A 54,803-nucleotide genomic window follows, 5' to 3' on the forward strand; every position below is an offset into this window, starting at 1 on the left:
AAGCTCCTGGTCGCCTACGCCTCGGGCCACACACCGACCCGGGATGCAGTGGGTTTCGTTCTGAAACAGCTGAACGTCGGTCCCGAGGCCCTTTTCTCCACCCTGGGACGGACCGCGGCCCGGGGGCTCGACTGCCTCATCACCGCCCAAGAGCTCCCGACCTGGCATGCCCAACTGGTGGACAACATGGGCAAGGGAGATCTGCGGGTCCATACTGGCGAGAAGTGGGACCCGGCCACCTGGCCCATGGAAGCGGCCGGCTACGGCTGGCACGAGGCGCCGCGGGGGGCACTCGGGCACTGGATCAAGATCAGGGACCAGAAGATCCTCAACTACCAGGCCGTGGTCCCCTCCACCTGGAACGCCTCGCCCCGTGACCACAAGGGGCAGCGGGGGCCCTACGAGGAGGCGCTCATCGGTACACCCATCGCTGATCCGAACCGGCCGGTGGAGATCCTGCGCACCATCCACTCCTTCGATCCCTGTCTGGCCTGCGCAGTGCATCTGCTGGATACCCGGGGGAACGAGATGGTGCGGGTTACCGTGAAATAGGAGTCGCCCATGGGACATCTGTATGAGAAGTATGTCTGGGAAGTCCCGGTGCGTGTCACCCACTGGGTCAACATGCTCGCCATCATCACCCTGACGGTGACCGGGCTGTTCATCGGCTCACCGAAGACCGTGGCCCTGACGCCGTCCGCATTCGCCATGGGGTGGATCAGGTTCATCCACTTCGTTTCCGGATATGCACTTACCATCAGTGTCCTGTCCCGGATCTACTGGGCGGTTGTCACGAAGAACAGCTATGCCGGCTGGCGGGAGTTCTTCCCGGTCCTGACCCGTGACGGGCGGCACAAGATGCTGGCTGCCTTCAAGTACTATACGTTCATCAGCAGGAAGGTGCCGGCAGCACCGGGACACAACGCCCTGGCCGGCACCGCCTATGCGGTGGTGTTCCTCCTCTACCTGGTCATGATCGGCACCGGGTTTGCGCTTTACTCGGAGCGGGCGCCGAACGGCATCCTGCACAAAGCTATGGGGTGGCTCTTCTGGCTCTTCTCCAACCAGGGGATGCGGCTCACCCATCACTGCGTCATGTGGCTATTGATCGCCTTTGCCATCCACCATGTCTACAGTGCCTGGCTGATGGATGTGAAGGAAAAGGGCGGGGTGATGTCGAGCATCTTCAGTGGCTACAAGACCGTGCGGAGCAGGGAGTGACAGACTCTATCCTCGTGCTCGGCATCGGTAACCTGCTGATGGCCGACGACGGTGTCGGCGTCAGGGTGGTGCAGGGGCTGGCGTCGCGTTACCGCTTTCCGGCCGGGGTGACGGTTCTGGATGGCGGGACCCTGGGGCTTGACCTCCTTCCCCGGCTGGAAGGGGTCGAGCGGCTGCTGGTAGTGGACGCGGTGGAAACCGGTGACAAGCCGGGCACCATGGTCCGTCTCACCGGCGATGACATCCCCCTGGCCCTGGAGACCAAGGTGTCGCCCCACCAGATGGGATTGAAGGACCTGCTGACCGTGGCATCCCTTCAGGGGCATGTGCCACGGGAGATGGTCCTCTGGGGGGTACAGCCGGCGAGCATCGAACTGGACATGGCATTGACGCCGCCGGTGGCGGAGACGCTGCCGTTGTTGGAGGAGGAGGTGCTGCGGGAGCTGGCTGTTTGGGGGGTGGCTCCGGATTTGCGCTGATTCCCGTTTTCAAGAGAAGGGAATCAAAAAGGCCCGGTGCGTATGCTGTCCGGGCCTTTTCGGTGCAAGAAACTGTCAATGTATAGACGCGGCACCTAATTTCCCCCTACAACCTGTCCCTGGAATACACCACGAGGATGAGCCGGTCATGCGCAAGACAAAGGAAGAGACTGACCTGGAAAAACGGTCTGGAGGCTGCTGCTGTGTGCAATGAAACAGGGGTGCCTCTCCTTGAGCACGACCATGTGGATGCGCCGGTGTTCCTTCCCGGCAACATGCTGGAAGCCGCCAGAGTACAGAAGAACCTGCCGCCGCTGACGGTACCGCACGGCTGTCTTCTTGATTTTGACGGCGAACTGGTTGAATTCTTGGTTGCCAGTGGGAACGCAAGGCTCGAAGCCGCCTGGCCATGCTTCCATACGCGGCTGTATCGCTGGTCGGTAGACGGAACAGAGTACGGGATTATCGGCGGCACGGTCGGTGCCCCATTCGCGGTCCTTGTCGCTGAAGAACTGTTCGCCTTGGGGTGCAAGGCCCTTGTAACCATTTCCTCTGCCGGACTCATTGCCGAACAGCTCCGGCCCCCCTTGTTTCTGCTGATTGAACAGGCATTGCGTGATGAAGGGACAAGTTATCACTATCTGTCGCCTGCCCGCTATGCAGAGGCATCCCCGGCATTGGTGGAGGCAGTGGCTAAGCAGTTGAGAGCAGCCCAACTCCAGTGTATCCGGGGTAATTCCTGGACAACCGATGCTCCTTTTCGCGAGACAGCGCAACTCATTGCCGCACGACGGGGTGAAGGCATCATTTCCGTGGAAATGGAAGCAGCCGCCTTACTGGCAATGGGCGCGGCCCTGAACAAACCGGTCATCTGTTTCGCCCACATCACCAATTCCATGGCCACCCGTGACGACGATTTCGAAAAGGGTGGCGATGATGGCCATGTAATCGCGTTGAGAGTCTGCGCCTTGGCACTATCCGCACTATTGGAGCACAATAGAGAAAACGCATGAAAGTTTGTGACAGCGGCATGCCGGCTGAAGGAATGTGGGCTGGTTTTTTCAATCCGGCCAAGGATTTGGAAACCTTTGGCCTCAACCCTGCATCATGAAGAGCCGGTCGCCTTGATGAAGGAGGCGCTGCGCGTTTTCAAGCCGAATGGCATGCTGGCGGTGTTCACTGGAACTATGACCCAACGCCGCGTGGATCAGCAATGGAAATCTGTCCACGACCGGAACAGTGCATTGAATGGGGGAATACAGCCGGATTCCGCTTTAAGGAGCAGAACCGCTTCGACCTGCCGCCGTACCATTACGGTCTGCTCTTAAGAAAGCCCTTTACCTGATAGGAAACTGATAGCTACCCGTGAGGTAGCTGGGAACCGTCATGGCCAAGATATCAGCTTTCGACCGACAGGCTGCCGAGTACGATGCTTGGTTTGAGAAAAACAATGCCCTCTATCAGGCGGAGATTGATGCATTACGGTCTGTTGTTCCCGCCTGCGGTCATGGGGTGGAAATCGGTGTCGGTACTGGTCGATTTGCAGTTCCACTTGGTATTTCTGTTGGCGTTGAGCCATCGGTGGAGATGGCAGAGTTGGCCCGTTTTAGAGGCATTGAGGTTATAGATGGTGTTGCAGAAGACTTGTCGTTAGCCGATAACAGCTTTGATTTTGCGGTCATGGTCACGGTCGTCTGTTTTCTTGATGACATTGCCAAAGCTTTTCAGGAAGCGTGGCGCATCCTCAAGCATGAAGGAATTCTTGTTATCGGTTTCATCGACAGAGAGAGCGAATTGGGACGCATCTACAGCCAGAAAAAGGAACAGAGTATTTTTTACCGTGATGCAACCTTTTATTCGGTCTGCGAACTGGAGACATTGCTGACAGAAAGCGGTTTTTCAGGCTTCTCGCATCGACAAACCCTACTGCCGGGAGAAACCACCCACCTGAATGTTGTTGAAGGGTACGGTAGCGGAGGGTTCGTGGTTATAAAAGCGCAGAAGGCAGAGAAAGGGAGACAAACATGAAGGGGAGCTGCCGGGGGGCAGGTTCAAGAAAAATGCGCGTGCCAGGCTTGCAAGATTGCACGGAAAGGGCCCGGCGCGTATGCTGTCCGGGCCTTTCCACTTGGCATGCCGGAGAGCCGGACTGACTCGACTCGGGGTCTCTCAAGCCGCTCGGCCAGTTTCTTCTTGAACTGTCCCGGATTCCACCATCGAGCTTGACGGCGTGATGGTAACAAACGATGGGGGACGGATGGTTGAATCGGTGTGGTCCGAATTGCCGGAGCGTTTTCCGGGACTTGAACCGGATGCATTCGTAGTGATGCCGAACCACTTGCATTTCATAATGATTCTGTAGGGGCGCCACTTGTGGGTACCTTGACTCCTGCAACCACCCGGAATTCAAGGTCCGGAACGATGGGCAGAGGATGAAGAGAACTCCCTGATTCCCTGCACCTGAGATTGCCAGAATATACGCCACGCGGCGCCACCGTCCTTAATCCGTGGGCCGCCGGAGAGAAATGAATAAAATATCCGTTGACGATGTACTGCGATGGAGTGCCCGGATCAGGAGGTCGCGCCTTTCAGCCGTTTCAGGATATCGCCCAGTACCGCCTCCTGCTCCTTCAGCTCCGCATGCCATTTCTTGTTGTCAGTGCCGACCCGCTCCGTCGCAAGGTCCGGGAGATATGATTCGAGCATCCTGACCAATGTCGTTACCTCTTTTTCGCTCAGTTCGATGGCTGACATGATGAGCCTCCTTCCCTCCACTCGCTATCCTCCCCGAAAGAGCATCTGCCAGGCTTCTATCGTCGCTTCCGGACAGCATCGACGCTCCAGATCCCGGCCCCGTGCGCGGCGATGAACAGAAAGACGAAGCAGTACAGCACTGCCAGTTCGCCATTGTTCTGGATCGGCAACAGCGCTTTCGTCCCGTGCCCGATCCAATAGGCGAAAGCCATCTGGCCGCTGGTAATGAATGCCGCCCAGTGGGCGAACAACCCGATCATAATCAGAACTCCTCCGATCAACTCGATCGGCCCGGCAACGTAGGTGATGAATGCAGGGATAGTGCCGGAGATGGCGCTCGGAATGCCGAACAGCTTCTGGGTGCCGTGCCAGAGGAAAAGAAATCCGACAACGATCCGCATCAGCGCGTAACACTGTTCATTGAAGCTTGACATGAATGGTTTCATGGAACACCTCCTGACTTTTCCTTTGTGCAACATTGCTTACAGCCTCAGTGTAGCATGCGTATCTATAAGATCATTCTAGTCCAGTATGAAAAAACCGCAACGCCGAAGCCATTCTCTATCTTTTGACCCACGTCATGAACTTTCTCCACGGCATGGGGTAGGTTGTAACCATCAGGACGCGGCAGACAACCAACCAAACATACAAAGGAGAACAGATCATGAGTCATCTGGGATGCGGCTGCCCCGGCAGCATGGCACGAACCATCGAGCGGGAAGAAATCACCACCAGCGCCGAAACCGGGCGGGTACCGTCGGCTCTTCGCCAATGGCCGGTCCAACTTCATCTGGTCCCACCCACGGCCCCCTATTTCCAGGATGCCGAGATCCTGGTCGCGGCCGACTGCGTCGCCTTCGCCATGGGGAGCTTCCATCAGGAACTGCTACCGGGAAAGGCGATTGCCATTGCCTGCCCCAAACTGGACGAGACCGACAGCTATGTGCAGAAGCTGGCCGCCATCTTTACCGCTAACAATATCCGGAGCATTACGGTGGCAATCATGGAGGTGCCGTGCTGCCGCGGGCTTGACGCGCTGGTCCGCCAGGCCCTGGCCGTTTCGGGTAAGCAGATTCCGCTGGAAACGGTGGTGATCGGCGTCAATGGCGAGCAGAGGTGATAGCCATGAAAGAGGACATTACGTCGGCACTGGTCAGCGAGCACCGACTTATCCTGCGGATGCTCGATGTGCTGGAACGGGTTGCTCGCGCCACTGCTGACGGTGAATATCGTGACGTTAGCTTTTATCTGGAAGCAGTGGATTTTATCAGGCAGTATGCCGACCGGTTCCACCATGCCAAGGAGGAGGCGGTCCTGTTCGAGGCGTTGGTGAAGAACGGCATGCCGCGCGCCAATAGTCCGATAGCGGCAATGCTCCTTGAGCATGACCAGGGACGGGCGCTGGTAAAGGCCATGGAGCGTGCCGCCCAGGGTGCCCTGGCGGGAGAGGTTGATCAGGCAAGAGTCATTGTCGACAACGCCTTGCAGTATGTGGCGCTCCTGCGGGAGCATATCGAAAAGGAGGACGGGATACTGTACCCCCTGGCCGAACGGGTCATCCCGGCATCGCTGCGCAGCGAGATCATCCGCGGCTATCAGGTTGCCGGGACACATCTGCCCGGCGATTTCAGCAAACGGTACGAAGCATTGGTCGCCGCAAGTGAGGCTATTACCAACCGGTTCGCTGCCTGACCGATGTTGAAAAAAGTGCTATAATCTTCTACAGTCATTGGAAAACTATGTACGACCACTTCAGCACTGCCTGTTGGAGTGGTCGTTTCATTATGGGAGTGTTACATGGTCTCGCCGTTTAGAAAATGTGTTGTACGGGCGTTGTTGGCAGCCCTGCTGGTAACCTCAGCCTGGCCGGCGTCGGCGGCAGAGTCGGTCACGATGCCGGAGAAACTGGTCTACAGCCTCAGCTGGATGGGGATTCCGGTCGGCACCGCTACCCAGGAGATCGCGGAAGCCGCTGGCATGCGGAAGATCGTCTCCCACGCCCGAGCCAACGATTGGCTCTCCTCCTTCTATCCGGTCGACGACCGGACCGAGAGCCATCTGGCTATGACCTCCGGGCCGTTTCCCGGCGAATCCCGCTACTACCGGATGCTATTCAAGGAGGGGAAGCGGACCCGTGACCGGGAGATCACCTTTGATCAAACGCGACGGATCGGCCGGTTCCACGACCGAATTGGCGGCGAGCAAGTTGATGTGCCGATCGTGGAGAACACGTTCGACATTTATGCCAGTTTCTACTATGTCCGCCATCAGCCGCTTGAGCCGGGAAAGTCGTTCATGATTCATGTGCTTGACGGCAAGGAGTTGCGTCATATCGAGGTGAAGGTGTTGAAGCGGGAGCGGATCAAGGTGCCGGCCGGTGAGTTCGACACCATCCAGGTGAAGCCGCTGGTAAAGCCGGAAGGGGTCTTTGAAGGAAAGGGCGGGGCTCTCATCTGGCTGACCGACGATGCCCGCCGCATCCCGGTCAAGGCCCAGACCAAGGTGCGGGTGGGGAGCGTGACGGCGGTACTGACCGGCGGAACATACTGATTCGTTAAGATTTTGATATCCTGTGTCCCTATGTGCAGCAAGAATAACCTGCCGTTTTTGAGATAATTCCTGCTTTCCGAAATTTTTCTGAAGCAAATGCCCTGTTGTGTCGAATCATTAAGTTGATGTGATCTGGCTCTGGAGTTGGCGGATGAAGCGTTTGCCGGGAACACAGCACGGTTTTACCATGGTGGAAATGCTGATCGCGATCCTCCTGATGACGGTGGGATTGTTGGCGGTGCTCACCATGCAGGACGTTGCCCTAAACGCCAATTCTATTTCCATGAGGCTTACGGTGGCCACGTCCCTTGCCCAGGAGGCCCTTGAGGATATTCTCTCCTGGAAGTCCGACGATTCCAGAATTACGACCACTGCTGCAAATGTGGTGTATAAGTGGCCTCCCAACAGTTCTGCTACCTCGATCAGTGTCCCCGGAGCGGGCAGCTACAGCGCAACGTATACCACCACGGTCGGACCGGCGACCGGTATTCCGGACGGAATCACCAGGATTGTTGTCACCGTGACCGGTGGTGGCAGAAGCGTCACGGTCACCGGCTTCAAGAGGACGGTATGATGCGTTCTGCGCGAAGGACGTCCGGTTTCACTCTGGTGGAGTTGCTGGCTGTCATGGCGATTTTTGGAGTTGTTATCGGAGCGGTCTACTCTCTCTATCTGACGCACCAGAAGACCGCGTACATCCAGGAAGACCTTGTCGATCTCCAGCAGAACCTGAGAATCGCCATGGACAGCATTACCCGGGACATGAGAATGGCCGGGATACTTGTTCCCCTCGGGACCAACCCCCTGGCCAACGGTTCGCTCAACAACTATTCGACGAGTGTGCAGATCAACACGGCATCCGCAGCCGGTCAGTTTGCCAGGGTTGCCAAGAGCAAGGTGACGGCAGCCTTTAGCACGTTCAGCACAAGCGTTGATGCACCTGAATCCATCGATGGATTGATTGGTGCCGGCGCCGTAAACGTCCGGCTCATACGCCCAACCGACAAGAGTAATCCGGTGAGCGGCATGGGCACGTATCTTGTGCTCAACGCTGCAAACCGGAGCGGGCCGAGCATCGCGCTGGCGCTACCCGGTGGAGGGACCTTCTCTTCGGGGGTCGGTATTGATGCGGGAGACATCATTGCCATGGCCGGGCCACCCGTCCCTCCGGGGACAGCTCCCCCGGCCGGCAATGATGCGATCGTTTATTCCCTGATCCCCTGCCCGGATTCTCCATCCATAACGTGCCTCGCAAGAGCCGTCAATCAGGCAACCTCACCGGAGGTGATTGCCAGCAATATTTCGTCACTCCGGTTCAGCTACCTCTATGAAGATGGAACCGAGGACAATAATCCTGCCGACGCTACCTCGATAGCGGCCATACGGAGCGTGCGAGTTACCATCACCGGTGAGACCTCAGTGACCTCGGCCCTTTCCGAAGGCCCGAAAACGCGTCAGATCACGTCGGTCATCAAGCTGCGAAACAAGAGATAACCGTCCCATGGAACAGCCCAGGCGCAACATAGGTTCCGGTCCGCTATCGAGGGTCGACAACGAGCAGGGGGCGGCACTCATCATTGTCCTGATAATGCTGCTCTTGCTGATCATACTCGGAACGACCCTGATGACCTCGTCAGTTACCGAAATCAAGGTTGCCGGCAATTACCGGAACAACCTCGAAACCTTTTTTGCGGCCGATGCTGCGGTCGAGTTCGCCGAGACCTATAGTGCGATCTATTCTTCGCTTTACGGAACTGGGACGACGTGGCCGGCGCCGGGGCAGGGGAAGATTCTGGATGGAGCCTTCGCGGTTACCGGAACAAATGCCGATCCCTACAAGGACTACAACCAGATTACCATCCCCGGGACCGGTGACCGGGCACAGGTCAAGGTTGAGTTGGTCAAAAATCGTGGTAATCCGCCACCCGGGTACGGCTTCCAGGAAGATGCGGGAGTGGGGGGTGGGGGCGGTTTTAGGGCCAATGTGTTTGCCGTGACCGTGATTGCCAACGGTCCGAACAACGCCCGTACCGATATCGAGTCGGGAGTGGCGAGGATGGTGCCGCAATAATCGGGGTCCATAGCATATTCAGGATCAGTATAACCGGAAAGGAGTCGCTATGCAGATGATGTTTTCACTCATCGTATTCGGGTTTATTTTCTTGACCGGCGCCGTCCCGGCGGTTGCGGATGACGGTAACAGGCCGGCAGAAAAAAGAATCTCCTATGACCCCGCAATCATGTACCCGGGCCCGTATACCCCGGAACATCTCTTCTACAAGAACCCCAAGGGACCTGTCTGGCTGCAATGGACAGCAGGAGATTTCACCAGGAAGGTCACCTGTTCCGGTGCACTGAAAAGGCTCAAGCGAAAGGGTGTCTGGCAGGGGCACCTGAAACCGGATGGATCGTGCGGTTCTCCGGCGGAACCATCAGACTGGGCGGTCGGGAACTGGATCAATTATTACCTGAGCAGTTCGCCCGGTAACAGGCAATAACCGGGTCATGACATGGAAAGGGAGCGCTGTGGGCCGTCCCGTCAGGTGGAGGTAGGTATGCAAAAGACGATCTTCGCTGTTATCGCGTTCCTGGCGACACTGTTTCCCTCACCCATGGTACAGGCAGCGCCGGACCAGTATCCGGGGGACGCATCCATATATGGCGCGGCCGGCACTTACCAGCCCAATGTCCTTATCATCATCGATAATTCCGGAAGCATGTATGATCCGGTGCCGGCAGAATCCTACAACCCTGCCACAACCTATGCCCAGGCCAATGCCTGCAGCTCTACCGGGACATCCGCCTGCACCGCCAATGCCGTATATAACGCCGACCTTACTCAGATCAACACCAGTATCAGCAACATCACCACCTCCTGTAACTCGGCCAATCCCCAGAATATCCTGCAGACAACCGGTCAGTACAACGGCACAAGTCTGAACTCAAACGGTACCACCTGCGCTTCCAGTGGAACCAGTCAATATTACATGGGCAACTACATCAACTACCTGATCTCCTCTATTGCCACGATGAAGCCGAAGATCACCATAGCCAAGGATGCCATTAAGAATCTGATTTCCAGCATAAACGGGGTCAAGTTCGGGCTCATGACCTTTCATTATGTCGGCTTCAATGGGCAGGGGGCACAGTTCCTCAGCGCCACCGTGCCCGGTGCGGGAACCATGCATTACGTTACCACCGTGAAGAAGATGGACGATCTCTTTACCGGTACCATAACCAACCGGACTGCCCTCCTTGCTGCAGTCGATTCCATTTTCCCGTTTGGATCTACTCCCCTTGGGGAATCGCTCTTCGAGGCGATGCGCTATTTCAATGGCGACGCGAGCGCATTTGGCAATACGGTGGGGATTACGTCCGGCAGGTACGTTTCTCCGGTCGAGGTTGCCTGCCAGAAAAACTACGTCATCTTTGTTACCGACGGCATGGCAAACGCAGATGACGATCCGGTGCTGAAGACCATCTGCACCAACGGGGACTGCGACGGCGACGGGATCGAGCCGGGGGACCTGAACCATTCCCTGGATGACGTGGCCAAGGCCCTGAATCTCGGCCCGCAGCAGGTGGTTACCTATACCATAGGGTTCGGCCTCACCGGGGCCGATGCCGCTGCCGTAGACCTGCTGAACAGGGCCGCCGATGCCTCCCACGGAAAGGGAAAATACTACGATGCCGGGTCGGCGCAGGATCTTAAGAATGCGTTTTCCCAGGTCATGGGAACCGTGACGGCGATCGACACCACGTTTGGCGCCAACTCGGTGCCGGCCAGTCCGGATAACAGGACCTATGCCGGCAGCAGGCTGTATATGCCGTTCTTCAAGACCGCCAACAGTGCGTTCTGGAACGGTAACCTGAAAAAATACGGTCTCTCTTCCGGAACCAATCCCATTATCATTGATGTCAACGGGGTCCAGGCCACGTACGTAGATCTGAACAATGATCGCATCGACGACATCACACTCACGCCCCTCCCCGTGGGGGCAGAAAACGGGACCGTCAAGAGCAGTGCGACCTCCTACTGGAGCAGTGCCGCCGACGGCAGTGCTGCCGACAAAGGAGGGGCTGGGGGAGTCTTGCAGGCGAGGGTGGCAACTACCCGTACCCTGTACTCGGTCCTCCCCGCCGGCAGCTCTCTGGTCACCTTCAACAACACGAACATCACCGCAGCCATGCTCGGGGTGGCCGACAACACGGAGCGGGACAAGGTCATCAACTTCATGTATGGCCAGGATGTGGATGACAGCAACAAGAATGGCAATACGACGGAGAACCGTGCCTGGTTGATGGGGGACCCGCTTCACGGAAGACCACTGGCCGTCAGCTACGCCTCGTACAGTTTCACCACGACCAACGAGGCCAACTGTTCGGTCAATAAATCGGTCGTGTATATCAGCAGCAACGATGGCGTACTGCACGCGTTCAGGGATTGCGACGGGGCAGAGCTCTGGGGCTTCATCCCGCCGGACGTCCTCGGGGACCTCAACTCCTTGAGGAGTTCCGGCAGCCATGTTACGCTCATGGATGCGTCGCCCCGGGTGTATATCTATGACGCCAACAACAACGGCATCATCGAGAGTGGCGACAAGGTCGTCCTGCTTTTCGGCAGCAGAAGGGGGGGGGGAGTGGCCGCCGGCACGGCGACCGGTTCCTACTATGCCCTGGACGTGTCCGATCCCTCTTCTCCCCAATTCCTCTGGCGCATTTCGAACAGCTCGCCGACAACAGGTTCTCCTGCGACACCGGTGTACGCCGAACTGGCCGAGAGCTGGAGCGAACCGAAGATCGTCAGGATGCGGATCGGCAGCAGTGACAAGATCGCCATGGTCGTCGGTGCCGGGTACGACAACCTCAACGAGGATGGCCGCTATGGGGCCACGCAGACCTTTGCCGGCACCGGGGTGGTTCCTGCGGCATCCAATGCCGAGGGAAATGTGACGAGCAGCGGAACGGCCGCTCCGGCAAACCCCAAAGGCCGCGGGGTCTACGTGGTTGAGGTCGCAACGTTGGTCGGAGGGGTGCCGAGCTTTACCAACAGTGGCACCAAGATCGGTGGTTTCATCTATGACAGTGCGACCGCCCCCTATGCTGCCATGACCTTTTCCTTTCCATCCGAAATCGCGGCCGTGGACCTGAAGGGAAACGGTTATGCGCAGCGGCTGTACGCCGCTGATGCCGGTGGGAACATATGGCGGTTCGATGTGGCGGACCCGGCACCGGCGAACTGGACCGCCCGCAAGCTCTTCAGTGCCAATCCGGGCGCCGGTGCCGGTGGTACGTCGGATAAGGGACGGAAGATGTTTTACAAGCCATCGGTTGTGTCCGAGCTCGGTTACAAGATGCTGTATTTCGGCAGTGGGGACCGGGAGCACCCGCTGAACACGGCGGTTGTCGACCGGATCTATGCCGTGATCGACCGGGACCAGACAACCACTGCCACGGAAAGTGACCTGATGGATGTCACCGATGATCAGCTCCAGACAACGACGAAAACATCCGGCACCGGCTCGGTGACCGACCTCCTGAGCCGGCTGAATGCCACCACAAACTACGGCTGGTACATCAAGCTCGACCAGAACAGCGGCGAAAAGGTGCTCAGCGCGCCGCTGGTATTTAACAAGGTCGCCTATTTCACCACCAACACACCCGGTTCGTCGGCCATCATCCAAGCCTGCCAGCCGAATCTGGGGACCGCCAGAATGTATGCCCTGAGCTACAAGACCGGTGAGGCGGTGATGAACTACGACACCTCTAACGACAGCACCACGACCACCAACCAGCGGGCAAAGTCTGGCGGCAATGTCCTACAGCGAAGCGACAGGGTGAAAACGACGGGCTCCGGTATCCCCCCTGGCGTTACGGCTATTATCACTCCTGGCGGGGGCGTCTCTCTCTGGACCGGCATGCAGAAGCAGGACACCGTGAAGGGCGGAAGCATCATTCCGCTCTACTGGCGGCAGAAATAGGAAGGTGACTGGCGAATGGTCTGTGATGGAATGAATATGGCGACTGGACTGAAGCGTTGGCGTGCAGGCAATGAACGCGGATTTTCGCTGATTGAAGTCGTTATTGTCGTGGCCATCATTGGAATCTTGCTGGCCATTGCGCTGCCGCCATTCGTAAGCTGGCGGAAAACGCTCAGCTACCGGCAGACGGCTCGCGGGATTCAGTCGATGCTCAAAGAGGCGAAGTCGATCACCATCACCAGGAATATGCAGCATATGGTCGTCATTGAACCGGGCAACAGCAGCTACAAGCTGATGCCCGGCAATCGTGCGTACAATACTGCGGCAACCGGATGGGGTGCGGCTCTGCAGACGGTGACGAGTCCGCCCGGTGTCACCATCCGCAGCAAAAGCGACGGAACATCATCGGACAACGTCTATATCCAGTTCAATCCGAACGGAACCGTCAGATTGTCCGCTCCTGATGGTACGGCGAGCGACGGTAATGTCACCGTCAACGATGGATCGTCGGTAATATTCTGCATCACCGTGTCGGCATCGGGGAGGATCAGAATGGAGAAGAGATACTGATCTCCGCCTGTTGGAGTGCTGCTAACGCCTCTCCAGGGAATAGCCCGCGCATTTCCTTTCAGCCGTTATCATAAGATCCATCATATCCCGGGACGAATCGGGCTGTTCGGCGCCGATCAACTGACGCTCCATGCACTGCTCGTAACTCCGGTATCGTTCCTTTTCCACGACCTTCACGGCTCCGGTCTCATTGCTTCGCCGGGCTGCCTGATGTCGGCTGGCAGCCGTTTTCTTCTTTTTCGGCTGGCGGATCTTTTCGGTCCCCGTTTCAGCCGGTTCCTTTTCCCCGTTATCCTGTTGCCAGGAAAAGTCTGTCCGTCTTTCCGGGGTGTCCGTGAAAAAGACCGTGCCGTCGTGGGATTTGCTTCTGTAAACCACAGTTGGAGGAATCTCTTTTTTGGGAGGAGGTTCTCCCTCTTCGCCTTCGTCACCCGTCAGGTTGTTGATATCAGAGCCCTTTGCCGGGGCTTTAGACTCTGCCTGTACAAGTGTCTTTTCCTTGCCACCAATTCCTCCCTCGCCGGCACCTGCCTTGGTAACATCTGACTGTTTTGAGAGCACAAAACCGTTCTTGTAGAACTCGATGCCGAATTCGTTCAGTTGCGGAAGCTTGCTCGTATGGCAGCCATCGCACTGCATCTTGTACTTGCGGCTGAATGCCGACATGGCTGAGGCCGTGCCGGCCGAGCAGAAGGTGGCAAGGATTGCCAGTAGTATCAGCCAACCCGTCATGTTTTTACGCATGGTACCTCGCTTCAGCGGCATAAGGGTGCCTTGCAGGGCAAAATTGCCTATTCTTATAGCGCATTGCATGCCGCTACTCCATTTTTTTCTGCTACTTTGTCAGGTTCCGTCCTGTGGGGACAGAATGCCTGTAGCCCGGCGATTTATCGCCGGGATTCAAGCGATATTTTCTTTCGTCACGTACGTGACTGAAAAATAAATCCAATCCCGACACCGGGGGATGAATCCCCCGGCTACAGGCATTCTGTCCCTACAGGACGAAAACTAAATGTGACAAAGTGGAATTAAATAAGCCCGCTCAGCAGTTTGAGGCTGGTGGCAATCAGGAGGCCGGCGAACAGTTTTTTCAACCGAGAGACCGGTAGGCGGTGGGCCAGGCGGGCACCGAGGGGGGCGGTCAGGTAGCTCATGCCGGCAACCCCGATCAGGGCCGGGAGGTAGACAAAGCCGAACGAGTAGGAAGGGAGCCCTCTAACGGCCATCCCGTTCAGGATGTAGCCAAGCGCACCGGAAATGGCGATGGGAAAGCCGATGGCTGCCGAGGTGCCGATGGCGCCGTACATGGAGACATTGCACCAGATCAGGAGCGGCACCGACATGCTGCCGCCGCCTATACCCACCAGGCTGGAGATGACACCGATGAAGGTTCCCGCGCCGAAAAGCCCCTTGCTGCCCGGAAGCTGGCGGGTCGGTTTCGGCCGGATCTCCAGGAGCATCTGCACGGCCACGAAAATGGTGAAGCAGACGAAAAATACCTTGAGGAAAACGGTGGAGAGGCTGGCTGCCACCCAGGAACCGGCCAGCGTCCCGACCATTATCCCCGGAGTGATCTGGCGGACCACCTGCCAGTTCACCATCCCCTTACCGTGGTGGGCCCGGAAGCTGGCTATCGAGGTGAAGACGATGGTCGCCAGGGATGTCCCCAGGGCCAGATGGAGGATGTGCTGTGGCGGGAACTGCTGGGCAGTGAAGGTGAAGGTAAGCATCGGCACGATGACGATCCCGCCGCCGACTCCTAGGAGTCCTGCCAGGATGCCGGCGAACGCGCCGAGGATACAGTAGGTTAGCCACGCAACGACCATTATTACCCTCCTGGTCCGCATCATAGCTTTCCGACTCCAGCTGCACAAGTTGAAATTGCCGGTGCGCCGGGTATGCTTGATCTTCTGGAACCAATACGATCCGTGAGGCGTCAATGGCCCGCTGTATCCTTATTGCCGCCGTCGAGCCGGCATGAACTTTCTCTGTCACCTGTACCTTTCCGGTAACGACCCGGAACTCCAGGTCGGCAACCTGATGGGCGATTTCGTCAAGGGGCCACTTGCCGGCCGCTTTCCGGCCGGCATCGAGCAGGGACTGAGGCTCCACCGCTGGATTGACAGCGCGGCAAATCGCGACCGCTCGTTTCTGGAGAGCCGGGAGCGGCTCGACCCGTGCTTCGGGCTTTACCGGGGGGTCCTGGTCGACCTGTTTTATGATCATTTCCTGGCCACAGAATGGCCGGCGTATCATCCGCTCCCCTTGGAAACGTTTCTCGATGATGCCTATGCTACGGCCCGGGACCATCGCACCGTCATGCCCGACCGGTTTCTGAATATCCTGCCGGTAATCTTTACCGACCTGATCCCCTCGTACCGGGAGGTGGCCGGGATCGACAGGGCTCTCCAGCGGATGGCGGCGCGGCGGAAACGGCCCAGCCCGCTCGGGAGCGGCGTTCGGGAGCTGGTCCGGCACTATGGTGATCTGCAGGCCGATTTCCGCTCGTTCCTCCCCCGGATGGCCGGCCAGGTGGCTGCGTTGCCGGCTGATGCCCGGGGCGGCATTCACCGTTGACAGGGGGGGACTGACGGTGTATGAAGACGGGCATCAAAAACAGGAACATTGTTCGTATATTCCGTGTACAGGAGGAGTCTGCATGAAAGCGGCATTGCTAGACGGTTTCGGTGGCCTGGAGGTGCTGAAGGTCGGTGAGGTGGCCAGGCCGGTCCCCGGCGAAGGGCAGGTGCTGATCAAGGTCCACGCCACATCCGTCAACCGTCCCGATCTGGTGCAACGGGAAGGGAAATATCCCCCCCCGCCGGGTGATTCGGAGATTCTCGGTCTGGAAGTGGCAGGGACCGTCGAAGAGCTCGGCGCCGGGGTAACCGGCTGGCAGAAGGGGGCACGGGTGATGAGCCTGGTGGGTGGTGGCGGCTATGCCGAGTATGCCGTGGCCTACGCCAGCCACCTGATGCCCATCCCGGACAGCATGAGCTATGAGGAGGCGGCCTGCGTCTGCGAATCCTACATCACCGCGTTCTTGAACATCTTCATGATCGGTGGCCTCAAGGACAACAACAGCGTCATCATCCATGGCGGCGGCGGCGGCGTGAGCAATGCCGGCATCCAGCTCTGCAAGGCCCTGGTTCCCAATACGCGGATCATCGTCACTGCCCACCCGAGCAAGATCGAGCGGGTAAAAGGGCTCGGGGCAGGGCTGGTGATCGACTTCACCCAGACGTCCGACTTTTCCGAGGCGGTCAAGGAGTTCACCAATAAGAAGGGGGTGGACGTGATCCTCGACCACGTGGGGGCCAAGTACCTGGCGCCCAACATGAACTCCCTGGGCTATGCCGGGCGCCTCGTCATCATCGGTGTCATCAGCGGCATCAAGGCCGAACTGAACCTGGCCCTGATGATGGTCAAGCGCCAGCAGATCATCGGCTCGGTGCTCCGTTCCCGGCCGGTCAAGGACAAGGGGGCGATCGTGGCCGAGTTCACCAGAACGGCGCTCCCCAAGTTCGCCGACCGGACCATCGTGCCGATCATCGAAAAGGTCTTCTCCCTCGACCAGGTGGCGGACGCCCACCGGATGATGGAAGAGGACAAGCATTTCGGCAAGATCGTCCTGAAGGTTGCATAGCTGCGACCGTCACGGCGACCAGCGTCATAAGGAAAATCAAAAAAGCCTGCACTGCAGGCTTTTTTGTGGAACCAATTACGAGTAAGGTTTGTCAGTCGCCGAGCCAACCAGCTTCGGGGATCTGCACCGGATCGCACAGGCTGCTGGATTCGTGTGCCTTGGCGCCGCACCGGCGACACATGGCGGTTGGATTGGTGGCGAACGACCGAATTTCATTGGCGTCAGTCAGTTCGCATATTCTCGCTCCTTCGCTGCTTTTCATGATTCAACACCTCCTTGAGGTGATGCGTTAGCACTGCTGATAGCTAAATTAAACCACAGTTGGTACATATTTGCAAATAGGACCGTGGCAAACACGCTTCTGCCCTTGTCGAGTCTGCTGTAGTATGCAGTGACCGCTGCCGAAAGTTTGTCCGGGATACGATGACTGACAATGTCCGCCATCATTACGAGCACCATGTCTATCCGCACTACGGCCTCCTGGCCTCGGTGCGGCGCTGCGACACCTATGCCCTGAACCTTTCGGCCCTGTGGGGGGCGTTCAACGGTTGCCTTCCACCCAGTGAGGCCAGGCGGATGCTCCTGGCCGGATGCGGCAGCTTTTCCCCCTATCCGACGGCCCTGGCCAACCCGGAGAGAGAGATTGTTGCCCTTGATCTCTCCCGGCGCTCTCTGCAGCGAGCCCGGCTCCATGCCCGACTGCATGGCTGCCGGAACATCCGCTACCGGGCAGGGGATCTTCTGGACAGTTTCATTGAGCCGGGACCGTTCGGTTTCATCGATTGCTTCGGCGTTTTGCACCACCTGACGGATCCCCGGGCCGGTCTGCGGTCACTGGCGGCCCGGCTGGCACCGGGAGGGATCGTCCGGATCATGGTCTACAGCCGGGGTGCCCGGCGGGAAATCGAGGCGGCCCGCCGCGCCTTGGGGCTGGCTGGGGTCAAAGATGTCGATGCACTGCGGCGCCTGGTCCGGCGGGCGCCTGCCGAGTCAAGGCTGGCCACGGTCGTGCGTGAGGCCGCAGATGCCGTTTCCCCGGCCGGTCTTGCCGATGCCTTTCTCCACCCCCGCGTCTGCACCTTCAGGGTTGACGACCTTGTTGCCCTGGTGGATGATGCCGGCCTGACGCCGCTGCGCTTCGCCCATGCCGGGGCTTTGCCAAACCCGACGGAAGAGCTGGCACGCCTCAGGGTGCTGGAGCGGGAAGAGGCGCTGGATCACAATTTCCTGCTCTACCTGGGGAAGAAGGGGGGTGGCACGACTGGCCCGGTCGAAGACGGCCTGCTTGTGCTGAACCCGGTGATCGCCGCTGCCCTCGCCACCCCCCGTATCCGGCCGCTTATGGTCGCTCCTCGGCTCGGTTGTCCCAACCCAACGCTCGACCGTGCTGCCCGCCGGTTTCTCCGGCGTTTCCGCGAGCCGGTGCCGATCGCGTCCCTGACCGGCCCGGAACTCGCCCTGGCCGGAGAGTTTGTCCGCACCCTCTTCCTGCTGGTGCTCAATCCTTAGTCATCATCGCAATGTCGGTCATGACCACTGTGCCGCCAGCCGCCTCTTCGGTCGTAGGCGCGGTATCGCTCCTCTCCGGGGTAATCGTCCGTGCAGACAGTCCTGGCCCGTCGTTCCACCAGTATGCCGTTCCGGTAGATGTTCCTGATCACGGTTCGGCAGTCATCGTCATCGCGCACCGCGACGGTGACCGGCCGCCAGTCGACCGGCCGTGGAGGAGGATAGTAGACCGGGGTGACGACCGGCGCGAACTCCTGCACCCTGGTGGTAAAATACGGATCAACGTTGTAGTTGATGCTGAAGCTGACGTTGTCCCTGGCCGAGGCGGTTCCGGCGCCAAAGAGGAGAACTGCTGCTGCAAGAATGACTCGTTTCATGGCTTGTGCTCCTTTCGTGCTGTTTGAACAAAACGTACCCCGGAAAAGTGGTTCGCGCTACGGACATCCATCGTCATGCGACCCGATGTCGGGTGCAAAACAGGTCATGTCGGGTCGACAACGGCCCGATATGGCGTTGACATCGGCGATGTTGCCGTGTAATACACAGGTGCTGAAATTCGACATAGTTCAGAGGAGAGGATACATGATCACCCATATCGTACTATTCAAACTTGCCGAGCCGACGCAGGCCAACATAACCAAGGCCAAGGAACTTCTCCTCGGCATGGAGGGGAAGGTTCCCATGCTGCGCCACCTGGAGGTCGGGGTGGATCTGCTCCGTTCCGAGCGCTCCTATGACGTGGCCCTGTACACCAGGTTCGACTCCATGGACGACCTTAAGGCGTACCAGGTAGACCCATACCACGGGGGAACGGTTGCCCCGTACATGAAATCGATCAGCTCGTCCGTAGTTGTCGCAGATTACGAATCGTAAGGAGAGAAGAGAATGTCTGCTGAACTCTGTCCCTGTGGATCACAACAGGGGTATGCCGACTGTTGCGAACCGTTCATTACCGGCCAGCGGCAGGTGGAAACTGCCGAACAGCTCATGCGTTCCCGCTATACCGCCTATGTGAAGGGGAGTATTGACTACCTGTATGAGACCACCCACCCGGACCATCGCAAGGGGTACGACCACGAGGGGACGCGGGAATGGTCCGAAAAATCCAACTGGCAGGGGTTGGAGATCGTCAGTAGCCAGGGCGGCCCGAATGACAGTGTCGGCCTGGTGGAGTTCATTGCCCGTTACCTGGACGGCGATACCGAATATGCCCACCACGAAGAGGGCACGTTCCGGAAAAAGGACGGCATCTGGTACTTCGTTGACGGCAGGATGGTTCGTCCCAAACCGATCACCAGCGACAAGGTCGGGCGGAATGAACCCTGTCCCTGCGGAAGCGGGGCCAAGTACAAGAAGTGCTGCGGCAAGTAGCTGATAATTCTGTCTTGTTGCATTCGCTTACGTCCCATCGGGACAGAATGCCTGTAGCCGGGGGATTCATCCCCCGGTAATGGATAGCGCCATCCTTCAGTCACGTACGTGACGAAAAACTGAAACGCAGAAATCATATCTCGAAGCAAAAAAAAGGCCTGTTCACCGTAATGAACAGGCCTTTTGTACACATACCCTCCGGAGTTACTCCCCCAGCTTGCCGCTGGTCCAGTCCAGGTTAGTCCGGGCCGCCAGATAGTCCCGCCTGGCCCGTGCCAGGTTGCTTTGGGCCTGGAGCAGGTTCAGCTGGGCGTCGTCCACCTCCAGCCGGATCTTCACCCCGTACTCGTACCCTTTTTCGGCCATCTGCAGCAGCCGCTCGGCCTGTCGTACCGTGCCGGCCAGGGCGGTGACGATCTCTCCGGCCTCCCGGACGTTATTGATCGCGTTGCGGACCTCAAGGGAAATCGCGTCCAGCAGTTTCTGTTCCTCGATCCGTTTCGTGGCCAGGTCGCTCCGGGCTTGTTGGACCCTACCGTCGGTCTTGAAGCCGTCGAAAAACGGGAACGAGAGATACACACCGATTTTCCAGGCAGCACCATCGTTTCCGAGACTGGCGATATCCAGTTGGTGCCAGCCGACAGCCCCCTTCAGGTCGAGGCGCGGCTTGTTCTCGGCAGCGGCAATGGTCACCAGTTCGCCGTAGATGCCGAGCCGATGACGGAGATCGATCAGTTCAGGGCGGCTGTCACGGGCAATCTGCAGGACCTCTTCAAACGCCGGAGGGGGAGCAACGGCCATGTCGAGGCTGCCGACGGCATCAACCGCTTCCCCCTCGATCCCCAGCAGGAAACTCAACTGGTCGCGGTTGGTCTTGATCAGGTTGTCCGTCCTGATCACCTCGGGCCGGGCGTTCTGTACCGAGACATCGGCGGCCAGGACGTCGTAGTCGGTTGCCACCCCTGCTGCAAACTTCTTGTGCGCTTCGTCGCTGTGCCGCTTCTTCTGCTCCAGGTTTTCCACGGCAACGCGGTGAAGTTCCTTGGCCAGCAGGAGATTGTAGAAGGCAACGGCAACGTCCCGCTGCGTCCCCTGGTGGGCCAGGCGGAGCTGTTCGTCGGCGGTCTTCAGCCCCACCTCGGCAGCGCGGATGGCGGCGCTTACCTTTCCCCAGGTGTAAAGCGGCTGGGAGAGGGAGAGGTCGACGACCCGGCTGTACTGCTCCGCGGCCGTGCCGAAGAACAGCTGCTGGCTGTCATCCCTGGCAACGCTGGCGGAGCCGCTCAGGGTGAGCTGGGGCAGGGCCGCGGAGCGTTCTTCCACGTACCGCCCCTGCACCGACTGGCCATACTGGTGCGCCTTCCTGATATCCTTGTTGTTCTCCCGGGCGATCTGCAGGGCCTGACCCAGGGTCAATACCCGTTGTTCCGCTGCCGCTGTCTGATGCGGCAACCCGATCAGAACGCAGATGCCGAGAAGTACAAAGGCAATCACTGCACCGCGGCCAACCGGCAATCCGCCATTCTGTTTCAGTATGTTGCGCATTCTCATCTCCTGAACCCCATAACTCCCTTTCACTCCCTCTTATCTACCAGTAACCCACGGCGCCAGCCCCGCACCGAGTTGATCAGCCAGAGCTCTTCCGCCTGCTCCAGGTGGTGGGGGTGGAGGATCTCCTCGGCTATTTCACCCCGCTCCAGGAGCTCTTCCCGCAACGTGCCGGGCAGGAGCCCACTGGTCAGGGGCGGGGTGACGAGACGCCCACCGAGCTTTAGCACCAGGTTGTGATAGCTCCCCTCGGTCAGCTCTCCCCGCTCGTTGAGGAACAGTACCTCGCCCGTTTCGGGATGTGCCGACCGTGCCCGCTCGAACGAATCGCGGCGGGTGGTTTTGTGGAAGCGGAACAGGTCTGTTGATGGCAGTCGCTCCCCTGCCAGGGCCACCTTGAGCGCCACGGCCGGATCATCCACTGCCAGCGGTTCGGAGGATACCTCCAGCCCACCGTCACGCTCCAGCAGCAGCCGCACCTTGCGGCATCCCCCGACTGTCCCGGCGTGGGTGGCGAGAAGCTGGCGGGTTGCCGCGTCGTCGAACGAAAAGCCGAAACGGGCCGCCGAGGCTTTCATACGGGCCAGGTGCCGCTTCACCAGGGTGTACTCGCCACCCTCCAGCCGCAGGGTCTCGATGAGCCGGAACGGGCTGGCCGGCTGCCCCAGGAAGTCGCCCTTGGTCAGGCACTCCCGGTATTCGGCGGCCGGTGCCGCGTCCCAGGTGATGCCGCTCCCCACCCCCAGGGTCAGCCCGTTGCTTTCCCGGTCCAGGACCAGGGTGCGGATGGCCACGGAAAAGAGCGCCTCCCCGCCGGGCGAGACATAGCCGATGGCGCCGCAGTACGGGCCGCGGGGCGTTGTCTCCAGGTCGCGGATGATCTCCATGGCGCGCCGTTTGGGGGCGCCGGTGACCGAGCCGCAGGGAAACAGGGCGCGGAAGAGTTCGACGAGCCCAACGCCCTGCCGGAGCCGGGCCGTGACCGTGGAGGTCATCTGGTGCACGGTCGGGTAGCTCTCCAGGTCGAAGAGCGAGGCAACCCGGACACTGCCGGTCTCGGCCACGATCCCCAGGTCGTTGCGCAAGAGGTCGACGATCATCAGGTTCTCGGCCCGTTCCTTGGGGCTCTGCCGCAACCGGTCTGCGGCCTCCCGGTCCTCTGCCTGCCACCTGCCGCGCGGCGCTGTCCCTTTCATGGGGCGGGTGGCGACGACACCGTCCCGCAGGGCGAAGAACAGTTCGGGCGAGGCGGAGAGGAGAAGGAAGCGCCCGGTGTCCAAAAGGGCGCAGAAGGGGGCCTGCTGTCCCTGGCAGATCCGCTGGTAGAGGCCGAGCGGCGCGCCGTGAAAGCTGCCGGCCAGCGGAAAGGTGTAGTTCGCCTGGTAGCAGTCTCCGGCGGCAATCAGCGACCGGACCCGTTCCACTGCCGTTTCGTACTGCTCCGGGTCCAGGCTGGGCGTCAGCGGGATCGTTTCCTCCGTTGCGGCCGGCAGCCCCTCACCAGCAGTGCAGGGGACCCGTTCCCGGTAGCAGGCAAACCAGGCCAGCGGCATTCCCGTTGCTGTTGGCAGCTCGGGGAGGTCACGGTTCAGTCCGTGGGCCGCCTCGTACGACACGAACCCGACCGCATGCTCGCCCCGCGCTGCTGCTTGCTCCACCGCCGCCAGGACCCCGGCCACCCGGTCGGGATCGTCGGTTTCTAAGGTGCCCGTGTGGCCACCAAATCGCCACGACCTGCCGAAGCCGCCTGGCCCGAATGCGTCCAGTAGTACGGTCGGGGCCGGTTCAGGCATGCTTTCCCCGCATCTTTCGCTTCAGCCAGCCGCCCAGGTCGTCCATGTAGGTGTACATGACCGGCACCACCAGTAGCGTCAGGAGGGTGGAGGTGAGCAGGCCGCCGACAACGGCCCTGGCCATGGGGGCGCGTCCCTCTCCGCCGGCGCCGATGCCGAAAAACAGCGGCAGCATGCCGAAGATCATTGCCAGGGTGGTCATGATGATCGGCCGCAGGCGCGTCCGGCCTGCCAGGATCACGGCATCGCGGCGTGGCAGGTTGTCCCGGCGCCTGAGCACCTTGGCGTAGTCCACCAGGAGGATCGCGTTCTTGGTCACCAGCCCCATCAGCATGATCAGGCCGATGAGGGACATGATGTTCACCGTGTCTCCGGTCAGCTTCAGCATGCCGGCCATCCCCACGATGGAGAGGGGGAGCGACAGCATGATGGCCAGTGGTTCGAAGAACGATTCGAACTGGGCCGCCAGGATGAGGTAGACGAAGACCACGGCCAGGAGCAGCGATTCCCCCATGTAGCCGAACGACTCGGCCATATCCTCCGCCTCGCCGGAGAGACTGACGGAATACCCTGGCGGCATGTTGATCCGCTTCGCTGCTGCCTCCACCTGTTTGGCCGCCGTGCCGATCGGGAGGTTGTCCAGGTTGGCGGAGACCGTCACCTGGCGGGCCAGGTCCCGGCGGTTGATCTCGGTCGGGCTGGTGGCGACGACGGTCGTGACCAGACTGGCCAAAGGTACCAGTTTGGTGCCGCCGCTTGCGTTCGGCACCGACACCTTCAGGTCGCTCACCTGGCCGGGGGTATAGCGCAGCCCTTCCGGCAGCCGCACCCGCACATCGACCGCATCCCCGTCCTCGTCCTCGTAGGTGCTGATGGCCTCGCCCCCCACCATCCGGCTCACGGCCGCGACGATGTCATTGGTGGTCACCCCGGCGGAGAGCGCCTTATCCCGGTCCACCCGCAGCCGGTATTCAGGGATGTCGTGCTCCAGGGTGACGGCGAGATCTTTGACCCCCGGCACCCTGTACAGCTCTTCCTTCAGCCGCTGGCCGAGCTGCTTCAGGGTTTGCAGGTCGTCACCCTTCAGGTTCACGTTCAGCGGCTTCTGCGCCCCGCCGATCTGCCCCACTTCCTCGATGGAGAAGGTGATGCCGGCAATCCGCTCGAACCGTTGTCGCACCAGCCGCTGCAGTTCGAACTGGCCCCGCTTGCGTTCTTTCCGTTCCTTCAGTTTCAGGTAGATCAGGCCATCCCGCACCGTGCCGCTGTCCCCGGCGCCGATGGTGGCGTAGGTGTGATCGATCTCAGGGATGTCCCTGACCGCAGCCAGGGCCGTTGCGAGCCGGTCCTCGGTCTCGGCCATGGAGGCGTCCGGCGCGGTCTTGAAGGAGATCTGAAATTCCCCCCGGTCTTCCTTGGACATGAAGGAGGATTCCAGGGTGCCGAAGATCATGATGCCGCCGACAAAGGCGCCAATGGCGGCAAGCATCATCGTCTTGCGATGATCCAGTGCCCAGCCGATGGCCGTGGGGTAGTGATTGGCCAGGCGGTCGAACCAGGAGTTGAAACTCTCCAGCCACCGGGCCAGCCCCTGCCGTTTTCCCTGGAGATGAATGGACGGATCGTGCCAGCGGGAGGAGAGCATCGGGTCCAGGGTGAAGGAGACGAACAGCGAGACCAGGACGGCAAAGGCAACGCTGATGCCGAACTGGTAGAAGAAGCGGCCGACGATCCCCCGCATGAAGGCCACCGGCACGAAGACGGCAACGATCGACATGGTGGTGGCAAAGACCGCCAGGCCGATCTCGGCGGTGCCGAAGCGGGAGGCCTCCATGTGGTCCTTCCCCATTTCCAGGTGTCGGACGATGTTTTCCCGCACCACGATGGCGTCGTCGATCAGCATGCCGATGGCCAGCGACAGGGCCATCAGGGTCATGACGTTCAGGGTCATCCCCATGGCGTTCATGACGATAAAGGCGGAGATGACCGAGATCGGCAGGGTTACGCCGGTGATCACCGTGGAACGCCAGGAGTTGATGAAGCAAAAGACGATGAGCACCGTCAGGATGCCGCCGATGATGAGGGTCTCCTCCACGTCGGCCAGCGACTCGCGGGTCATGATGGTGCCGTCGCGGACCATGGAAAGGGTGACCCCGGGGGGGAGTTCCTGCTGCACCTTGGCCATCATCTTCTTTACGGTATCGACCAGCGCGACCTCGTTGCCGCCGGACTGCTTGTAGATGTCGAGGCCGATGGCCGGCTGGCCGTTCACCAACGCCAGCCGGCGCCGCTCCTCGACGCCGTCGCTGACCCTTGCCATCTCCCCAAGGGTGATGGGGCGGTCACCCCGCCGGGTAACGGCCATCCGGCGGTACTCTTCGGCCCGGTCCGGCTTCCCCTCGATCCGCATCGGATACTCGGCGGTTCCCCGGGTGAGCCGTCCCAGGGGGGTGTTGGTGTTTTCGGAACGGATGCCGTTCACCACGTCATTGACCCCGAGTCCCAGGCTGTCCAGCCGCACCGGGTCCAGTTCCACCCGGATTTCCCGCTTCTGCCCCCCCACCATGTCAACCTTGCCGACGCCGGCCACGCTCTCGAAGCGCTTCTTGATCTTTTTCTCGACCAGGGTGGTCAGCTCCCGGGGGGAGAGACTGTTCGACTGCACTGCCAGGGCTGCCACCGGTGCGGCATTGAAGTCGAGCTTCTGGATGATCGGCTCTTCGATCCCCTGAGGGAGTGTGCCGCGGATGGAGCCAATCTTGGCCCGCACCTCCTGGGCGCAATCGTTCACCTTCTGCTCCAGTTGGAACTGCACCATCACCGTGGACACCCCCTCGCGGGAGGTGGAAAAGACGTGCTTGACCCCGGCGATCTGGTTCACCGACTCTTCGATCCGCTTGGAGACCTCCCGTTCCACCGTCTCCGGCGAGGCGCCGGGAAAGGTGGTCACCACGGAGATCAGCGGGAATTCCACGTTGGGGAACATCTCGACCCCCAGCCGTTTGAAGGAGAAGATGCCGAGCACCACGAGGGCAAGCATCATCACCGTGGCGAAGATGGGACGTTTGATGGAGAGATCGGAGAGGATCATGGCTGGCTACTTCCCTTGCCGGCTGACAGACACCCGGTCGCCGTCCTTCAGGGTGAAGCCGCCGCGGACGGCATAGGTTTCACCAGCCTTCAGGCCGGAGGTGATCTCCACCTGGTCGCCATTGACGACACCGGTGGTGACGGCCCTGAGCCTGGCGCTGTCGCCGGTCACGACGAAAACGGACCCTTTGCCGGCCTGCATGTCCCAGGAGGAGAGGGCGGCGCGGGGGAGCTGCACAACGCCGGTCCGTCGGCCGGTGATGATGTTTCCCTTGGCAAAGAGCCCACCTTTGAGGGTTTCCGGCGTGTTCGGCACCTCGGCGATCACCTTCAGGGAGCGGTCGGTGGCGGTCAGCTCCGGGTTGACGAATGAGACCCTGCCGGTAAAGGTCCGGCCCGGCAGGGCATCGACACTGAATTCCAATGGTTGGCCCACCCTGACCCGGGCAGCGTCGGCTGACGGTACGGCAACGGTCAGGTTGAGAAGCCGGTTGTCGACGATCCTGAAGATTGGCTTGCCGGCTGCCGCGTCACTGGCAAGGTCCCCCACGTTGACGTCACGCAGGGCCACGACACCATCCAGCGGGGAGGTCACCAGCGCCTTGGCCTGGCGGGCACTGGTCTGGCGCCCTTCCTCTTCGGCAGCCCTAAGTTGGGCGCGGGCCGCGTCGACCCTGGCCCTTGCCGCTTCGGTCTCGCTGTGAGCATCGTCCACCGCCTGCTGGGTGGCAAGTCCTGCCTCCTTCAGTTTCAGCGCCCTAGCCTGCTCACGCTCGGCCCGGGTTGCCGTGACCTGGGCCTGCGCCAGTCCTGCCCGGGCAGACTCCACCCCGGCCTCGGCCCGCTTCACCAGTGCCTCGGTCTCGGCGACGTCGATCCGTGCCAGCGGTTGTCCTTTGCGCACCCTGATCCATTCGGTGACAAAGACCTGCTTGACCAGCCCCGGTATCTGGGTCTTCACATCGGCCCAGAATTTGGGTTCCAGGCTGCCGGTTACCTGGATACCCTCGGTCAGGGGAGTTCCGGTGACCACGGCGGTTTCGACCGCCACGGCCGGTTTCTTGGCCGCTTTCCCGGCGGAGTGGTCGTTCCTGCTGCAGCCGGCGCCCCCGGCCAGGGTTGCGGCGATGAGTGCAATACGGATGAGTCGGTTCATATGGCTCCTGGGCACCGGTGCTCTCTGTCGATTAGGAACTGTGAATTTTTTCTCTGTCGGTAGGTACAACATGTGACAACAGCGGTCAAGTGCTTATCGGCTCGGAAGGGGGGCACTGACTCAAGTAGGAAGGAATTGCATTTTTACCGGCAACTTGTATATAGTGGTTGAATTCTGTGGGAGCAGTGAGGCAGGCATGATACGCAAGATACTGACCTATCCGGACCCCGAGCTGAAGAAGAAGTCGGCGCCGGTCACGGTCATCAACGACAAGATCAGAGAGCTGGTGGCCGACATGGCCGAGACCATGTACGACGCGCCGGGCGTGGGGCTGGCCGCTCCCCAGATAGGGGTGCACCAGCGGGTAATCGTCATCGACGTGGCCGGGAAGGACGAGCCGCCCGACCTGATCATGGCCATCAACCCGGTCATCGTCCATGCCGAGGGGGAGGAATACGAGGAGGAGGGGTGCCTGTCGGTCCCCAAATACTCGGCCAATGTCCGGCGCCATGCCCGGGTGGTGGTGAAAGCGCTCAACCTGGAAGGGGAAGAGGTCACCTGGAAGGCGGACGAGCTGCTGGCCATCGCGTTCCAGCACGAGATCGACCACCTGGACGGCATCCTGTTCATCGACCATATCTCCCCCCTGAAGCGGGAGATCTTCCGCCGCAAGTACCGCCGGACCATGGAAGAGCAGGAGGGGGGCCGCTGATGGCGCCGCTTTGCATCGTGTTCATGGGGACCCCCCAGTTCGCCTGCCCGACCCTGCAGATGCTGATCGACCGGGGGGAGCGGGTGGTGGCGGTGGTGACCCAGCCGGACCGGCCCAAGGGGCGGGGGCAGCAGACCCAGGCGCCGCCGGTGAAAGAGCTGGCCGTACAGCACGGCATCCCGGTCCTGCAGCCGCTGAAGGTACGGTCGCCCGAGGCGATCGAGGAGATCCGGTCACTGGCGCCGGACCTGATCGTGGTGGTCGCCTTTGGCCAGATCCTACCCAAGGCGCTGCTGGAGATTCCCCGCTACGGGTGCATCAACGTCCATGCCTCGCTTCTTCCCCGTTACCGGGGTGCGGCACCGATCAACTGGGCGATCATCAACGGCGAGAACGAGGCCGGGGTCACCACCATGCAGATGGACGTGGGGCTCGACACCGGCGACATGCTGCTGAAGCGGTCGACCACCATCGCCCCGGACGACGATGCCCAGTCCCTGCACGACCGGCTTTCGATCATCGGCGCAGAGGCTATGGCCGAGACCCTTGACCTGCTGGCGGCCGGAAAGCTGGTGCCGGAGAAGCAGGATGACTCCCTCTCCAACTACGCCCCGATGCTGAAGAAGGAAGATGGCCGGATCGACTGGCGTCAGGAATCACGGGCCATCGTCAGCCGGATCAGCGGGGTGACCCCGTGGCCCGGCGCCTACACATTCCTGGATGGCAAGCTGTTGAAGCTGTTTCGCGCCCGGACCGGCACCGGGAGCGGCGTCCCCGGCACGATCCTGGCGGCTGACCGCAGCGGCCTGGAGGTGGCATGCTCCGGCGGCAGCATTATCATCGGCGAGTTGCAGCTGGAAGGGAAGCGGCGTCTGTCAGTGGGCGATTTCCTGGCCGGCTGTCGGCTCCTCCCCGGCACCGTCTTAGAGGCAAAGGACATCTAGGTGAGCGACGACACGAGCCTGCACCGACCGCCCCGCAAGCGCCTGTTCGTGGCGCTGATGGGGGTGACCTGCTTTCTTATCATCGGGGTGATCTACCTTCTCTGGTGGATTCCCACCAAGGGGCTGGCCAATATCCATCCCGACCTGCCGCGGACCGTCGGCCTGATCTTCGCCGCCCTCTCCGGCATCGCATTGCTCGGGACCATTCTCCTGATCCTGACCACGGCCCTGGGCAAGGACATTCTCTTCACCCGCTTCATGCGGCTGGTGGTGATCAAGTTCCTCCTGCCGGCCATCGAGTTCCTGGGGAGATGCCTGGGCATTCCCAAGGACACCATCCGCCAGTCGTTCGTGGCCATGAACAACAGTCTGGTCACCTCCCAGCGGCTTCTGGTGCCGGCCGACCGGATACTGATCCTCCTGCCCCATTGCCTGCAGCTCTTCGACTGCGACATCAAGGTGACCGGCGGCATCGAGAAGTGCGTCCGCTGCGGCCGGTGCGACATCAAGGGGCTGGCGGAACTGGCGGAGAAGTACCGGATCGACATCTCGGTCGCCACCGGCGGCACCCTGGCGCGCAAGGTGATCGTGGAGAAGCGGCCCAAGCTGGTGGTGGCTGTTGCCTGCGAGCGGGACCTCACCTCCGGAATCAAGGACTGCTATCCGCTGCCGGTGATCGGCGTCCTGAACGACCGTCCCTTTGGCCCCTGCTTCAACACCGCCGTGGATGTGGAGAAGATCGACCAGGCGCTGCGCGCGGTCCTGGTCTAGCCCCCATGCCGTTCCTGGCCAAGCTCCTGCTCACCAACCTGGTCATCGTTACCTGTGTTCAGGTGGGCCGGCGCTTCCCGCCTCTGGCCGGGCTCATCGCCACCATGCCGATCACCACCCTTGCCGTACTCCTCTGGCTCCATTCCGACAATCCCGGCAACACCCGGCTCCTGGCCGATTACGCCAAGGGTTCGCTCTGGGGGATCATCCCGACCTTTCTCTTCTTTGCCGCGGCCTGGTTCTGTCTCCGCCGCGGCCTGACCCTGCCGCTGACCCTGGCCGCCGGGTTTACGGTTTGGCTGGCCGGGGCCGTCGTCCACCAGTGGCTGGTGCGGTAGGAATAACGTTTCCGTCAGCAATCCATATGAAAAAAACGCCGTGAAACCCTGTGTTGCATGGTTTCACGGCGTTGAATGGTTCCGGTGCGATAACGTGCCGGCTGGTTGCTATTTCACATCCAGCAGCTCAACCTCGAAGGTGAGGGTCGCATTCGGCGGGACATCCTGGCCTGCACCACGGGCGCCATAGGCCAGTTCCGGCGGGCATACCAGCTTGGCCTTGCCGCCGACCTTCATCTTCTGGACTCCTTCGGTCCAGCAGGGGATTACCCCGGAAAGCGGAAACTTGATGGACTGCTTGCGCTTGTAGGAACTGTCGAACTCCTTGCCGTTCGTCAGGGTGCCACGATAGTTGACTTCGACAACACTGGCGGCGGTCGGCGTTTTGCCGCTGCCGTCCTTGATGGACCGGTAGACCATGCCGGATGCGGTCTTAACGGCTCCTTTTTCCTTGGCGGCCTTGTCGATGGCGTCGTTGGCCACGGCAAAGGCCGGCACCGCAAGGGTCGTGGCAATGGCTGCAATGATCAGTCGCTTCATCTTCTGTTCCTCACTTTGACGGGATTTGGATGCAACGGACGGCATGGTACCATCGGAAATTTGCTGCCGTCAATGGCGATTCCCTGGTGTGTGCCCTGAACCTTCACTGTGACAAGACTGAGAAATTGAAAGAAACTCTCTTGACGGATTCACGTAACATCCTTATAAGGTGAGTAAAATTTAAATAAAAGGAGATCAAATATGTTGCGAGCAATTATTCTGTACTCCACCCTGATTTTCCTGCTCATGGCTCCAGCTCTGCATGCTGCGGAAAAAGCGGTTGCGCCGGCAAAGGAGACCGTGGAAAGCAGCGATGCCAAACGCGCCCAGGCACTCCTCGCCCGAGCTGTCGATTACTATAAGGGAAACAAGGATCGGGCTCTTGCGGCCTTTTCGCGCGCGGGTGAATTCATCAACGGCGATCTTTACGTGTATGTGGTCGGAACGAATGGGCAGATGCTCGCCAGTGGCGGGTCATCGTCCGCGCTGATCGGCCGCGACATTTCAGACTTGCGCGACGCCACGGGAAAGGCATTTATCCGGGAGATGATCGATACCGCCAAGACCACGGGTGCCGGTACGGTGGAATACCGGTGGCTCAATCGCTCAGACCGGAAGATTGAGCGCAAAGTTGTCAACTATCAAAAGGTTGATGACCGTATTATTGCTGTCGGGTTCTACATCCCACGGGCAAGCCAGGAGCAGGCCAAAACGTTACTGGACCAGGCCTCCAATGCCATTACGATCGACCAGACCTCTGCCTATACCGCATTCAATGACCTGAACGGCAAGTTCATTCAGGATGATCTCTACGTATTCGTGATCGATCTGAAGGACTCGAAATTCCGCGCTCACGGGGCAACACCCCGTCTCGTTGGTACTGATGCCCTGGATCTGAAAGATCCCACCGGCATGACCCTGCTCAAGAAAATGATCGCCAACGCCAAGCCAAGTGGTTACGGAAAGCTGGAATATCACTGGCGCAACCCGGTAACGGAAAAAGTGGAGAAGAAGACCACCTTCCTGCGCAAGGTGAATAATGTCATTGTCGGAGTCGGTTATTACACACGATAACTCTCCAGCAGGAGTTGAATGTCCACTATGGCCTGGATTCGTCTCTGCTGCCTGAAGTGAATGGAAAAGCGGCGTACCGTGATTGCCCGGTACGCCGCTTTTTTGTCTAAGCCTCCCGCAATCCCAATGACGCGTGGTAACCCACTATGAAATACGTCCTGCTGCTCCTTTTGAGCCTGTTACTCTTCGCCCGCCCGTCATCCGGCGGGGAGCTCTCCCGCTTTGCCGTGGCGGTCGGGCCGGTGCCGGTCCTCAATACCCCTGACCCACGTGCCGTCTTCGGCGGCCATGACGGCAGAACTCTGGCCGTAGACCGCTGCGGCCAGCTTCGGACACTGGAGTTCGTGGCGCTGCCCGGCACACTCTTCACCATCCTGGAGGAGTTGGCCGTGCCCACGGGGGCGGTCTACCGGGTGACCAGTGCCGATTACTCCTACCCGAGCCGGAGCGGCTACTACATTGACAGCCGCCTGGTTCATCTTAAGGAGACGCGGTTGCCGGAACGGGTGCGGCGGTTGCCGGGCCGGGAAGAAATCGTCGCTCGCCTGGAAGGGATGGCGGGCCTTCCCTACGTCTGGGGGGGGAATATCCCGACAGGGGTCGAGGCGCTCCTCCAGCTCTATCCCCCGGCCGGGCACCTCGACCAGGCCGGACGGCGGCGCTGGCAGCTGTCCGGGGTCGACTGCTCGGGGCTTCTCTATGCGGCAACGGATGGTTTCACCCCGCGCAACACCAGTTCCCTCGTGGGTTACGGTTCCCCGGTAGTGGTGGCGGGCCGTTCGGTGCGGCAGATTGTCGACTGCCTGGCACCGCTCGACCTCATCGCTTGGCCCGGCCATGTTCTGGTAGTGCTGGACCGGGAGCGGATCATCGAGAGCCGACTCGACTGCGCTCATCCCGAACGGGGGGTGGTCATCTCGCCGCTCGGGGAGCGGCTCAAAGTAATCATGGCAACCAGACGACCGGTGGACCGGCTTAGCGCCGATCCGGGCACGGCAGCTCGCGAGTTCGTGGTACGGCGCTGGTTCAGAGTTCCTTTCCCCACGCACCTCATACCTTAATTTATTCCGCACAGCAGGAAAGCTTGCTGATATCCCGGCTGAATCCCTGGGCGCAGAGCCTTAACCCCTCGCCGATGGAGGGGTAGACGTGCAGGGTGTTGGCCAGGTCCTCAACGGTTGCCCTGAGGCGGATGGCCAGGGCTGCCTCGTTGATTAGTTCGGCGCCCCGGTGACAGGCGAGGTGGACGCCGATGATCCGTCTGCTGGCCCGGTCGGCCACCATGGTGATGATGCCGGCGGTGTGGCCGGTGACGTGGGCCTTGGGGATGGCGCTGACCGACAGGCTGTTGGTCACCGGGTCGATACCGGCCTGGCGGGCAGATTCCTCCGTATGGCCGACGAGGCCGATTTCCGGGTCGGTGAAGATTGCCATGGGGACCGTCAGGTAATCCATGGTGCAGCCGCAGTCCGGATTGAACATGTCGTCCACGGCAACGATCCCCTCCCTGGCCCCGGCCGACGCGATCATCATGCCGCCGATGGCGTCTCCCGCTGCCCAGATGCCGGGAACGCTGGTCCGCATGGTGCTGTCCACCGTGACGAAGCCGTGTCGGTCCACAGCAATGCCGATCTCTTCCAGGCCGATCCTGGCCGTGGCCGGTGCGGTTCCCACGGCAACCAGCAGGCGCTCGCCGGTGAATTCGTGCCGCCGGCCGTGCAGGTCGGCCGAGACCACGGTCTGGCCGCCCACGGAGGAGACCGAGCAGAACGCCGCATCCGTCACGATGTGCACCCCTTCGGCCACCAGGACCTCCTGCAGGGCCAGGGCTACTGCGGGAGAAATGGCCGGGAGAAGGCGGGGGCCATGCTCCAGGATCGTGACCCGAACCCCGAGGCGGTGGAACATCTGCCCGAGTTCCACGGCAATGACCCCTCCGCCGATGATCACCAGGGATTCGGGCAACTCTTTGAGCAGCAGCGCACTGCGACTGGTCAGGAAGGCACTGCCGGCAAGGCCCGGGATCTCGGGGATGCGCGGGTTCCCCCCCACCGCGATCAGGATGTGGTCGCTACTGAACTGCCGCTCTTCCACGACAACGGTCCGCTGGTCGACAAACCGGGCGGTCCCCTTGACCAGTTCCAGGTTGGGAATCTGCTGCAGCACCTCCAGGTAGCGGGCTGTGCGCAGGTGTCCGACCACCACGTCCTTGTGGGCTGACAGGACCTGAAAGTCGATAGTACCGGATCTTTTCGCGAGGCCGATCCTTGCCCCAAGGCCGGCTTCGTGGTTAAATAGTGCGGCATGGATCAGGGTCTTGCTCGGGATGCACCCCCAGTTGATGCAGGTGCCGCCGAGCACGCTCTTTTCGATCATCACGATGCTGGCGCCGTGGGAGCTGGCGCGGAGAGCGGCGGCAAAGGCGGTCGAGCCTGAGCCTATGATGATGACGTCCGGGGATGTGTTCATGCGAACCGCCTCCTTACCTGAAATCAAGTGTACCCGAAACCTGCTGCCCGGCAATGTCCGCAGCCGGTTGAGGCAAACCCTGCCGGCCCGCGGGCCGCTCTGCAGGCGAAGTACCCCGGTGAGCCCCCATGGAAATTCAGGAAATTCTCAAACAATCGCTGCTCTTTGCCGGCCTGGATGCCGAAAACCTGGCCGAGGTGGCTGCCATCGCCATTCGCCGCACCTTTGTCAAGGGGGAAACCCTTTTCGGCGAAGGAGAGCCGGCCACCGGTTTCTACCTGCTGGCCAAAGGGGGAATGAAGCTCTGCAAGGTCTCACCTGACGGTCGTGAAAAGGTGCTCCACTTCGTTCACCCCGGCGAGACCTTTGCCGAGGCTGCTTTTTTCGGCGACGGCCGGTATCCGGCCGAGGCGAGGGCCATCGATGGCGGCGAAGCACTCTGTTTTCCGAAAGATGCCTTCATGGGGCTTCTGGAGCGTAACCCCCGGTTCTCCATGAACCTGATCGTTTCGTTGTCGCTTCTGCTGCGGCGTTTTGCCAGGCAGATCGAAGAACTCTCTTTTGCCGAAGTCCCCAACCGGCTCGCCGCCTATCTGGTGGAACTGGCGGCCCGCAAGGCGACCACCTTTCAGGGCAAGACCTACCTGGACCTGGATATCAAAAAAGGTGAACTGGCGTCCCGGTTGGGGACGGTCAGCGAGACCCTTTCCCGCACGTTCCGCAAGCTGAAGGAAGACGGCCTGCTGGAGGTGGACGGAAGTCGGGTCACGATCTTCGATATGTCCCGCCTCACTGAATTGGCCGGCCGCACCGGACCGGCCTGATCCGTGAGTTCTGAAGCCCTCTGCCGTTTTGCCGGGCTTCCCCGGCCCATGGATTCAGTCGCTGTTTTATTTTGGTAATAATTTTCAAACGGAGAGAATTCCGCTTGATTCCGGGCAAAACTTCCCGATAATTGAACATACGCAGTTCCCGTGGGTGAGCGAAGCAGGGCGTGGCGGAGCCGCTACGAATTCGGCGGTACGTTCAGATGGTACGGGGAGCTTGCGCAGGGATGGTTGTCGAGAGGTGGATCATGAATGCCCTGGAGATTGACGAAGCCATTGATCTGTACGTGAATGACCGGATGGAGAATGGGAGGGAGCATGCTCGCGAGCGCTTTCTCGCTTTTACCTACCTCAGGCACAGCAGCAGCGAGGTGCGGGAGTTCCTGAAGAAGGTGGCCGGGTTGTCGCGCTATTACATCAACTTCCTGCGGGTGATGGAAAACCCGTTTAAAGGGCCTGAATTCGCCTGGTTTGCCTCCATGGTAACTGTGGCGATCTATGCCTGCATTCTGCTGACAGACGATGAAAACCGCCTGCTGGGGATCGGTCTCCTGTCGGGAACCATCGTCTATGCAGTCTCGCTGATCGTTGCCGTGGCCCGTAACTGGTGCAACGTGGGGGTCATGATCGCCATCTACCGGGAAATCGTCCAACTGGCCGAGAACGAGATGGAGAGTGCCGTCTGAACCGGGGTTTGGACCGGGGTTGGAGTAGAGGTAACAAAGGCGGCCCAAGTGGGACCGCCTTTTTCGTGTGGTGGGTTGAAGGTCAGTGTGATGTACCGGGCTCGGTCTTGCCGAAATTGAAGGCCGCCTTTGCCTGCTCGATCGACTCCATCTCCTTCAACCGTTCACCCAGCCAGAGGTGGATGTTGCGGGCCGATTCGTAGTTGAGGATGACGCCGCTGTCCACGACGCGGACCACGCTGTTCTTAAGATCATCCGGCTCCTCGCCCACCACGTTGCCGATAGTGCCGTTGGCGTTGATCTCATGGGTGATGCTGTTGGGCAGGGGGGTCCGTTCCAGGTAAAAATTGACCACCAGTTCGCCGCGCGGCGAGACGCCGCCGTGGGCTCCGTTCACATAGACCGGGTTGTAGCCGTAGTTGAAGATGTACTTGAATTTCACTTCCGGATTCTTTCCTGACACGTATCTCCTCCTGATTGCCGATGGTCGTTCGTCGCCGGCATCCTATCATACGGGAGAGGCAGCCGCAACCTCCCGCGTATGGCGCCGGAAAACGAAAAGCCGCCATCCGGCGGCTTTTCCGAAGCAATAAATTGAAGACCGGTCTATTTGACCTGCAGACCTTCCTTCATATCTTTCAGGTCTTTCTTGGTATCTTCCTTGATTTCCTTGATCTGCTGCTTTTTCTTTTCCTTCTTCAGCTTGGCCTTTTCCTTGGCCTCACCGACCTCTTTCTTCTTCTCTTCTACCTTCTGCACGGTCTCCTGCTTCTTCTTTTCCAGTTCCGCCGCCTTTTCCTGCCGCTTCTTCTTCATCTCGGCAGCCTTTTCGTCCTGCTTGGCCTTTTTGTCCTTCAGTTCCTGCTCCTTCTTACCCATCTTTTCTTTGGCTTCGGCCTCTTTCTTCCCCATCTTTTCCTTCAAGGCCTCTTCCTTTTTGAGAAGCGCGCCGGTCGGGGAGTACTCCTTCTCTGCTTCGGCCGCCAGGACCGAACCGGCGAGGGTGAGGGCGGCGACAATGGCGACGAGCGTTGCTGCAACTTTCTTCATGATGACCTCCTTGGATGTGATAACGACCCGTGGAAAGATACCACAATTATGTCCGATGGCAAGCGGAAGCGCTTTGCCGGCGGTTATGCCGCCTCTCCCTTGATTTCCGGCAGCGCCTCTGTTACAAATACCCTCCCGTTTTCCGATCCTCCATCACAACCGGTGTTCCCGACATTATGGCCAAACCGTATCTCGCCAACCTGAATCCCGAACAGTTCGAAGCCGTTCGCCAGACCGAAGGGCCGCTGCTGGTCCTGGCCGGCGCCGGTTCGGGCAAGACCCGGGTCATTACCTGTCGGATCGGCTATCTCCTGAAGGAGCGCCATGTGCCGCCGGAAAGCATCCTGGCCGTCACCTTCACCAACAAGGCGGCCAAGGAGATGGCCGAACGGCTGACCGAGCTGGTGGGGAGCAAGGCGTGCGAAGGGATGATCATTGCCACCTTCCACTCCCTCTGCGTCAGGATACTGCGCCGCGAGATCCACCATCTCGGGTACCGTCCCGGCTTCACCATCTACAATACCGCCGACCAGGTGGGGCTGCTCCGTCAGGTGATGCGGGAGGCGGGACTGGACAGTTCGGTCATCAAGCCGGAGTTGATCCTCTGGAAGATCTCCGGTGCCAAGAACCAGATGCAGACCCCGGACCGCTACGAGCCCCGCTGGAGCAACGATGTGGAACTGGCCACGGCCCGCGTCTACCCCCGCTACCAGGCGGCCCTCAAGGCGTGCAATGCCGTCGATTTCGACGACATCATCCTGCTGACCGTCGGGCTGCTCCGGGACCATCCCAAGGTCCTGGCCCACTGGCAGGAGCGGTTCCGCTACCTGATGGTGGACGAGTACCAGGATACCAACGCTGCCCAGTACCTCCTGATTTCGTTCCTGGCTGCCGGGACCAGGAATCTGTGCGTGGTGGGGGATGACGACCAGTCCATCTATGGCTGGCGCGGGGCCGACGTGCGAAAGATCCTCGCTTTCGAGGAGGATTACCCCGGCTGCCGGGTGATCAAGCTGGAGCAGAACTACCGCTCCACCGGCAACATCCTGGCCGCGGCCAACAGCGTGATCCGCAGGAACGTCCAGCGCAAGGCCAAATCCCTCTGGACCGCTGCCGGCGAAGGGCGGCCCATCGACCTCGTGGTGGCCGGCGATGACGAAGCCGAGTCGACGCTGGTGGTTGAGCGTCTGCAGGCGGAGCGGGTGCGGCACGACCGCGCCTATGGCGACTTCGCCATCCTCTACCGGACCAATGCCCAGAGCAGGGCCTTTGAGGAACAGCTCCGGATGGCCGGCATCCCCTATGTGCTGGTCGGCGGGATGCAGTTCTACGACCGGAAGGAGGTAAAGGACGTTCTTTCCTATCTCCGGGTCCTTGCCAATCCGGCGGACGAACAGGCGCTGCTCCGGATCGTCAACTTTCCCCGGCGTGGAATCGGCGAGGGTACGGCCACCAAGCTGATCCAGTGGTCACTTGAGCACCGCTGTACTGTTTTGGAGGCGTTTGCCCGGGTGGACGAACTGCCGGGTATTGCCGAGCCGGTGCGGATCAAGATCCTGGCCTTCTGCACGATGCTCCGGGAAGAGGCGGCCCGCTTCAAACGGGGACGCCTGGCCCTGCATGCCAGCGAGCTGTTCCAGAGGCTCGGCATCGACGCGGAACTCCAGCGGACCGAGGACGACCGGAACGTGGCGCGGCGCAAGATGGAGAACGTGGAGCAGGTGGTCAACTCCCTGGCAACCTACGAGGAACGGACCATGGGTGCCACCCTGGCCGGCTTCCTGGAGAAGGTGGCGCTGATGGATGAGGACCGCTTCACCGGCAAGGACAAAAAGGAGCAGAGCGAGGATGCGGTGACCCTCATGTCGCTCCATGCCAGCAAGGGGCTGGAATTTCCGTACGTCTTTCTGGTCGGGTTGGAAGAGGATATCCTCCCCCACAAGCGGTCCATGGAGGACGGCGGCACCGTGGAAGAGGAGCGCCGCCTTTGCTACGTGGGGATCACGCGGGCACGCAAACACCTGACCATCACCCGCTGCGAGCGGCGCAAGAAGTACGGCAGGATGGAGGAGCGGCAGCCGAGCCGTTTTCTCGACGAGATACCGGCGGACCTCTTGAACGTGGAGGGGGGGAGTGGCACGCGGGTTGTCAGCGAGGAGGAGAGTGACAAGCTGGCCAGCAACACCTTTGCCCGGCTGAAGGCGATGATGGGGTGAAGCCGGTCCTGCGTGGTCAGACTCTACGCCCTGTTTTTGCCTTTTCAGGAAGCTTTTGAAAGAATATCCGCAGCCCACTGGTTGAGGCTCATTCCGTGAGCTTCAGCCATCATGGCGGCACGGGCATGGACTTCAGGCGGGACTCGCAGCATAAGTGTTTGAATTTCAGTTTTATATTGCTGTCAGACTGCGATGACAGTGGTTTCAATTCTGACATGGAGGGATTTTTTAATGGTGGCGAAGATAGTCGATAGATTCTCCATGGTTGGATTTCCGGAAGCGGAAAGCATGCGGTGAAGACTTTTACTTGGCTTTTGAACTTCTGCGGCTAATCGCTCGAATCCGACTGTTGCGTTTATGAGGTCTCTTAAAATCAGTTTGGCGGTTGCTGAATCGCCATCGAGCAATAAATCGACCGCTTCATGAAGCAGTGATTTGGCAAAATCGGGGTCGCACTCAACCCGTTTTTTTATGGTTTCTTTGAAGTCTCTTGTCAGGGCCATTTTGTCCTCCCTAAATCGATTTCTTTTTCTGTTTGGCTTTTCGTTCTTTGTACTCTTTCCAGATGGCTTCTGCCTTGTTGATATCCTTTTGCTGCCCTTTTTTAGTTCCGCCTCCGAGAAGAATAATCAGCTTATCACCGTCTTTACCGCGAACCTGGTAGGTACTTGTTGACCAGCCCCACGCACTCGTGCGCGTGAACCGCTCATCCCCCCGAATGGAACATTTCTATTTCAAAATCTCCGCAGGCAGGCTGGCAATCTCCGCCAGCGGCAGCATGGTGATCTTTTCATGGACAGCGTAGCGCACCGCGCCAGGATACACCACCCAGAGATGAGCCAGGGAGAGGTCCGTCAGTGCGCTCTGCATGGATTTGGTGACTTTCGGTGCTTCGTTGAACTTCAACTCCACGCCAAATCGCCTTCCGCCCGAGAAGAAAAGCAGATCTAGCTCCGCTCCACCCTGGGTAGCCCAGAAATAAACCTCTTGCGTGTTCAGAGCCGCCACCACCTGTTCCAGGCAGAACCCTTCCCATGATGCACCGAGCCGTGGATGCGCCCAGAGTTCTCCCATTCCGGGAATATTCAGCAGGCTGTGCAGCAAGCCGGTATCGCGCAGGTAAATCTTGGGTGACTTTATCTGGCGTTTTTTCAGGTTTTCATGCCAGGGCTGCAACTGCCTGACCATATAGGTGCCGGTGAGGATGTCCAGGTAATGGCGCACGGTTTTGTCCGACAGGCCCATGGAGCGACCTAAGTCGGAGGCGTTCCATGTCCGGCCGTGGAGGTGCGACAGCATGGTCCAGAACCGGCGCATGGCCGTGGCGGGAATGGTTATCCCAAGTTGCGGGATATCGCGTTCCAGGAAGGTACGGATGAATCCTTCCCGCCAAGCAAGGCTGTCTGCCTCGCTGCCGGCGAGAAACGAACGGGGAAACCCGCCGCGCAGCCAGAGACGGTCTCGCTCTTCCGGCGATATTTCCGCAAGATTGAACCCGGACAAATCAACAAACTCAATCCGTCCGGCAAGGGTTTCCGAAATCCTCTTAATGATATGGGGAGACGCGCTACCCAGTACCAGATAGCGGGCAGGCTGGTCCGGACGGTCCGCCAGCACCCGCAGAATGCCGAATAGTTCGGGGACAAGTTGAATTTCATCGATAATTACCAGTCCCGACAGAGAGCCGAGCGCGAGTTCGGGGTTTTGGAGGCGCTGCCGGTCAACGGGCGACTCCATGTCAAAATAGTGTCCTTCACGCTCTTGGCCGATCAGCCGCGCCAGCGTAGTTTTTCCGCATTGGCGCGGACCGAGCAGGGCGGTGACCGGAGAACGCAGCAGCGCTCGTGAAACGGCGTCACTGTAAAGGGGGCGTGGTATCATGGGGGGAATTTATCATTGCAAACTCGGAGTGTCAATCCGAGTTTGCAATGATTGTGGTCGAATTAAGCCACATTAACGCCATAAGGCTGACCAGCCCGCCCAGTATTTGCGGGCGGTCTGGTCGAGCCGCAAGTTGGACATTCGTCTCCCGCTTTCGTAGTGGAAATAATCTTGCCCCGTTACAGTCTTTGGGCTACAATGTAGCTCAAAGGAGAAAGATTATGGCAACTTTGAATTCTGTCGTTCGTGCGCGGATAGACGAACATATAAAGCTTGAAGCTGAAGCGGTTCTTGCTTCTATAGGCCTTACTGCTTCTGACGCTTTCCGCATGTTGATGATGCGCATAGCCAAGGAAAAGGTTCTGCCGTTTGAACCGCTTGTCCCCAATAATGAAACTATCGAAGCTATGAAAGCCGCTCGGCGCGGTGAACTAGTAACGGTTGGTTCCGCTGACAACCTTCTTGGAAAGCTGAATGCGCGAGATTAGATTCACTGGCCGTTTCAAACGCGACTACAAACGGGAAAAATCAGGACGGCACGGGAAAACAGTTGATGCCGACCTGATGGAAGTTGTGAATCTTCTCGCCGTCGATGAGCCTTTACCGCGTCGAAACTTCGATCACCCTCTTTCCGGCGATTGGGCTGATCATCGGGATTGCCACATCAGGCCAGATTTGATCTTGATTTACCGGAAGCCGGATGACAACTATCTCGACTTAGTTCGTCTTGGTTCTCATCGTGAACTTGGGCTGTAAATTCCCTCTTTTTCCTACTACTTCAATCGTCTTCGGCGGTACGCTCGGATTGCCTCTACCGACAGGAAAAGAACTCCCGCAAGTGCTGCAATACCGCCTGTGATCATTGAGTAAGTGAACATGAAAAAAATATTAGCAGTGCAACCATTCGCACCCCATCTGCAAAAACAAAAAAGCCACCCAGACCTTTGAATCGGCCCGCTGCGGCTTTACGACATTACGTTGATGCTGCTCCCTCATCCCGGGGGCACCTCATGACATAAACGAGGCACCAATCTACCCGAAGCGGGAACCCCGGTCACTTTTTCTAATCATTCCGCGATGGATTCAGGCCTTGAACCGGTTTTCCGTCCCGTCCCGCAGGCGGCCAATGTTCTCCCGGTGTTTCCAGATCACCAGGGCTGCCACCACGACGGTCATCCCCACCAGTTCGGGACGGCGGTCCAGCAGTGCCACCAGGATCGGCATGGCTGCTGCCGCAGAGATGGAGCCGAGCGAGATGTAGCGCCACTTCCAGACCAGCAGGACAAAGATCGCCAGAGCGCCGAGGACTGCCAGGGGAGAGACCCCCAGGAAGACGCCGAGGGCCGTGGCGACCCCCTTTCCCCCTTTGAAACCGAGGAAGACCGTGTAGACGTGGCCGAGAAAGGCCGCCAGGCCGGCTGCGGCGATCCAGGCATCGGTAAGCCCCAGGTAGCGTGCGGCAAGGACCGGGAGGAGTCCCTTCAGGCAGTCCCCCACCAGGGTGAGGACGCCGACGGTGCGGCCGAGGGTCCGGTAGACGTTGGTGGCGCCGATGTTGCCGCTGCCAGCGGCGCGGATGTCGACGCCGGCGGCCTTGGCCAGGAGCAGGCCGGTGGGAATGGAGCCGAGCAGGTAGGCGCCTGCTATGAGAATGATTTCTCTGGTCACGGTGGTATCCTGAACGTTAATGGAAATCCGGCGGCATGGTACACCATTTGCCGGCAGCGTGCAATCAGTCGTGTCGGCCCGGAGTGGCGGTCGAGAGTTCGAACCGGTAGTCGCCTATCAGGACTCCCAGCCGGTCCAGTCGTTCCCCGAGCTGCTGACGGAACTCTTCGTAGTAGGCGAGCAGCTCGGCGGAGCGCTCGACCTCGCCCAAGGTCCCCGCCGGCGTCACCCGGGAGCTTCGCCGGTCCAACTCGTCCAACCGGCTCTTCAGCCGCGCAGCCTGAGCTTCAAGTGCGCCGATGAGCCGTTGGTAGGCTTCGGCGACGCGTTCGTCAGCGTTCCCCCGATCACGGCCGGTTGGGCCGCCAACGCCGGCAACGGCGTCGAAGAGTGCGACCTGCTGGGCGAGCAGCTCACCGGTTCCCCGGCAGCGTTCGGCAAGCACGAAGTAGTGTTTGAGGAGCGCGGTGTCGATCCGGGGAAGGGTGAGAAGTTCGTTCTGCAGAGTGGTAAGCATGCTCCTGAGTTTTTCGGACTTGCGGGACGGCTTGCCATGAAGCTCCTCGCCGAGTCCGGCCAGTTCCTCCTGCAGGTCACGCATCCGGTTTTCCAGCAGCGTGCGCCGTTCCAGCGCCCTGGTCAGCCGCTTCTGCTCCTGGCGGAACTCCTTCTCCAGGGATGCCAGCTCTTTGCCCAACTCCCGGCTGGTGCGCGCTGCCTGCCGATAGCCGTCCGCCGCGCTGCCAAGGGGCTCCTTGCCGGCCCGCAGAAGTGCCAGGTCGGCGTCGTGACCGGCGATGCGTCCCTGGAGCCAGCCGGTGTAGTCGGCATACCATTCCTGCAGGGATTCGATGTCCTGCTCACGTTGGGCCGGTTCCAAGGGGGTAACGGCTGTCGCTGCCTTTTCCAGGGCATCGTTATCTTCTTCTGCCTGGACCAGGGCAAGCCTGAGGTCGGCCAGCAGCCTGCCGATCTGGCGCTCTTCCCGCTCCTGGCCGCGGGGCGCGACTGGCGCGGCTGCTCCGCAGCAGCAGAAGAGTATCAGCAAGAGAGAGCAGAACCGTCTCACGCCTCGTTTCCTTCGGGGCCGGTCCCGACCACCCCTGTCGCATCCCCGGCCGGCATCTCCTGCACGTTCTTCAGCTTCCGCTCGATGGCCCGGGAGCGGACCGAGGCCGCGTCGATACTGTTCCCCGCTTCCTGCAGCTTCTTTTTCGTCTTCTCCAGGATGTCGCCGAAGGTGGCGAACTCGCTCTTCACCGCACCCAGCAGGGACCAGACCTCGCTGGAGCGCTTCTCGATGGCCAGGGTGCGAAAGCCCAACTGTAGCGAGTTGAGCAGGGCCGCCAGGGTCGTCGGGCCGGTAATCACCACCCGGCACTCACGCTGCAAGGTCTCGCAGAGGCCGGTACGGCGGAGCACCTCGGCATAGAGCCCCTCGGTGGGGAGGAACATGATGCCGAAGTCGGTGGTGTGCGGCGGCGCCAGATACTTGTCCCGGATGTCCCTGGCCATGAGCTGCACGGCCTTTTCCAGCTGGCGGGAGCTCTCCTCCACCAGGACTGGGTTCCCCTGCTCCTGGGCCTCCAATAGCCGCAGATAGTCCTCCTGGGGGAACTTGGCGTCGATGGGGAGCCAGACCGGCTGCTCGCCCACGTCGCTCTTCCCCGGCAGCTTGATGGCGAACTCCACCCGCTGGCTGCTCCCCGGCCGGGTGGCCACGTTGGCGGCGTACTGCTCCGGGGTGAGGAGCTGCTCCAGGAGGCTCCCCAGTTGGATCTCGCCGAAGTTCCCTCTTGTCTTCACGTTGGTCAGGACCTTTTTCAGGTCCCCGACCCCCACTGCCAGGCTCTGCATCTCGCCGAGCCCCTTGTGGACCATCTCCAACCGGTCGCTCACCAGCTTGAACGATTCGCCGAGCCGCTTTTCCAGGGTGGCGTGCAGCTTTTCGTCCACCACGGCCCGCATCTGTTCCAGCTTGGCGCTGTTGTCCTCCTGCAGGCTCTTCAACTGGCTCTCCACGGTCTCGCGCAGCGTGTTCAGCTTCTGTTCGTTCAGCTGGGTCAGGGTCTTCAGCTGCTCGGCAAAGGTATCCAACTGGGTTTTCTGGAAGCCGGCGATGTCGGTCATCCGTTTCAGGAGCGACTCGCCGAAGGCCCGCAGGGCGTTTCCCTGCTCCTCGCGTCCCTCCCGTCCCTGTTGCCCCATCTCCTCCCGCAGACGGGCCAGTTCGTCGCGCAGGGCGCGTTCGCTCCGCTCCAGGGAACGATCCAGGAGATCGAGCCGGCCAGCGGTCTCCCCACCACCGCGCCTCAGCAGCAGTACGAGAAGGACGAGGCAGGCGACGGTCAGCAGGAGCAGGAGTAGCAAGAGCGTTTGTGTCATGGCGAGTCCTTAACCAAAAAGAAAGACCAAAGGCAATTCAACACGGATTAACGCAGATGAAAGCGGATAAGGAAAACAGCAATGAATCTTGAGAATCCGTGTAAATCCGTCCTATCCGCGTCCCTCCGCGTTGAATGTTATTACAGCCGTTTCACCACCCGCCGCAATAGCAGCGAGTTGCTGACCACCGAGACCGAGGAGAAGGCCATGGCCAGGCCGGCGAACTCCGGTTTCAGGGTGATGCCGAAGGCCGGGTAGAGGAGGCCGGCCGCGATCGGGATGCCGAGGACGTTGTAGAAGAGCGCCCAGAAGAGGTTCTGTTTCACCTTGACCAGGGTGGCCCGCCCTAACTTGACGGCCCGGACCACGTCCATCAGGTCGTCCCTGACCAGGATGATGTCGCCGGTCTCCTTGGCCACATCGGTGCCGCCGCCGATGGCGATCCCCACGTCGGCCCTCGCCAGTGCCGGCGCGTCGTTGATGCCGTCCCCCACCATGCCGACGAAGAGCCCTTTCTTCTGATACTCCTGCACTACTTGCTGTTTCCGGTCCGGCAGCACCTCGGCCTCGAAGCCGTCGATACCGGCCTGGCGGGCGATGGCCGCTGCCACGTCCCGGTGGTCGCCGGTGATCATGGTGCAGGGGATGCCGAGGAGCTTCAGGTCGGCAATGGCACGGGCCGAGGTCTCCTTGATCGGGTCGGCCAGGGCCGCGAGTCCGACCAGTGCCTTGCCGGCGGCGATCCAGATCAGGGATTTGCCCTCTCTGGCCAGCCGTTCGGCGTTTTCCGCCAGCGGCTCGATGTTCACGCCGGCCTCTTTCATGAGCCGGCTGTTGCCGGCCAGGAGCCGTACCCCATTGTAGAGGCAGGAAATCCCGAAGCCCCCTCGTTCCTCGTACTCTTCCACGGCGCCCGGCGTGACGCCCCGTTTGGCGGCACTTTCCACCACGGCCCGGGCCAGCGGGTGGAGCGATTGGGACTCGGCCGCGACCAGGCACTCCAGAAGCCGCAGCTCGTCCACCCCCTTGACCGCCAGGAGCGTGGTCAGGACCGGCTTGCCCAGGGTGATGGTGCCGGTCTTGTCAAGCAGGAGGGCGTTCAGGTAGGCGATCTGCTCCAGCGCCGACCCGCGCTTGATGAGGATGCCGCGGGTGAGGCCGATGCCGCTCCCCACCATGATGGCGGTCGGCGTGGCCAGTCCCATGGCGCAGGGGCAGGCGATGACCACCACGGCGATGGCCAGCTTGAAGGCAAAAAGAAAACCGTGGCCGGAGAACAGGTACCAGCCGCCAAAGGTGATGAGGGCAAGCCCCAGGACCGCCGGCACGAACCGGGCCGAGACCCGGTCGGCAAACCGCTGGATCGGGGCCTTGTCCGCCTGGGCTTCCTGGACCATCTTGACGATCTGGGACAGGAGGGTCGCTTCGCCCACCCTGGTCGCCCTGACCCGGATGACGCCGCTGGTGTTAATGGTAGCGCCGGTGACGCCGGTGCCGGCCTTCTTTTCCACCGGCAGCGACTCGCCGGTCACCATGGATTCGTCCACCATGGAGCGGCCGTCAATTACCTCGCCGTCCACGGGTATTGTCTCCCCGGGCCTGACCAGGACGATGTCGCCGACTTTTACCAGGGCGGCCGGCACCTCCCGTTCCTCGCCGTCCACCAGGAGGCGGGCCTTGTCGGCTTGGAGCCGCAGAAGCTTCTTCAGCGCCTCGCTCGCCTTTCCCCTGGCCCGTGCCTCCAGGTACTTGCCGAGGCGGATGAAGGCGATGAGCATGGCCGAGGTCTCGAAAAACACCTCGCCGTGGCCGCCGAGCAGACCGAAAAAGGCGGCCAGGGAGTAGAAGTAGGCGGCCGAGGTCCCCAGGGCCACCAGGACGTCCATGTTGGCGCTTCTGCTCTTCAGGGCGAACCAGGAGCCGCGGTAGAAGGTGAGGCCGGCGGTGAACTGGACGATGGTGGCGAGGAGCAGGCCCAGCCAGCCGATAGTCCGGTTGCCGTGCATGGTCATGGTGGCCATGATCGGGAGCGACAGGGCAAGGCTGAAGAGAAACCAGTTCCGCTGCGTCCGGAAGGCCCGTGCCACATCCTCCTCTGCCGCCTCGTCTGCTTGCGGCTGGTAGCCGGCGGCAGTGACCAGGGCGAAGATCTCCGCCTGGCCGATGGCGGCAGGGTCGTAGCGGACCAGGGCCGATTCCTGGGCCAGGTTGACTACAGCCGCACTGATTGCCGGGTTGGCCTGGAGCTTCGTTTCCAGGGTGGCGACGCAGGAGGCGCAGTGGAGCCCCTTGACGCCGAAGCGGAGTTCGCCGCTCCCCTGTCGGGCCTTGATGCCGTAGCCGAGGCCGGTTACCAGCGACTCGATCTCGTCCGAGGTGACGGCTCTCTCGTCGAACTCCACCAGGAGTTCCTCAATGGCGAAGTTGACCGCGGCCCGGTCGATGCCCGGCGTCTGGCCCAATTTTTTCTCGATCCGGCCGGCGCAGTTGACGCAGGACATGCCGGTGATGGTGTAGGTTGTTTTGGTCATGGGTTGTGCTTTCTCGGCTCAGATTCTTTTGCGGCCGGTGTTTTGCTTTGTAAGCCCCCATCCATTTGTGCTACTGCAGACCAAAGACCAGCTTCAGCGCCTGCCGGGCTTCGTCAAGTTCGGCAGGGGTGATCTCCCCCAGCCTGCGTACCAGTCGCTCTTCAGCGACACAACGGACTTGGAACAGGTCTATCGCCGAAGGCTTGGTAAGGTTGTTCAGATGATCCGGTTTCAGGCAGACCATCCACGGGACGGAGCGATACCGCTCCTTCAGGTCGATAAGCGGTGCAACCAGCTTCAACGGCAGCACCCCCACGGCGTCATCGCCAACAATCACGCAGGGCCGTGTCTTGCGGATCTCCGCGCCGACAGTCGGGTCGAGGTTCACCAACCAGATATCGCGCTGCTTCATGCGAAATTCTCGCCATCAAGCGCCGACATGGAGGTAAGTTCCTTGTTGGTACGGTACTCCTCGGCCATCTCCGCGGCAATCATCCGGACCCGCAGCCGACGTTGCTCGGCGAGGAAGTTTTCCATGGCGGTCTTGTACAGTTCGGAGCGGGAAACCTTCAGTTCGGTGGAAAGCGCATCCGCCTCCAGGGCGAGAGTATGGGGAACCGAGATGGTGATGCGGTCGATCTCGCGGGATTGGTTAAGCATAGTACACCTCCAAAAATGCATATAAAACATCTTGTCAATTTGCATAACAATGTGCAACTCTCTGGCTGCCCTCAGCTATCCGATTTCCTTCCCGGATAAAGACGTACCAGCGTGAATACAAAAAGGAGCGCTACCCCCAACGGAGCCAGCCAGATCAGGGGCGACTTCTCCATGCCGAACATTTGCAACACCAGCCGACCGGCGACAAATGCGGAAACGCAGCTCAAACCGAAGGCCGCCAGCAACAGCCAGGCAAAGAGCAGCTTTAGTCCGCTCCACGGCTTTTCCAGCCAGCGCACGATGAAAAAAGCACCAACGATGCCGGCGATTACCCCAATGACTACGCCTGGTTCCATCAGTTGGCGCCCTCTATCAGGGCAATCTCCTCTCCCGTCAATCCGTACAGCGCATACACCAGCCGGTCGATCTCGGCTTCGAGTCGGGGGACTTCCGGGTCGTCGGGATCGGTGAGGATTTTCTGCACCAGCTCGATAATGGGGGCTTTCTGTTCGGCAGTTGCGGGATAGATTAATGATTTACCGAAGTACGTTGCCATTAGTTGGTAACCATTTTGAATTGGAGAACAAAACTGCTGGATCAAATACCAGCCAAGTTTTGAATTCAAGTACGCCAGCAAATACTCGTCTGCATCTGGAACAATGTATGCCGCGTTATTTGTTAATACACCTGTGTTGTCTATCAAAAACAACGGCTTAACCTGAAATACCTGGTAAACAATCTTCTTTTTATTGAATTCACAAATATAGTCAGAGGCATACCGCTGCAAAGCGTACCACTCATGTCGCCCGGTCAACGCCTCGTTTCTTTGTTCGAGCTTGTCTCTGTACTGTAACAGATGGTTGAGAACCGCGGGGTATTTCTCTATATCAAAGCGCCATGGAATGTAAATTATGTGCACTCCAGACGGCTCCGCCTTCCACTTCCTGATATCCCGCCCCCGCAGCCATGGCTTGATGATCTCCGCGCTCTTCGGGTCTTCGGCAATCAGCCGTGCCTTGGTCTCCTCGTCGATGACGAACGCCTCATTCAGCCCGGTCTTGATGCCGTAGTAGAACTTTCCCTCCACATACTCGCCGAGCGGTTTGCCGGCGTTGCGCAGCTTGTCCATCAGCCCCAGGACTTCCGGCCGCTCCAGGGTCCAGCCGTCGGCTGACAGCGCGCTGACCGGCATGGTAAAGCCGACGGCTGGGAGGGTTTCGGCAAACCTCTGTAACTGAGCAGGATCGGTGAGGGTGGCGGCGAGGAACACGCCCTCCCTTGTCAGGGAGGGGGCCTTGCTTCGCCTTTTTCCCCTTCCCCCCTGACAAGGTGGGATTGAGGGGGGGGCCTTCTCCACCAGCACAATCGACGGATAGGTGGTTGCCTCGTCGAAGACCGGCAGGTCGCCGAAATCGAGGACCATGAGCGGCGTTGCCGCAGTGGTGAGCAGTTCGCGGGTGTTCCTGCCGTAGCCCGACCGCATGAACTTGTTGGGGGCGATGTAGCAGAGAAGGCCGCCGTTCCTGAGCAGGCCCAGGCCGGTCTTGTAGAAGTAGGTGTAGATGTCCGCCGTGCCGCAGTAGAAGTCGCCGAACATTTCCACAAACGCCGGCTTCTGCTCCTTGATCGCCTCCTGGCGGATGTACGGCGGATTGCCGATAACTGCGTCGAAGCCGGTGAACTCCCCGTTCCCGTCCAGCACCTCGGGAAACTCGAAGCGCCACTCGAAGGCATTGGCGTAGAGCGAGCGCTGCTTTTCCTCGAACCGTTTCTTGAGCGCCTCCACCTCTTCCGTCAGCTTCTGCCGCTCAGCCGCCTCCTTCTTGCTCAGGGTGAAGAGCGGCAACTGGTCGAGAAAGTTCTCCCGCCGCCGCAACTCAACCAGGTCTTTGTCATTAGGCAAGCCGAACTTCAGCAGGTCTTCCTTCTGACCCTCGATAACCTTGCGCAGTTGGGCCTTGTTGGCAGGGGAGAGCTTGTAGTCGAAGACGTGGCTACGGTACTTTTCGGTCAACTCTTTCAGCTTCTTCCGGTCGCCGGGGAGGATGCCGGGATTGCCGGTGATGGCGAAGCGGCTGACCAGTGAGTTGCCGCACTTGATATTGATGTCGATGTTGGGGAGGGTTTCCAGCTCAAGGGTGCCGCGACGATAATAGGCGTTCTTCAGCAGCTCTATCCAGAGCCTTAAGCGACAGATGGCAACCGACTTTGCGTTGATATCGACGCCGAAGAGGCAGTTTTCAATAATCGTCTCTTTTTCGTGGAACAGGATTTCCTGCACCCGCTGGGATTCCGGGTCTCTGTAGTTGTAGCTGAAGAGCTGGTCGTCGCCGGTGACGATCAGTTCGTCGTTTTCGATGGCAACGCTGTAGCCGCGCAGCCGTTTTCCATCCCGATCCGCCAGGATCTCCAGGTCCGCCTTGACGGCGATCATCTCGTTCAGGGCCGAGACCAGGAAGTGGCCCGAGCCGACTGCCGGATCGCAGATCTTCAGGCTGTTAACGGTTTCGTTCGCCTCCTGCAGCGTGATCTTGTCGAGGCAGTTGTAGAGCGCCGTGAAGTCGGCGCAGTCCCAGCCGTAGCGCTCGTTGAACCTTTGCACCACCGCCCGGCGGACGGTTTCGCGGCAGATGTACATGGTGATGAAGCCGGGGGTGAAGAAGGAGCCGTCGCGGTAGCCGTTGATCTTCTCGAAGATCAGGCCGAGCACCGAGGCGTTGATGATGGTCTTGTTCTGTTCCTGGATCTCGGCAGCCCCTTCGGCGGCAAAGTCGTAGGCATCGAGGAACTCGAACAGGTAGTGCAGCGTGTTCATGCCGCCGGTGCGGCGCCTGCCGGTGGGCTCCTTCAGCACCGTCGCGCTGTAGAGCGGCAGATCGTGCCGGTTCTTCAGCTCGTTGATCCGCATGGTGGCCCGCTCCAGCTCGCTCTCCTCGAAGAGGGAGCTGTTCAGGTACGGGATGGAGCCGAATTTTTTCCGTACCGACTCGGTCCGGTCGGCCGGCCGAACCGCCAGCACGTCGAAGAACAGCTCGTCCAGGTCGTCGTAATCCGCAATCCGTCTGCTGTTGAGGAAGGCGTGGGCCTGGTCTCCCCGGTGATAGCCGATCAGCTGCCCTTCCAGCAGTTTCAGGAAGAGGAGGCGGTTGAGCCAGGTGATGCAGAGTTCCAGGGCGATACTGAAGAGTTGCTCGTCTTCACTGCCGCCGTACTGTTCGGGCCGGCCGATGCCGGCGAGGCGGTTCCGGTTCTTCAGGTAGCTGACGGTGTTTTCCAGCAGCGAGCCGTCGAGGCGCGACCCTTCCGGTTTGCGCCCGATCAGCTTTTTCCCTTTCTCCTTAACTTCCTCAAGGCCGATGATATGCAGCAGCTCGTTGTAGAACTCCCGGTTCAGGGAGTTGCTGTCGTTGGTAAACGGCTGTTTGAGCAGGTGCGCAGGGGAGAGGAGTTTGAAGAGATTGATCAGCTTTCTGTCGTCGACCTTATCCGGATTGCGCGCGATTTTCTCGAAGTCCCGCAGATCGAAACAGGTACAGGGGAGTTCGGTCAGCTCCTTTTCGATGAACGGCTTGGCAATCTCCTGATAAAACCAGTCGGTGTTGGTGCTGACCAGGAGCCCGTCGTTCCAGTCCTTATAGCTCTTGACGAGTCTCTGATTGCCGAAGAAGAACCGCTCGAAATCGGCGGCATCGAAGATGTACCACTCGTAGATGTTACAGACGATGAGTCGTTTTATCTCCTGGTTGCCTTTAATGTAACGCTCCTGCATGTAGTAGTGCAGAAGCTCGTGCAGCGCCTTGGCATTGGGCCTTTCGGGCGAGATCATCTCCGCCCTGTTGGACGGCTTCTTGGTCTCGATGATGACCCCGATGCTGTCGTCCGAACTCTTGCCGTTGTGAATGACAAGGTCGGCTCGCTTGCTGGTGTTGATCTCAAAGCCGGGTTTGTACCAGGTATCCTTGAGGAAGTCGGCAACGATGTTCTTCAGGTGCTCTTCGTGCTCGTCCGAGCGGAGCCGTTCGAACATCCGGGCAAGATTGGCCTTGAACAGCTCGATCTGGTCGCGCTTGAGGCTCTGCCGAAGATAGGCCTTGTTGAGGGCCTTTGCCGGGCTAAGTAGTTGCAGTTTCATGAATTACCTGTGCCCGTCCGACTTTGCATGTTCGGTCAAAAGTTCCCGCATCTCGGCGGTGCAGATCTTCAGCACCGCGGCGATGGGGATCGCCAGGACGATACCCCAGAAGCCGAGCAGTTCTCCCATGGCCATGACGGTGAAGATGACCGCCAGCGGGTTCAGGCGCAGCGTGCTCCGCATGACCAGCGGTTTGATGAGGTTCCCTTCGATGATGACGTTGATCACGAAGTAGGCGGCAATGACCTTGGGGATGATCATGGGATCGCCGGTTTCGGCATAGCCGATGAGGGTCGGCGGGATGACCGCCACCATGACCCCGATGAGCGGGACAATGGAGGCGAAGCCGGCAAAGAGGCCGTTCAGTACCGGAAACTCGATCCCCAAGAGGGCCAGGGCGCCGGCGGTGAGAAGCCCTACCAGCAGGCAATCGACGATCATGCCGATGATGAACCGTTCCAGGGAGCGGTTGATGGTCCTGCCCAGGTCGATGAGGTGCCGCCGGTCGTCGTGATGGAACAGGCGCTTGATGAGGTCCTTGGCGTGCTGCTTGTAAAGGAGCATGAAAAAGACCAGGATCGGCGCCAGCACCAGGTTGAAGGCGCCGAATGCCACCCGTTGCAGTTGCCGATACCCCTGACCGGAGATGTCCTTCACCAGTTCGCCGGTCAGATCGTCGATCTGCTGCATCACCCAGCTCATGTCGGCACCCTGGGATAGGTTTGCCACCTGCCCCTGCCAGCTCTCCATGGCTCTCTTGAGGGTCCTTGTGTAGGTGGGGATCGATTTGGTCAGGGCGTCCAGTTGATGACCCAGGTAGGGGATGAAGAAGAACGAGGCGAGAAAGACGGCGAACAGACCGATCCCGTACAGAAGGATCAGGGCGGTGACCCGGTCGAATCCCCGTGCCTCCAGGTATTTGAGGACCGGGTTGACCAGGTAGGCGATGACCAGAGAGGTGAGAACTGCCGAAAAGGTGTGGGGGAGATAGTAGCCCATCGCGAGCAGGGCAATGAAGCAGAGGGCCAGGGCGATGGCGATCTTGCGCCGTGCAGGCTCTGCGGACATGTCTCAGGACTCCCGGGCGAAGCCGCCGCGCCGCAGGTGGTTCGAGAATATCTTGAAGGCGGCGGCAATGGGGATGGCCAGGAGTATCCCCCAGAATCCCATCAGCTCGCCGAATGCCATGACGACAATGATGGTCATGAGGGGGTTCAGGTCCATGGATTCCTTGAAGACGAGGGGCTTTATCAGGTACCCCTCCAGGAAATAGATGACGGCAAAGGCGCTCACCACCTTGATTACCGCCATGCCGGTCTGGAACTTGAGATAGGCGAAAAAGACCGGCGGAATGGTGGCCAGGATCACGCCAATGAACGGCAGCACTGAGGCGAGACCGGCAAACATGCCGAGGAACAGGGCGTTGTCGATGTCGAGGAAGAAGAGGGCGATGGCCGACATGATCGCCACGATGACGGAGACGATGAGCTGCCCCCGGAGATAGCCGCCGATGCTGGCGTTCACCTCGCGGCCGAAGACCAGGATCTCCTCACGGTGGCGGGACGGGAGCCAGATCTTGATGCCGTCGATGATGGGCTGCTTGTAGTAGAGCATGAAAAAGACCAGAATCGGCGCCAGCACCAGGTTGAAAAGGTTGAAGACGAGTCGCGATGCGGTGGCGTAGAGACCGGAGCCGATTGAGCCGAGCCCTGAGTCCAGGTTGCCGGTCGTGGTGTCCAGGAGCCAGCTCCATTCCTCGGCCGCATAGACCGGCGTGAAACGGGTTTTCAGGTCGGCAACGATCGCCTTGACCTGAATGACGTAGCGGGGGAGATCCCTGATCAGTGCCTCCCAGCGGGCGGACAGGAGCGGTACGAGGAAGACGAGGGAAAAGGCGGACAGGATGGCCAGAACCAGGTAGAGCAGGGCGATGCCGACCGCCCGGGGGCATCTGCGCCGTTCCAGCTGGACCAGCAGCGGGTCGAGGAGGTAGGCGATGACGAACGCCAGGAGGAAACAGGAGACGGTGTGGCGCACGGCATAGGTCAGTGCCACGGCAGCCGCGACGATGGCGAGGCCGGCGATGGTCCTGTTTGCCGTTTGCGGGTGCTGGGTCATGTGGCCTCTAAAAGGTGGTGCCGGCCGGGAAGATGTCGTGTTCTTCCAGCCAGAGACGGATGCGGTCGGCGATCAACTCTTCCTTGAGGGCCAGGAACATGTCCAGTTCGTCGGGATAGAAGGCAAGGATATC

General features: G+C 60.2%; 58 protein-coding genes and 1 pseudogene (2 of these 59 cut by a window edge). 31 read left to right on the forward strand and 28 right to left on the reverse strand.

Annotated elements, in window-relative coordinates:
* The 6 genes and pseudogenes from JN12_RS04325 to JN12_RS04350 all read left to right on the forward strand — a co-directional run.
* Nucleotides 1-552, forward strand: the end of a protein-coding gene (locus JN12_RS04325) for a nickel-dependent hydrogenase large subunit (RefSeq protein ID WP_145018738.1). It extends 1,149 nt beyond the left edge of the window; only the last 552 of its 1,701 coding nucleotides appear in the window; its start codon lies beyond the left edge, outside the window; its stop codon occupies nt 550-552.
* Nucleotides 553-561: 9 nt separating this feature from the next.
* Nucleotides 562-1,221: a Ni/Fe-hydrogenase, b-type cytochrome subunit gene (cybH, locus tag JN12_RS04330; protein WP_145018741.1), complete on the forward strand. Its 660-nt coding sequence runs from the start codon at nt 562-564 to the stop codon at nt 1,219-1,221.
* Complete coding sequence (locus JN12_RS04335) at nt 1,218-1,700, forward strand: HyaD/HybD family hydrogenase maturation endopeptidase (protein WP_281287713.1); 483 nt, start codon at nt 1,218-1,220, stop codon at nt 1,698-1,700. The genes cybH and JN12_RS04335 overlap by 4 nt, the downstream gene beginning before the upstream one ends.
* Nucleotides 1,701-1,903: 203 nt before the next feature.
* Nucleotides 1,904-2,713, forward strand: a complete 810-nt coding sequence (locus JN12_RS04340) for a nucleoside phosphorylase (RefSeq protein WP_211360500.1) — start codon at nt 1,904-1,906, stop codon at nt 2,711-2,713.
* 75 nt (nt 2,714-2,788) lie between these two features.
* Nucleotides 2,789-3,045: pseudogene (locus JN12_RS21075) on the forward strand (class I SAM-dependent methyltransferase); the annotation flags it as partial.
* Between the two features lie 41 nt (nt 3,046-3,086).
* On the forward strand, nt 3,087-3,728 hold the full coding sequence (locus JN12_RS04350; RefSeq protein WP_145018747.1) for a class I SAM-dependent methyltransferase: 642 nt from the start codon (nt 3,087-3,089) through the stop codon (nt 3,726-3,728).
* A gap of 543 nt (nt 3,729-4,271) precedes the next feature.
* On the opposite strand, the gene JN12_RS04360 is transcribed toward JN12_RS04350, so the two are convergent.
* Together JN12_RS04360 and JN12_RS04365 are read right to left on the reverse strand one after the other, a co-directional pair.
* On the reverse strand, nt 4,272-4,454 hold the full coding sequence (locus JN12_RS04360; RefSeq protein ID WP_145018750.1) for a hypothetical protein: 183 nt from the start codon (nt 4,452-4,454) through the stop codon (nt 4,272-4,274).
* A gap of 56 nt (nt 4,455-4,510) precedes the next feature.
* Nucleotides 4,511-4,900, reverse strand: a complete 390-nt coding sequence (locus tag JN12_RS04365; RefSeq protein WP_145018753.1) for a DoxX family protein — start codon at nt 4,898-4,900, stop codon at nt 4,511-4,513.
* 218 nt (nt 4,901-5,118) lie between these two features.
* Here JN12_RS04365 and JN12_RS04370 point away from each other — a divergent pair, with 218 nt between their 5' ends.
* The 9 genes from JN12_RS04370 (at nt 5,119) to JN12_RS04410 (ending at nt 13,555) form a co-directional block, all read left to right on the forward strand.
* Nucleotides 5,119-5,574 carry an iron-sulfur cluster-binding oxidoreductase gene (locus JN12_RS04370; RefSeq protein ID WP_145018756.1) on the forward strand — a complete coding sequence of 152 codons (456 nt, stop codon included), beginning with the start codon at nt 5,119-5,121 and terminating at the stop codon, nt 5,572-5,574.
* 5 nt (nt 5,575-5,579) lie between these two features.
* A complete protein-coding gene (locus tag JN12_RS04375; protein ID WP_145018759.1) occupies nt 5,580-6,146 on the forward strand; it encodes a hemerythrin domain-containing protein in 567 nt (188 codons plus the stop codon).
* A gap of 105 nt (nt 6,147-6,251) precedes the next feature.
* Nucleotides 6,252-7,004: a DUF3108 domain-containing protein gene (locus JN12_RS04380; protein WP_145018762.1), complete on the forward strand. Its 753-nt coding sequence runs from the start codon at nt 6,252-6,254 to the stop codon at nt 7,002-7,004.
* 151 nt (nt 7,005-7,155) lie between these two features.
* Nucleotides 7,156-7,578 carry a type IV pilus modification PilV family protein gene (locus JN12_RS04385; protein ID WP_145018765.1) on the forward strand — a complete coding sequence of 141 codons (423 nt, stop codon included), beginning with the start codon at nt 7,156-7,158 and terminating at the stop codon, nt 7,576-7,578.
* The gene (locus JN12_RS04390) at nt 7,575-8,498 is read left to right on the forward strand and encodes a PilW family protein (protein WP_145018768.1); all 924 of its coding nucleotides are present in this window, start codon (nt 7,575-7,577) and stop codon (nt 8,496-8,498) included. The genes JN12_RS04385 and JN12_RS04390 overlap by 4 nt, the downstream gene beginning before the upstream one ends.
* A gap of 7 nt (nt 8,499-8,505) precedes the next feature.
* Complete coding sequence (locus JN12_RS04395; protein WP_145018771.1) at nt 8,506-9,075, forward strand: PilX N-terminal domain-containing pilus assembly protein; 570 nt, start codon at nt 8,506-8,508, stop codon at nt 9,073-9,075.
* Between the two features lie 55 nt (nt 9,076-9,130).
* Nucleotides 9,131-9,502 (forward strand): hypothetical protein, encoded by a 372-nt coding sequence (locus JN12_RS04400; protein WP_145018774.1) that lies wholly within the window; start codon nt 9,131-9,133, stop codon nt 9,500-9,502.
* 57 nt (nt 9,503-9,559) lie between these two features.
* Entirely contained in the window at nt 9,560-12,985 is a 3,426-nt protein-coding gene (locus tag JN12_RS04405; RefSeq protein ID WP_145018777.1) for a pilus assembly protein, read from the forward strand.
* A gap of 15 nt (nt 12,986-13,000) precedes the next feature.
* A complete protein-coding gene (locus JN12_RS04410; RefSeq protein WP_145018780.1) occupies nt 13,001-13,555 on the forward strand; it encodes a GspH/FimT family protein in 555 nt (184 codons plus the stop codon).
* Nucleotides 13,556-13,576: 21 nt separating this feature from the next.
* Here the strand turns inward: JN12_RS04410 and JN12_RS04415 are convergent, their stop codons facing one another.
* Nucleotides 13,577-14,299: a hypothetical protein gene (locus tag JN12_RS04415; protein ID WP_145018783.1), complete on the reverse strand. Its 723-nt coding sequence runs from the start codon at nt 14,297-14,299 to the stop codon at nt 13,577-13,579.
* 284 nt (nt 14,300-14,583) lie between these two features.
* Entirely contained in the window at nt 14,584-15,381 is a 798-nt protein-coding gene (locus tag JN12_RS04420; RefSeq protein WP_145018786.1) for a sulfite exporter TauE/SafE family protein, read from the reverse strand.
* A 151-nt stretch (nt 15,382-15,532) separates the two neighbouring features.
* On the opposite strand from JN12_RS04420, the gene JN12_RS04425 reads away from it, so the two are divergent.
* A complete protein-coding gene (locus JN12_RS04425) occupies nt 15,533-16,132 on the forward strand; it encodes an acyl carrier protein phosphodiesterase (RefSeq protein ID WP_145018789.1) in 600 nt (199 codons plus the stop codon).
* 82 nt (nt 16,133-16,214) lie between these two features.
* On the forward strand, nt 16,215-17,201 hold the full coding sequence (locus tag JN12_RS04430; protein ID WP_145018792.1) for an NAD(P)H-quinone oxidoreductase: 987 nt from the start codon (nt 16,215-16,217) through the stop codon (nt 17,199-17,201).
* Between the two features lie 91 nt (nt 17,202-17,292).
* On the opposite strand, the gene JN12_RS20425 is transcribed toward JN12_RS04430, so the two are convergent.
* Nucleotides 17,293-17,463, reverse strand: coding sequence for a hypothetical protein (locus tag JN12_RS20425; protein ID WP_170241844.1), 171 nt, complete (start codon nt 17,461-17,463; stop codon nt 17,293-17,295).
* 161 nt (nt 17,464-17,624) lie between these two features.
* On the opposite strand from JN12_RS20425, the gene JN12_RS04435 reads away from it, so the two are divergent.
* Nucleotides 17,625-18,710, forward strand: coding sequence for a class I SAM-dependent methyltransferase (locus tag JN12_RS04435; protein ID WP_145018795.1), 1,086 nt, complete (start codon nt 17,625-17,627; stop codon nt 18,708-18,710).
* Here the strand turns inward: JN12_RS04435 and JN12_RS04440 are convergent.
* Complete coding sequence (locus JN12_RS04440) at nt 18,707-19,087, reverse strand: hypothetical protein (protein WP_145018798.1); 381 nt, start codon at nt 19,085-19,087, stop codon at nt 18,707-18,709. The genes JN12_RS04435 and JN12_RS04440 overlap by 4 nt on opposite strands.
* A 205-nt stretch (nt 19,088-19,292) precedes the next feature.
* On the opposite strand from JN12_RS04440, the gene JN12_RS04445 reads away from it, so the two are divergent.
* Both JN12_RS04445 and JN12_RS04450 read left to right on the forward strand, forming a co-directional pair.
* On the forward strand, nt 19,293-19,583 hold the full coding sequence (locus JN12_RS04445; RefSeq protein WP_145018801.1) for a Dabb family protein: 291 nt from the start codon (nt 19,293-19,295) through the stop codon (nt 19,581-19,583).
* 12 nt (nt 19,584-19,595) lie between these two features.
* Nucleotides 19,596-20,081, forward strand: coding sequence for a YchJ family protein (locus tag JN12_RS04450; protein WP_145018803.1), 486 nt, complete (start codon nt 19,596-19,598; stop codon nt 20,079-20,081).
* Between the two features lie 204 nt (nt 20,082-20,285).
* Here JN12_RS04450 and JN12_RS04455 read toward each other — a convergent pair whose 3' ends face one another.
* The 4 genes from JN12_RS04455 to JN12_RS04470 are packed head-to-tail and all read right to left on the reverse strand — an operon-like array spanning nt 20,286 to nt 27,668.
* The gene (locus tag JN12_RS04455) at nt 20,286-21,626 is read right to left on the reverse strand and encodes a TolC family protein (protein WP_145018806.1); all 1,341 of its coding nucleotides are present in this window, start codon (nt 21,624-21,626) and stop codon (nt 20,286-20,288) included.
* Nucleotides 21,627-21,655: 29 nt separating this feature from the next.
* Nucleotides 21,656-23,422 carry an aminodeoxychorismate synthase component I gene (gene pabB, locus JN12_RS04460; RefSeq protein WP_145018809.1) on the reverse strand — a complete coding sequence of 589 codons (1,767 nt, stop codon included), beginning with the start codon at nt 23,420-23,422 and terminating at the stop codon, nt 21,656-21,658.
* Nucleotides 23,415-26,513 (reverse strand): efflux RND transporter permease subunit, encoded by a 3,099-nt coding sequence (locus JN12_RS04465; protein WP_145018812.1) that lies wholly within the window; start codon nt 26,511-26,513, stop codon nt 23,415-23,417. Before JN12_RS04465 ends, pabB begins: the two co-directional genes overlap by 8 nt.
* Before the next feature lie 6 nt (nt 26,514-26,519).
* Nucleotides 26,520-27,668, reverse strand: a complete 1,149-nt coding sequence (locus tag JN12_RS04470) for an efflux RND transporter periplasmic adaptor subunit (RefSeq protein WP_145018814.1) — start codon at nt 27,666-27,668, stop codon at nt 26,520-26,522.
* Between the two features lie 196 nt (nt 27,669-27,864).
* Here JN12_RS04470 and def point away from each other — a divergent pair, with 196 nt between their 5' ends.
* From def to JN12_RS04490, 4 genes are read left to right on the forward strand one after another with little or no spacing between them, the layout of a single operon-like run.
* Nucleotides 27,865-28,380: a peptide deformylase gene (gene def, locus JN12_RS04475; RefSeq protein ID WP_145018817.1), complete on the forward strand. Its 516-nt coding sequence runs from the start codon at nt 27,865-27,867 to the stop codon at nt 28,378-28,380.
* Entirely contained in the window at nt 28,380-29,324 is a 945-nt protein-coding gene (fmt, locus tag JN12_RS04480) for a methionyl-tRNA formyltransferase (RefSeq protein WP_145018820.1), read from the forward strand. Before def ends, fmt begins: the two co-directional genes overlap by 1 nt.
* A gap of 57 nt (nt 29,325-29,381) precedes the next feature.
* Nucleotides 29,382-30,095: a DUF116 domain-containing protein gene (locus tag JN12_RS04485; protein WP_145019242.1), complete on the forward strand. Its 714-nt coding sequence runs from the start codon at nt 29,382-29,384 to the stop codon at nt 30,093-30,095.
* Nucleotides 30,096-30,100: 5 nt separating this feature from the next.
* On the forward strand, nt 30,101-30,433 hold the full coding sequence (locus tag JN12_RS04490) for a DUF3147 family protein (RefSeq protein WP_145018823.1): 333 nt from the start codon (nt 30,101-30,103) through the stop codon (nt 30,431-30,433).
* 108 nt (nt 30,434-30,541) lie between these two features.
* Here JN12_RS04490 and JN12_RS04495 read toward each other — a convergent pair whose 3' ends face one another.
* Nucleotides 30,542-30,973, reverse strand: coding sequence for an FKBP-type peptidyl-prolyl cis-trans isomerase (locus JN12_RS04495; RefSeq protein ID WP_145018826.1), 432 nt, complete (start codon nt 30,971-30,973; stop codon nt 30,542-30,544).
* Between the two features lie 201 nt (nt 30,974-31,174).
* On the opposite strand from JN12_RS04495, the gene JN12_RS04500 reads away from it, so the two are divergent.
* Nucleotides 31,175-32,047: a cache domain-containing protein gene (locus JN12_RS04500; RefSeq protein WP_211360501.1), complete on the forward strand. Its 873-nt coding sequence runs from the start codon at nt 31,175-31,177 to the stop codon at nt 32,045-32,047.
* A 146-nt stretch (nt 32,048-32,193) separates the two neighbouring features.
* A complete protein-coding gene (locus tag JN12_RS04505) occupies nt 32,194-33,108 on the forward strand; it encodes an NlpC/P60 family protein (protein WP_145018829.1) in 915 nt (304 codons plus the stop codon).
* Nucleotide 33,109: 1 nt separating this feature from the next.
* On the opposite strand, the gene merA is transcribed toward JN12_RS04505, so the two are convergent.
* Nucleotides 33,110-34,516 carry a mercury(II) reductase gene (gene merA / locus JN12_RS04510; RefSeq protein ID WP_145018832.1) on the reverse strand — a complete coding sequence of 469 codons (1,407 nt, stop codon included), beginning with the start codon at nt 34,514-34,516 and terminating at the stop codon, nt 33,110-33,112.
* Nucleotides 34,517-34,644: 128 nt separating this feature from the next.
* On the opposite strand from merA, the gene JN12_RS04515 reads away from it, so the two are divergent.
* Both JN12_RS04515 and JN12_RS04520 read left to right on the forward strand, forming a co-directional pair.
* Entirely contained in the window at nt 34,645-35,340 is a 696-nt protein-coding gene (locus JN12_RS04515) for a Crp/Fnr family transcriptional regulator (protein ID WP_145018835.1), read from the forward strand.
* Nucleotides 35,341-35,570: 230 nt separating this feature from the next.
* Complete coding sequence (locus JN12_RS04520) at nt 35,571-36,029, forward strand: GSU0071 family protein (RefSeq protein WP_246125747.1); 459 nt, start codon at nt 35,571-35,573, stop codon at nt 36,027-36,029.
* 82 nt (nt 36,030-36,111) lie between these two features.
* Here the strand turns inward: JN12_RS04520 and JN12_RS04525 are convergent, their stop codons facing one another.
* Entirely contained in the window at nt 36,112-36,492 is a 381-nt protein-coding gene (locus tag JN12_RS04525; RefSeq protein ID WP_145018838.1) for a hypothetical protein, read from the reverse strand.
* 143 nt (nt 36,493-36,635) lie between these two features.
* Nucleotides 36,636-37,079, reverse strand: a complete 444-nt coding sequence (locus JN12_RS04530; protein WP_145018841.1) for a hypothetical protein — start codon at nt 37,077-37,079, stop codon at nt 36,636-36,638.
* Between the two features lie 176 nt (nt 37,080-37,255).
* Between JN12_RS04530 and JN12_RS04535 the strand changes: the two genes are divergently transcribed.
* A complete protein-coding gene (locus tag JN12_RS04535; protein WP_145018844.1) occupies nt 37,256-39,295 on the forward strand; it encodes an ATP-dependent helicase in 2,040 nt (679 codons plus the stop codon).
* Between the two features lie 44 nt (nt 39,296-39,339).
* Here JN12_RS04535 and JN12_RS20965 read toward each other — a convergent pair whose 3' ends face one another.
* The 3 genes from JN12_RS20965 to JN12_RS04555 all read right to left on the reverse strand — a co-directional run bounded on the left by JN12_RS20965 (nt 39,340) and on the right by JN12_RS04555 (nt 41,176).
* Nucleotides 39,340-39,447, reverse strand: a complete 108-nt coding sequence (locus JN12_RS20965) for a toxin-antitoxin system HicB family antitoxin (protein WP_281287714.1) — start codon at nt 39,445-39,447, stop codon at nt 39,340-39,342.
* A 30-nt stretch (nt 39,448-39,477) separates the two neighbouring features.
* Nucleotides 39,478-39,798 carry a helix-turn-helix domain-containing transcriptional regulator gene (locus JN12_RS04545; protein ID WP_145018847.1) on the reverse strand — a complete coding sequence of 107 codons (321 nt, stop codon included), beginning with the start codon at nt 39,796-39,798 and terminating at the stop codon, nt 39,478-39,480.
* A gap of 226 nt (nt 39,799-40,024) precedes the next feature.
* A complete protein-coding gene (locus JN12_RS04555) occupies nt 40,025-41,176 on the reverse strand; it encodes an ATP-binding protein (RefSeq protein ID WP_145018850.1) in 1,152 nt (383 codons plus the stop codon).
* A 221-nt stretch (nt 41,177-41,397) separates the two neighbouring features.
* Between JN12_RS04555 and JN12_RS04560 the strand changes: the two genes are divergently transcribed.
* The gene (locus tag JN12_RS04560; RefSeq protein ID WP_145018853.1) at nt 41,398-41,664 is read left to right on the forward strand and encodes a type II toxin-antitoxin system RelB/DinJ family antitoxin; all 267 of its coding nucleotides are present in this window, start codon (nt 41,398-41,400) and stop codon (nt 41,662-41,664) included.
* A complete protein-coding gene (locus tag JN12_RS04565; RefSeq protein ID WP_145018856.1) occupies nt 41,651-41,932 on the forward strand; it encodes a type II toxin-antitoxin system YafQ family toxin in 282 nt (93 codons plus the stop codon). The genes JN12_RS04560 and JN12_RS04565 overlap by 14 nt, the downstream gene beginning before the upstream one ends.
* A gap of 327 nt (nt 41,933-42,259) precedes the next feature.
* Here the strand turns inward: JN12_RS04565 and plsY are convergent, their stop codons facing one another.
* From plsY to JN12_RS04620, 11 genes are all read right to left on the reverse strand, one after another.
* A complete protein-coding gene (gene plsY / locus JN12_RS04570; protein ID WP_145018859.1) occupies nt 42,260-42,844 on the reverse strand; it encodes a glycerol-3-phosphate 1-O-acyltransferase PlsY in 585 nt (194 codons plus the stop codon).
* Between the two features lie 64 nt (nt 42,845-42,908).
* Nucleotides 42,909-43,913 carry a hypothetical protein gene (locus tag JN12_RS04575; RefSeq protein WP_145018861.1) on the reverse strand — a complete coding sequence of 335 codons (1,005 nt, stop codon included), beginning with the start codon at nt 43,911-43,913 and terminating at the stop codon, nt 42,909-42,911.
* The gene (locus tag JN12_RS04580) at nt 43,910-45,229 is read right to left on the reverse strand and encodes a DNA recombination protein RmuC (RefSeq protein ID WP_145018864.1); all 1,320 of its coding nucleotides are present in this window, start codon (nt 45,227-45,229) and stop codon (nt 43,910-43,912) included. The genes JN12_RS04575 and JN12_RS04580 overlap by 4 nt, the downstream gene beginning before the upstream one ends.
* A gap of 140 nt (nt 45,230-45,369) precedes the next feature.
* A complete protein-coding gene (locus JN12_RS04585) occupies nt 45,370-47,760 on the reverse strand; it encodes a heavy metal translocating P-type ATPase (RefSeq protein ID WP_145018867.1) in 2,391 nt (796 codons plus the stop codon).
* A 70-nt stretch (nt 47,761-47,830) separates the two neighbouring features.
* Nucleotides 47,831-48,172, reverse strand: coding sequence for a type II toxin-antitoxin system PemK/MazF family toxin (locus JN12_RS04590; RefSeq protein WP_145018870.1), 342 nt, complete (start codon nt 48,170-48,172; stop codon nt 47,831-47,833).
* Nucleotides 48,169-48,420: a hypothetical protein gene (locus JN12_RS04595; RefSeq protein ID WP_145018873.1), complete on the reverse strand. Its 252-nt coding sequence runs from the start codon at nt 48,418-48,420 to the stop codon at nt 48,169-48,171. The genes JN12_RS04590 and JN12_RS04595 overlap by 4 nt, the downstream gene beginning before the upstream one ends.
* 71 nt (nt 48,421-48,491) lie before the next feature.
* The gene (locus JN12_RS04600; RefSeq protein ID WP_145018876.1) at nt 48,492-48,776 is read right to left on the reverse strand and encodes a hypothetical protein; all 285 of its coding nucleotides are present in this window, start codon (nt 48,774-48,776) and stop codon (nt 48,492-48,494) included.
* A complete protein-coding gene (locus JN12_RS04605; protein WP_145018879.1) occupies nt 48,776-52,552 on the reverse strand; it encodes a class I SAM-dependent DNA methyltransferase in 3,777 nt (1,258 codons plus the stop codon). Before JN12_RS04605 ends, JN12_RS04600 begins: the two co-directional genes overlap by 1 nt.
* Nucleotides 52,553-52,555: 3 nt before the next feature.
* Nucleotides 52,556-53,620 carry an AI-2E family transporter gene (locus JN12_RS04610; RefSeq protein ID WP_145018882.1) on the reverse strand — a complete coding sequence of 355 codons (1,065 nt, stop codon included), beginning with the start codon at nt 53,618-53,620 and terminating at the stop codon, nt 52,556-52,558.
* A gap of 3 nt (nt 53,621-53,623) precedes the next feature.
* Nucleotides 53,624-54,670 carry an AI-2E family transporter gene (locus JN12_RS04615; RefSeq protein WP_145018885.1) on the reverse strand — a complete coding sequence of 349 codons (1,047 nt, stop codon included), beginning with the start codon at nt 54,668-54,670 and terminating at the stop codon, nt 53,624-53,626.
* Nucleotides 54,671-54,677: 7 nt separating this feature from the next.
* Nucleotides 54,678-54,803 carry the 3' portion of a UPF0158 family protein gene (locus JN12_RS04620; protein WP_145018889.1) on the reverse strand. Its footprint extends 312 nt past the window's final position, so only the last 126 of its 438 coding nucleotides appear in the window; its start codon lies beyond the right edge, outside the window; it ends in the stop codon at nt 54,678-54,680.

The organism is Geobacter argillaceus (assembly GCF_007830735.1).
Lineage (GTDB): Bacteria > Desulfobacterota > Desulfuromonadia > Geobacterales > DSM-12255 > Geomobilibacter > Geomobilibacter argillaceus.

What these genes read in the sequence shown, in the direction of transcription:
- JN12_RS04605 (WP_145018879.1), bottom strand. Translation starts at nt 52,552, where the DNA reads ATGAAACTGCAACTACTTAGCCCGGCAAAGGCCCTCAACAAGGCCTAT.
- JN12_RS04615 (WP_145018885.1), bottom strand. Translation starts at nt 54,670, where the DNA reads ATGACCCAGCACCCGCAAACGGCAAACAGGACCATCGCCGGCCTCGCC.
- JN12_RS04530 (WP_145018841.1), bottom strand. Translation starts at nt 37,079, where the DNA reads ATGAAGAAAGTTGCAGCAACGCTCGTCGCCATTGTCGCCGCCCTCACC.
- JN12_RS04500 (WP_211360501.1), top strand. Translation starts at nt 31,175, where the DNA reads ATGTTGCGAGCAATTATTCTGTACTCCACCCTGATTTTCCTGCTCATG.
- JN12_RS04450 (WP_145018803.1), top strand. Translation starts at nt 19,596, where the DNA reads ATGTCTGCTGAACTCTGTCCCTGTGGATCACAACAGGGGTATGCCGAC.
- JN12_RS20965 (WP_281287714.1), bottom strand. Translation starts at nt 39,447, where the DNA reads ATGCTGCGAGTCCCGCCTGAAGTCCATGCCCGTGCCGCCATGATGGCT.
- JN12_RS04400 (WP_145018774.1), top strand. Translation starts at nt 9,131, where the DNA reads ATGATGTTTTCACTCATCGTATTCGGGTTTATTTTCTTGACCGGCGCC.
- merA (WP_145018832.1), bottom strand. Translation starts at nt 34,516, where the DNA reads ATGAACACATCCCCGGACGTCATCATCATAGGCTCAGGCTCGACCGCC.
- JN12_RS04390 (WP_145018768.1), top strand. Translation starts at nt 7,575, where the DNA reads ATGATGCGTTCTGCGCGAAGGACGTCCGGTTTCACTCTGGTGGAGTTG.
- JN12_RS04410 (WP_145018780.1), top strand. Translation starts at nt 13,001, where the DNA reads ATGGTCTGTGATGGAATGAATATGGCGACTGGACTGAAGCGTTGGCGT.
- JN12_RS04430 (WP_145018792.1), top strand. Translation starts at nt 16,215, where the DNA reads ATGAAAGCGGCATTGCTAGACGGTTTCGGTGGCCTGGAGGTGCTGAAG.
- JN12_RS04565 (WP_145018856.1), top strand. Translation starts at nt 41,651, where the DNA reads ATGCGCGAGATTAGATTCACTGGCCGTTTCAAACGCGACTACAAACGG.
- JN12_RS04590 (WP_145018870.1), bottom strand. Translation starts at nt 48,172, where the DNA reads ATGAAGCAGCGCGATATCTGGTTGGTGAACCTCGACCCGACTGTCGGC.
- JN12_RS04595 (WP_145018873.1), bottom strand. Translation starts at nt 48,420, where the DNA reads ATGCTTAACCAATCCCGCGAGATCGACCGCATCACCATCTCGGTTCCC.
- JN12_RS04375 (WP_145018759.1), top strand. Translation starts at nt 5,580, where the DNA reads ATGAAAGAGGACATTACGTCGGCACTGGTCAGCGAGCACCGACTTATC.
- JN12_RS20425 (WP_170241844.1), bottom strand. Translation starts at nt 17,463, where the DNA reads ATGAAAAGCAGCGAAGGAGCGAGAATATGCGAACTGACTGACGCCAAT.
- JN12_RS04545 (WP_145018847.1), bottom strand. Translation starts at nt 39,798, where the DNA reads ATGGCCCTGACAAGAGACTTCAAAGAAACCATAAAAAAACGGGTTGAG.
- JN12_RS04365 (WP_145018753.1), bottom strand. Translation starts at nt 4,900, where the DNA reads ATGAAACCATTCATGTCAAGCTTCAATGAACAGTGTTACGCGCTGATG.
- JN12_RS04485 (WP_145019242.1), top strand. Translation starts at nt 29,382, where the DNA reads ATGGGGGTGACCTGCTTTCTTATCATCGGGGTGATCTACCTTCTCTGG.
- JN12_RS04415 (WP_145018783.1), bottom strand. Translation starts at nt 14,299, where the DNA reads ATGCGTAAAAACATGACGGGTTGGCTGATACTACTGGCAATCCTTGCC.
- JN12_RS04465 (WP_145018812.1), bottom strand. Translation starts at nt 26,513, where the DNA reads ATGATCCTCTCCGATCTCTCCATCAAACGTCCCATCTTCGCCACGGTG.
- JN12_RS04490 (WP_145018823.1), top strand. Translation starts at nt 30,101, where the DNA reads ATGCCGTTCCTGGCCAAGCTCCTGCTCACCAACCTGGTCATCGTTACC.
- JN12_RS04385 (WP_145018765.1), top strand. Translation starts at nt 7,156, where the DNA reads ATGAAGCGTTTGCCGGGAACACAGCACGGTTTTACCATGGTGGAAATG.
- JN12_RS04440 (WP_145018798.1), bottom strand. Translation starts at nt 19,087, where the DNA reads ATGAAACGAGTCATTCTTGCAGCAGCAGTTCTCCTCTTTGGCGCCGGA.
- JN12_RS04360 (WP_145018750.1), bottom strand. Translation starts at nt 4,454, where the DNA reads ATGTCAGCCATCGAACTGAGCGAAAAAGAGGTAACGACATTGGTCAGG.
- JN12_RS04610 (WP_145018882.1), bottom strand. Translation starts at nt 53,620, where the DNA reads ATGTCCGCAGAGCCTGCACGGCGCAAGATCGCCATCGCCCTGGCCCTC.
- JN12_RS04515 (WP_145018835.1), top strand. Translation starts at nt 34,645, where the DNA reads ATGGAAATTCAGGAAATTCTCAAACAATCGCTGCTCTTTGCCGGCCTG.
- JN12_RS04505 (WP_145018829.1), top strand. Translation starts at nt 32,194, where the DNA reads ATGAAATACGTCCTGCTGCTCCTTTTGAGCCTGTTACTCTTCGCCCGC.
- JN12_RS04420 (WP_145018786.1), bottom strand. Translation starts at nt 15,381, where the DNA reads ATGGTCGTTGCGTGGCTAACCTACTGTATCCTCGGCGCGTTCGCCGGC.
- def (WP_145018817.1), top strand. Translation starts at nt 27,865, where the DNA reads ATGATACGCAAGATACTGACCTATCCGGACCCCGAGCTGAAGAAGAAG.
- JN12_RS04370 (WP_145018756.1), top strand. Translation starts at nt 5,119, where the DNA reads ATGAGTCATCTGGGATGCGGCTGCCCCGGCAGCATGGCACGAACCATC.
- JN12_RS04585 (WP_145018867.1), bottom strand. Translation starts at nt 47,760, where the DNA reads ATGACCAAAACAACCTACACCATCACCGGCATGTCCTGCGTCAACTGC.
- JN12_RS04455 (WP_145018806.1), bottom strand. Translation starts at nt 21,626, where the DNA reads ATGCGCAACATACTGAAACAGAATGGCGGATTGCCGGTTGGCCGCGGT.
- JN12_RS04520 (WP_246125747.1), top strand. Translation starts at nt 35,571, where the DNA reads ATGGTTGTCGAGAGGTGGATCATGAATGCCCTGGAGATTGACGAAGCC.
- JN12_RS04395 (WP_145018771.1), top strand. Translation starts at nt 8,506, where the DNA reads ATGGAACAGCCCAGGCGCAACATAGGTTCCGGTCCGCTATCGAGGGTC.
- JN12_RS04495 (WP_145018826.1), bottom strand. Translation starts at nt 30,973, where the DNA reads ATGAAGCGACTGATCATTGCAGCCATTGCCACGACCCTTGCGGTGCCG.
- JN12_RS04560 (WP_145018853.1), top strand. Translation starts at nt 41,398, where the DNA reads ATGGCAACTTTGAATTCTGTCGTTCGTGCGCGGATAGACGAACATATA.
- JN12_RS04380 (WP_145018762.1), top strand. Translation starts at nt 6,252, where the DNA reads ATGGTCTCGCCGTTTAGAAAATGTGTTGTACGGGCGTTGTTGGCAGCC.
- JN12_RS04580 (WP_145018864.1), bottom strand. Translation starts at nt 45,229, where the DNA reads ATGACACAAACGCTCTTGCTACTCCTGCTCCTGCTGACCGTCGCCTGC.
- cybH (WP_145018741.1), top strand. Translation starts at nt 562, where the DNA reads ATGGGACATCTGTATGAGAAGTATGTCTGGGAAGTCCCGGTGCGTGTC.
- JN12_RS04405 (WP_145018777.1), top strand. Translation starts at nt 9,560, where the DNA reads ATGCAAAAGACGATCTTCGCTGTTATCGCGTTCCTGGCGACACTGTTT.
- JN12_RS04600 (WP_145018876.1), bottom strand. Translation starts at nt 48,776, where the DNA reads ATGGAACCAGGCGTAGTCATTGGGGTAATCGCCGGCATCGTTGGTGCT.
- JN12_RS04435 (WP_145018795.1), top strand. Translation starts at nt 17,625, where the DNA reads ATGACTGACAATGTCCGCCATCATTACGAGCACCATGTCTATCCGCAC.
- JN12_RS04445 (WP_145018801.1), top strand. Translation starts at nt 19,293, where the DNA reads ATGATCACCCATATCGTACTATTCAAACTTGCCGAGCCGACGCAGGCC.
- JN12_RS04555 (WP_145018850.1), bottom strand. Translation starts at nt 41,176, where the DNA reads ATGATACCACGCCCCCTTTACAGTGACGCCGTTTCACGAGCGCTGCTG.
- JN12_RS04425 (WP_145018789.1), top strand. Translation starts at nt 15,533, where the DNA reads ATGAACTTTCTCTGTCACCTGTACCTTTCCGGTAACGACCCGGAACTC.
- pabB (WP_145018809.1), bottom strand. Translation starts at nt 23,422, where the DNA reads ATGCCTGAACCGGCCCCGACCGTACTACTGGACGCATTCGGGCCAGGC.
- JN12_RS04350 (WP_145018747.1), top strand. Translation starts at nt 3,087, where the DNA reads ATGGCCAAGATATCAGCTTTCGACCGACAGGCTGCCGAGTACGATGCT.
- fmt (WP_145018820.1), top strand. Translation starts at nt 28,380, where the DNA reads ATGGCGCCGCTTTGCATCGTGTTCATGGGGACCCCCCAGTTCGCCTGC.
- JN12_RS04535 (WP_145018844.1), top strand. Translation starts at nt 37,256, where the DNA reads ATGGCCAAACCGTATCTCGCCAACCTGAATCCCGAACAGTTCGAAGCC.
- JN12_RS04470 (WP_145018814.1), bottom strand. Translation starts at nt 27,668, where the DNA reads ATGAACCGACTCATCCGTATTGCACTCATCGCCGCAACCCTGGCCGGG.